The 57,671-nt window shown below is 33.7% G+C and carries 43 protein-coding genes, 2 tRNA genes and 1 pseudogene; 28 read left to right on the top strand and 18 right to left on the bottom strand.

Annotation, left to right across the window (positions count from 1 at the left end):
* Positions 1–129: 129 nt before the first annotated feature.
* From GQ47_RS04030 to GQ47_RS04010, 5 genes are all read right to left on the bottom strand, one after another.
* The gene (locus GQ47_RS04030; protein ID WP_035645347.1) at positions 130–693 is read right to left on the bottom strand and encodes a DNA-3-methyladenine glycosylase I; all 564 of its coding nucleotides are present in this window, start codon (positions 691–693) and stop codon (positions 130–132) included.
* 71 nt (positions 694–764) lie between these two features.
* Complete coding sequence (locus GQ47_RS04025; RefSeq protein WP_035645345.1) at positions 765–1,205, bottom strand: lipocalin-like domain-containing protein; 441 nt, start codon at positions 1,203–1,205, stop codon at positions 765–767.
* Between the two features lie 160 nt (positions 1,206–1,365).
* Positions 1,366–2,043, bottom strand: a complete 678-nt coding sequence (locus GQ47_RS04020) for a hypothetical protein (RefSeq protein ID WP_035645342.1) — start codon at positions 2,041–2,043, stop codon at positions 1,366–1,368.
* A 14-nt stretch (positions 2,044–2,057) separates the two neighbouring features.
* The gene (locus tag GQ47_RS04015; protein ID WP_035645339.1) at positions 2,058–2,720 is read right to left on the bottom strand and encodes a queuosine precursor transporter; all 663 of its coding nucleotides are present in this window, start codon (positions 2,718–2,720) and stop codon (positions 2,058–2,060) included.
* Between the two features lie 57 nt (positions 2,721–2,777).
* A complete protein-coding gene (locus tag GQ47_RS04010) occupies positions 2,778–6,440 on the bottom strand; it encodes a TraB/GumN family protein (protein WP_035645336.1) in 3,663 nt (1,220 codons plus the stop codon).
* A 246-nt stretch (positions 6,441–6,686) separates the two neighbouring features.
* Here GQ47_RS04010 and GQ47_RS04005 point away from each other — a divergent pair, with 246 nt between their 5' ends.
* Positions 6,687–8,804, top strand: a complete 2,118-nt coding sequence (locus GQ47_RS04005; RefSeq protein ID WP_035645333.1) for a M3 family metallopeptidase — start codon at positions 6,687–6,689, stop codon at positions 8,802–8,804.
* Between the two features lie 153 nt (positions 8,805–8,957).
* On the opposite strand, the gene tsf is transcribed toward GQ47_RS04005, so the two are convergent.
* The 6 genes from tsf to GQ47_RS03975 form a co-directional block, all read right to left on the bottom strand.
* A complete protein-coding gene (tsf, locus tag GQ47_RS04000) occupies positions 8,958–9,920 on the bottom strand; it encodes a translation elongation factor Ts (protein WP_035645331.1) in 963 nt (320 codons plus the stop codon).
* Positions 9,921–10,058: 138 nt separating this feature from the next.
* Entirely contained in the window at positions 10,059–10,823 is a 765-nt protein-coding gene (gene rpsB, locus GQ47_RS03995; RefSeq protein ID WP_035645329.1) for a 30S ribosomal protein S2, read from the bottom strand.
* A gap of 176 nt (positions 10,824–10,999) precedes the next feature.
* Positions 11,000–11,386 carry a 30S ribosomal protein S9 gene (gene rpsI, locus GQ47_RS03990; protein WP_035645327.1) on the bottom strand — a complete coding sequence of 129 codons (387 nt, stop codon included), beginning with the start codon at positions 11,384–11,386 and terminating at the stop codon, positions 11,000–11,002.
* On the bottom strand, positions 11,386–11,841 hold the full coding sequence (gene rplM, locus GQ47_RS03985) for a 50S ribosomal protein L13 (protein WP_035645324.1): 456 nt from the start codon (positions 11,839–11,841) through the stop codon (positions 11,386–11,388). Before rplM ends, rpsI begins: the two co-directional genes overlap by 1 nt.
* A 193-nt stretch (positions 11,842–12,034) precedes the next feature.
* A complete protein-coding gene (locus GQ47_RS03980) occupies positions 12,035–12,847 on the bottom strand; it encodes a ferritin-like domain-containing protein (protein ID WP_035645321.1) in 813 nt (270 codons plus the stop codon).
* Positions 12,848–12,873: 26 nt separating this feature from the next.
* Positions 12,874–13,620 (bottom strand): ferritin-like domain-containing protein, encoded by a 747-nt coding sequence (locus tag GQ47_RS03975; protein WP_035645319.1) that lies wholly within the window; start codon positions 13,618–13,620, stop codon positions 12,874–12,876.
* Positions 13,621–13,815: 195 nt separating this feature from the next.
* Between GQ47_RS03975 and GQ47_RS03970 the strand changes: the two genes are divergently transcribed.
* Positions 13,816–14,844 carry a LacI family DNA-binding transcriptional regulator gene (locus GQ47_RS03970; RefSeq protein ID WP_035645314.1) on the top strand — a complete coding sequence of 343 codons (1,029 nt, stop codon included), beginning with the start codon at positions 13,816–13,818 and terminating at the stop codon, positions 14,842–14,844.
* A 71-nt stretch (positions 14,845–14,915) separates the two neighbouring features.
* On the opposite strand, the gene polA is transcribed toward GQ47_RS03970, so the two are convergent.
* Complete coding sequence (gene polA, locus GQ47_RS03965; RefSeq protein ID WP_035645313.1) at positions 14,916–17,756, bottom strand: DNA polymerase I; 2,841 nt, start codon at positions 17,754–17,756, stop codon at positions 14,916–14,918.
* 312 nt (positions 17,757–18,068) lie between these two features.
* On the opposite strand from polA, the gene GQ47_RS03960 reads away from it, so the two are divergent.
* The 7 genes from GQ47_RS03960 to GQ47_RS03930 all read left to right on the top strand — a co-directional run bounded on the left by GQ47_RS03960 (position 18,069) and on the right by GQ47_RS03930 (position 22,806).
* Entirely contained in the window at positions 18,069–18,266 is a 198-nt protein-coding gene (locus tag GQ47_RS03960; RefSeq protein WP_035645312.1) for a hypothetical protein, read from the top strand.
* A gap of 50 nt (positions 18,267–18,316) precedes the next feature.
* Positions 18,317–18,505 (top strand): hypothetical protein, encoded by a 189-nt coding sequence (locus tag GQ47_RS03955; RefSeq protein ID WP_035645311.1) that lies wholly within the window; start codon positions 18,317–18,319, stop codon positions 18,503–18,505.
* Between the two features lie 191 nt (positions 18,506–18,696).
* Positions 18,697–19,371 (top strand): response regulator transcription factor, encoded by a 675-nt coding sequence (locus GQ47_RS03950; protein WP_035645310.1) that lies wholly within the window; start codon positions 18,697–18,699, stop codon positions 19,369–19,371.
* Positions 19,372–19,382: 11 nt separating this feature from the next.
* Positions 19,383–20,720: a sensor histidine kinase gene (locus GQ47_RS03945; RefSeq protein WP_238567942.1), complete on the top strand. Its 1,338-nt coding sequence runs from the start codon at positions 19,383–19,385 to the stop codon at positions 20,718–20,720.
* Between the two features lie 108 nt (positions 20,721–20,828).
* A complete protein-coding gene (locus tag GQ47_RS03940) occupies positions 20,829–21,014 on the top strand; it encodes a hypothetical protein (RefSeq protein WP_035645306.1) in 186 nt (61 codons plus the stop codon).
* A 180-nt stretch (positions 21,015–21,194) separates the two neighbouring features.
* The gene (locus GQ47_RS03935) at positions 21,195–22,430 is read left to right on the top strand and encodes a metallophosphoesterase (RefSeq protein WP_035645303.1); all 1,236 of its coding nucleotides are present in this window, start codon (positions 21,195–21,197) and stop codon (positions 22,428–22,430) included.
* A gap of 73 nt (positions 22,431–22,503) precedes the next feature.
* A complete protein-coding gene (locus GQ47_RS03930; protein WP_026728605.1) occupies positions 22,504–22,806 on the top strand; it encodes a thioredoxin family protein in 303 nt (100 codons plus the stop codon).
* Between the two features lie 23 nt (positions 22,807–22,829).
* Here GQ47_RS03930 and GQ47_RS03925 read toward each other — a convergent pair whose 3' ends face one another.
* On the bottom strand, positions 22,830–23,468 hold the full coding sequence (locus tag GQ47_RS03925; RefSeq protein WP_035645300.1) for a polysaccharide deacetylase family protein: 639 nt from the start codon (positions 23,466–23,468) through the stop codon (positions 22,830–22,832).
* 97 nt (positions 23,469–23,565) lie between these two features.
* Positions 23,566–26,847, bottom strand: a complete 3,282-nt coding sequence (locus GQ47_RS03920; RefSeq protein ID WP_035645297.1) for a glycosyltransferase family 117 protein — start codon at positions 26,845–26,847, stop codon at positions 23,566–23,568.
* Positions 26,848–27,092: 245 nt separating this feature from the next.
* On the opposite strand from GQ47_RS03920, the gene GQ47_RS03915 reads away from it, so the two are divergent.
* Both GQ47_RS03915 and GQ47_RS03910 read left to right on the top strand, forming a co-directional pair.
* A tRNA-Gln gene (locus tag GQ47_RS03915) sits at positions 27,093–27,163 on the top strand.
* Positions 27,164–27,272: 109 nt separating this feature from the next.
* A tRNA-Gln gene (locus GQ47_RS03910) sits at positions 27,273–27,343 on the top strand.
* Positions 27,344–27,400: 57 nt separating this feature from the next.
* Here the strand turns inward: GQ47_RS03910 and GQ47_RS03905 are convergent.
* From GQ47_RS03905 to GQ47_RS03895, 3 genes are all read right to left on the bottom strand, one after another.
* The gene (locus GQ47_RS03905) at positions 27,401–28,207 is read right to left on the bottom strand and encodes a helix-turn-helix domain-containing protein (protein WP_035645294.1); all 807 of its coding nucleotides are present in this window, start codon (positions 28,205–28,207) and stop codon (positions 27,401–27,403) included.
* A gap of 62 nt (positions 28,208–28,269) precedes the next feature.
* A complete protein-coding gene (locus GQ47_RS03900) occupies positions 28,270–29,691 on the bottom strand; it encodes an aldehyde dehydrogenase family protein (protein ID WP_035645292.1) in 1,422 nt (473 codons plus the stop codon).
* Positions 29,692–29,853: 162 nt separating this feature from the next.
* The gene (locus GQ47_RS03895; protein WP_035645289.1) at positions 29,854–30,678 is read right to left on the bottom strand and encodes a universal stress protein; all 825 of its coding nucleotides are present in this window, start codon (positions 30,676–30,678) and stop codon (positions 29,854–29,856) included.
* Positions 30,679–30,854: 176 nt separating this feature from the next.
* On the opposite strand from GQ47_RS03895, the gene rimP reads away from it, so the two are divergent.
* From rimP to GQ47_RS03875, 4 genes are all read left to right on the top strand, one after another.
* A complete protein-coding gene (gene rimP / locus GQ47_RS03890; RefSeq protein WP_035645287.1) occupies positions 30,855–31,319 on the top strand; it encodes a ribosome assembly cofactor RimP in 465 nt (154 codons plus the stop codon).
* A 13-nt stretch (positions 31,320–31,332) separates the two neighbouring features.
* The gene (nusA, locus tag GQ47_RS03885; RefSeq protein WP_035645285.1) at positions 31,333–32,586 is read left to right on the top strand and encodes a transcription termination factor NusA; all 1,254 of its coding nucleotides are present in this window, start codon (positions 31,333–31,335) and stop codon (positions 32,584–32,586) included.
* Positions 32,587–32,645: 59 nt separating this feature from the next.
* The gene (gene infB / locus GQ47_RS03880) at positions 32,646–35,531 is read left to right on the top strand and encodes a translation initiation factor IF-2 (protein WP_035645283.1); all 2,886 of its coding nucleotides are present in this window, start codon (positions 32,646–32,648) and stop codon (positions 35,529–35,531) included.
* A gap of 132 nt (positions 35,532–35,663) precedes the next feature.
* Positions 35,664–36,173: a DUF4920 domain-containing protein gene (locus tag GQ47_RS03875; protein WP_035646775.1), complete on the top strand. Its 510-nt coding sequence runs from the start codon at positions 35,664–35,666 to the stop codon at positions 36,171–36,173.
* A gap of 84 nt (positions 36,174–36,257) precedes the next feature.
* On the opposite strand, the gene GQ47_RS03870 is transcribed toward GQ47_RS03875, so the two are convergent.
* Positions 36,258–36,647, bottom strand: a complete 390-nt coding sequence (locus GQ47_RS03870; protein ID WP_035645281.1) for an SPOR domain-containing protein — start codon at positions 36,645–36,647, stop codon at positions 36,258–36,260.
* Between the two features lie 218 nt (positions 36,648–36,865).
* On the opposite strand from GQ47_RS03870, the gene GQ47_RS03865 reads away from it, so the two are divergent.
* The 13 genes and pseudogenes from GQ47_RS03865 to GQ47_RS22785 all read left to right on the top strand — a co-directional run.
* Positions 36,866–38,200: a c-type cytochrome gene (locus GQ47_RS03865; RefSeq protein ID WP_035645279.1), complete on the top strand. Its 1,335-nt coding sequence runs from the start codon at positions 36,866–36,868 to the stop codon at positions 38,198–38,200.
* A gap of 32 nt (positions 38,201–38,232) precedes the next feature.
* Entirely contained in the window at positions 38,233–41,286 is a 3,054-nt protein-coding gene (locus GQ47_RS03860) for a TAT-variant-translocated molybdopterin oxidoreductase (RefSeq protein WP_035645276.1), read from the top strand.
* Between the two features lie 33 nt (positions 41,287–41,319).
* Positions 41,320–42,723: an NrfD/PsrC family molybdoenzyme membrane anchor subunit gene (nrfD, locus tag GQ47_RS03855; RefSeq protein ID WP_035645274.1), complete on the top strand. Its 1,404-nt coding sequence runs from the start codon at positions 41,320–41,322 to the stop codon at positions 42,721–42,723.
* Positions 42,716–43,240 (top strand): DUF3341 domain-containing protein, encoded by a 525-nt coding sequence (locus tag GQ47_RS03850; protein ID WP_025572651.1) that lies wholly within the window; start codon positions 42,716–42,718, stop codon positions 43,238–43,240. Before nrfD ends, GQ47_RS03850 begins: the two co-directional genes overlap by 8 nt.
* Positions 43,241–43,248: 8 nt before the next feature.
* Complete coding sequence (locus GQ47_RS03845; RefSeq protein WP_035645270.1) at positions 43,249–43,794, top strand: c-type cytochrome; 546 nt, start codon at positions 43,249–43,251, stop codon at positions 43,792–43,794.
* 27 nt (positions 43,795–43,821) lie between these two features.
* Positions 43,822–45,216: a quinol:cytochrome C oxidoreductase gene (locus GQ47_RS03840; protein WP_035645268.1), complete on the top strand. Its 1,395-nt coding sequence runs from the start codon at positions 43,822–43,824 to the stop codon at positions 45,214–45,216.
* A gap of 19 nt (positions 45,217–45,235) precedes the next feature.
* A complete protein-coding gene (locus tag GQ47_RS03835) occupies positions 45,236–46,432 on the top strand; it encodes a cytochrome c oxidase subunit II (protein WP_035645265.1) in 1,197 nt (398 codons plus the stop codon).
* A gap of 30 nt (positions 46,433–46,462) precedes the next feature.
* Complete coding sequence (locus GQ47_RS03830; protein WP_035645262.1) at positions 46,463–48,265, top strand: cytochrome c oxidase subunit I; 1,803 nt, start codon at positions 46,463–46,465, stop codon at positions 48,263–48,265.
* A gap of 110 nt (positions 48,266–48,375) precedes the next feature.
* Positions 48,376–49,398, top strand: a complete 1,023-nt coding sequence (gene ruvB, locus GQ47_RS03825; RefSeq protein WP_035645260.1) for a Holliday junction branch migration DNA helicase RuvB — start codon at positions 48,376–48,378, stop codon at positions 49,396–49,398.
* 9 nt (positions 49,399–49,407) lie between these two features.
* On the top strand, positions 49,408–50,223 hold the full coding sequence (locus tag GQ47_RS03820; protein ID WP_035645259.1) for a prolyl oligopeptidase family serine peptidase: 816 nt from the start codon (positions 49,408–49,410) through the stop codon (positions 50,221–50,223).
* Positions 50,224–50,285: 62 nt separating this feature from the next.
* Positions 50,286–51,632: a cytochrome P450 gene (locus tag GQ47_RS03815; protein WP_035645257.1), complete on the top strand. Its 1,347-nt coding sequence runs from the start codon at positions 50,286–50,288 to the stop codon at positions 51,630–51,632.
* Positions 51,629–52,555 carry a tRNA epoxyqueuosine(34) reductase QueG gene (queG, locus tag GQ47_RS03810; protein ID WP_035645254.1) on the top strand — a complete coding sequence of 309 codons (927 nt, stop codon included), beginning with the start codon at positions 51,629–51,631 and terminating at the stop codon, positions 52,553–52,555. Before GQ47_RS03815 ends, queG begins: the two co-directional genes overlap by 4 nt.
* Before the next feature lie 1,019 nt (positions 52,556–53,574).
* Positions 53,575–57,671 (top strand): annotated as a pseudogene (locus tag GQ47_RS22785) (DUF11 domain-containing protein); the annotation flags it as partial.

Genomic DNA, 57,671 nt, shown 5'->3' with positions numbered 1-57,671 from the left:
TATATGTATTTTTTGTTTGAGAGTTTAAAAAAGTTTCAAATTTCAAGTTTCAGGTTCTACTCGAACAGAATTTTTTGTCTCTATTACAATCGCAATGAAACCTGAAACTTGAAACCTGAAACAAAACTTTTATTTTGTTCTCGTCCAGCAATCCTCCGCATGATCATTGACCATTCCGGTGGCTTGCATGTGCGCATATATTACAGTTGAACCGACAAATTTAAAACCTCTTTTTTTCAAATCTTTACTGATTTCATCTGAAAGTGGAGTAGTGGCTGGCGCTTCTTTTGAAGTTTTTAGATTGTTTATAATGGGCTTTCCATCTGTATATTTCCAGATATAATCAGAGAAACTGCCAAATTCTTCCTGAACTTTCATAAAAGCTTTAGCATTTGAGACTGCAGCTTTAATTTTTAGTTTATTTCGGATAATTCCAGTATTCTGCATTAATTCTTCGATTTTGTCTTCAGAATAAGCAGCTACTTTTTTATAATCGAAATAATCGAAAGCAGCTCTGAAATTTTCTCTTTTATTCAAAATTGTTATCCAGCTTAATCCAGCCTGAAAAGTTTCCAAAATCAAAAATTCGAATAGAGTTGGGTCGTCATAAACTGGAACGCCCCATTCTTCGTCATGATATTTTTTGTATAAATCGCTGGAATTGCACCAGCTGCATCGAATTTTGTTTTCCATCTTTTTATTTTAAAGGTATAAAAAAAGCCTCATTTCAAAATGAAGTGAGACTTAATTTAATTAGTAATAATTTACTTTCTTGTAAACTCGGTTAAAGCATAAATGGCATTGTCATTTCCTTTAGTGATTTTTAGTCTTAAAGTTGTTTCGTCTAACTTCAATATCTCGTAAGTTAATTCATTGTTTAATATGTCTTTAGTTTTTAAGGTGTTATCTGATTTTGACCATGTCCCATCATTATTGTATTCTTTACATTTTGAATTAGCATATTCATATTGTAGTTCTTTGTAATTTCCATTTTCTAAAAATTCAATTTGGTTATTGCTACATCCGCCTTGTGGAGTAATAGGTAAGAGAAGTTGATTGCCATTTAAAATGTTTCCTCCTTTTGTAAGTTCCCATTTACCAACGATTGATGCTTTTGCTTCAGGGTTATTTTCATCATTATCATTACTACTGCATGATGATAGTAATAAACCAACTGAAACAAATAAAAAAGCTAATTTTTTCATTTTATTAAAAATTTATTGTTAAACAAGTTGCAAAAATACAAAGTATTTACTTGTTAAAACAATAAAATTGTAAGTTTTTTCTTCTTTTTAATTGTGCTATTGACGATTAATTATTATTTTTTACGTTTTAATATCTAATGGATGTATTAAGAAAAACTGCTTATCGCCCTATTTGCCAGCTGTATCCCTTCACACTCGGAATATATGCCGAACGACCAACAATAACTAAATTAGTATAGATTTTTCGATTGTATTTAATACCGATAGCATTGCCGGACATATACATTTTATTGGCTTTGAATTTTACTTTCATTTTGCCGTCTTCAAGTTCTGCATCTGATACTTTTTCAACAAGCCATGTTGACTTCCATTTCACGGATAACTCATTTTCAGCAGTTTTCGTAACGCTTTTAACTAGTTTAACTGCTTCTTCAGGAATTTCAAAGTTTTGTGTGAGTTGCTCTTGCGTCATTGTTTGACCCGTTTTACAGTTGTTGAGAATCTTTCTGATATTAACGAAATTCAGCAATTTGTCGTTTGCTTCTTTTTTGATATCAATATTTGCATTTTTGGGATTGCTTTCCAGATTAAGAGCTGGAGTTATGGCAATGGTGTTTTTTACAGCAAAAGTTTTTTGATTTGCAGCAGTTTTTTTCGTTCCAATTTCCTGCGGTGCCTTGATATTTTTGGATGCTATTTTTACACCAGTTTTAACAGGAGCTGGTTTCAGCATATTGACGGGCATGATTATTTTTTTAGGTGGCTTTTTTTCGTCACGGCCACAACTAAAAGAGAAACATGTTAATGCGAATAAAATAAGTAAGCTAACATTTTTCATAACCCGATTATTTTTTATTCTTTGTGAGGAGGATCTTCGTCTAAATATTTTTTAATCAAATGGTGTCCGGCATATATTAAAGGCGTCAGCAATATGGCAATCGATAATTTAAAAGTATATCCAATTAAAGCAGAAGATATAAATGTATCAAAGTTGATTTTTCCCGGTAGCCAAAATGCAATTCCAAGAACAATAAACGAATCAAATAATTGCGAAATTACTGTTGATCCTGTTGTTCTAAGCCATATTTTTCTTTCGCCTGTACGTCTTTTGAAAAACCAAAAAATCCAAACATCAATTAATTGAGATGCCATAAAAGCAATCAAACTTCCAACAATAATCCACATACTTTGACCAAAAACAGCCTGAAATTGGTCATCATTTACAGGACTTATCCCTTTTGCAGCAGGAATTACAATAGCCATAAACAAAATTAGAAAAGCATAAGCAATCAAACAGGCTGTAATAAAGGAGAGTTTTTTTACTCCTTTTTCACCAAAATATTCATTTATCAAATCGGTTGTCAAGAAAACAACTGGCCAGGGCAAAATCCCGATGCTCATTACAAAAGGACCAATCTGAATGAGTTTTCCGCCAATTAATTCGGCTACGACTGCATTTGTTATAAATATACCTGCCAGAATTACAAAGACAATTTCTTTTTTGGTTTTAAACATATAAGCTTATTATAAAATCTGTTTTTTCAAAGTTAATTATTTTAAGCTTATAATAAATTAATATTCTCCATCAAGAATATTTTCATCTTCGATCTTTTGTTTTTCAAAACTCGATCTCAAATGTTCTTTGTTTAAATATTCTGTAGCTATTAAATCGTATTTGTTTTCTAAATCTTCTTCGTCATTAAGTTGTTTTGAATCGATTATATTGAAAGCAAGCGGATTTATTTTTCCGTTTTCGTTTATAAAACCAATTGTGTACAGCTGGTTTTTTTCCAGATCTTTTGCTTTTACTTTATAATAGAAAAGTGAAATCTCGTGACCATCTTTCTCAATGATTTTCTTTTTCATCAATGAAATGCTGTCTTTTTCAGAAAGGCTCAGAAGATTAATTGCGGCAGCTTTTGAAATTTCTTCATCCGAAAAATGAATCAGTTCTTTTTTATTCTGATTTAATAAAAGATTAATTGTAGCAAATTGTGTTTTTGGATCTTTTAAGAAGCTTTCAATTTCTGCCGAATTCAGTTTGTTGTTTACAATTCCTAATCGGGCCAATTCAATGTTCAATTCCAGAATATCAAGCTTTCTGATTTTGTCCAAAATATCTTTAACTGGTTTTTCTTCAGCATAATTGTAGATTAAAGTTGTATAAGTAAGCAAATCAGCTAGAGATTCATTAGTGTCAAAATAAACTGCTGTTGCTTCCAGATTATCATTGTTTTGTTTTGCTTTATTTTTCTGATTCCAACTTGCGACTCTTTTGTATTCTAGTTTTGTATTGGTCAGAATTAATTTTTTAAACGCTTTTAATTTTTTAACCGAGATTAATTTTTGTTCAAAAAGCGAGTTGCAAAAAGTTATTACAGGATTGTGATATTCCTTAATGCTGTAATACTGAAAAACATTAGGAAACAATTCTTTGCTGTTTTCTGAATCTTCTTCAAATGCCGAAAACAAGTTTGCAATCGCGTATTGATTATCCGGAATTGGCAAATCGTAATCGAACAATTCATTTATTTTTTTGTAAGCCGTTTTTGATTTTTGATTCGAAAGCGCTTTTAGAATACTAATTTGAATATCTGTTTTAACGGCTTCTTTTTTGTAATAATTTTCCAAATACGAAATAACTCTTTCGTCTTTCATTCCGCCTATTTTTTCTAAAAGAGTAGTAATGGCGTCGGTTTCATTTTCTTTAAAATTGAAAGTATCAATAAAATTGGTCAGACTTTCAAAATCATTATCTGAAACATCCAGCGTGTTTATTGATTTTAAAGCCGAGTAACGAATTGTATCGCTTTTGCTTTTTGCATCTTCAATAAAAAGTTTCACTTTATCCTCACTGCTTTCAGTTTGATTGTTTTTTACAAAAGAGAGTGAATTGAAAGTTTTTTCAATAAAAGCATCTTCATTTTTATAATTTTTGCCCACAAGAGTGCTCAACAAATACGTTGTATTGTCTTTGTACAAAACTTTATATTTTATGGCTTGAACGGCATTTGGTTTAGAAACTATTGCGTTTATAATATAGCTTTTATCCTCTTTGTTGTAAGTAGTATTTTCAGTTATAAACTCATAATTGTCTTTTTTGTTCAAAAGCATTTTGTTCCAAAGCGATGCTGAAAAACCATTCTTCGTATATACTTCGGCACTTAATAAAGAAGTCAGATTATCAGTGAAATTTTCATCATCAAAATAGGTTTCAGTGAAATCTTCATAATCTTGTTTTAAAAATTCTTTTTTGAATTTATTCTGAATGGAATCAATAGGCAGATTGCGCTCATATTTTGGATATTTATAATATTTCAGAATAATTTTTTGACCTGTTTCGGAATTAAAATGCTGAAATTTTATGGACGAATTAAAAGTGTTTTTTCGTGTTTTTTTGTCAGGATTAAGATTTAAAAACAAGTTTTCATTTTCTTTCTCCGGAATTTCTATTTTGTAGTTTGCAATTGAATCAACATAGATTTTCGATTTTGACGAATAGACAAAAGGCGAAATTGAAAACGATTTAAAAAATCGATTTGTATTTTCTTCTGATGTATTTACAGTTCCAAGTAAATAATATTTATTTCCGGCGATTACCGTTTTTAATTTCATATTTCTGTTTCCTATTTTTGAGGAAGAAATCAATGAATTTTCTATTTTATTATATTGTACATCAGTTGAATCCTGATCTTGTTGCAAATAAAACTCATAATGAATTTGTCGTTGTTCGTACTCTGAATTTTCTAAAGTTTCAATATCATTTAAGGTTTTTTCTCTTAAAAAATAATATCCTTTCTCTTGATTGTCAAAAGCCTGAATATCAATATCAGGTCCCGTTTCAGTATTATTTCCAAAGACAAAATTGAAGGAAGGAATTTCAGCTTCAAATCCGCCTTTTAGTGGTTTTATTTTCTCCCATTCATTTTTAAAAGGCTTTATTTTAATGTTTTCAAAAACTTCATTTTCATATTGGCGAACATAATTTGACGGACCTGTCATTGATACCGAAATAATCTCAAGAGGCGTAACAAAGAATTTAGAATGCTGGCTATTTCCTGTTTTGGTCACATTTTTTATATCATAACCGGCGTAATTATTTTGTTCAAAATACTTTTTCTCAATAATGTCTCCGGCTATGTTTTCAAAAAATAAACTGTCTAAAGATTTAATATTGTACGGAATGTCATTTTTTTTCAAAAAATAATTTAACGGAATTCTTTTGATTGTAATGGCGCCGCCATTTGTAAAATCTGGCGAACCTAAATTTTCATTTTCGTCAATAGTTGTTTTATACAAAGGCAATTGCAGCATTTTGTCTTTTGTAGTTGTAACGCTGAAATTTGGATTTGGAAAGTAAGCTTCAATTGTTTTTTTCTGATTTTTTCCACTTTCAGTAAAAGTGTCAATTATAGGTTTTACAGTATAACCTTTTTGTCTTAAAAGTGCAATAATACCTTCATTTCCGCCAAGATGTGCCGCGCCCACAGCAGAGAATAAACTTCCGGTTTTTGCAATAGAATCAATGCTTTTGGTCATCACTTTATTGCGGTTTACAATAAGAGCATCATGTGCCTTTTTAGAAAACATCAGTTTGTAAATAGAGTCCAGCATAACAATATCTTTTTCCCTATAATATTCTTTAAGTACTTCTGTTGGGTTTCTATTTTTTAAAATTTTCAATAAAGCTGTCTTGTTTTCGTCTTTCGCAACAGCATCTTCATCCATTATGTTAAGTATAGAAAGCATAGATTGTTTTGCGTCTTCAAGTCCGGCGATTTTCTTTTTGTATTTTTTTCCGGTCTGAAAAATAAACATGTCAAGAACGGTGTTTTCCTGAAAATCAGCCTGATCTCCTTCGGCTCCTGACAACATGTTTTTGAAATATTTCGCATTATCGTTTACAAAAAGAGTCTTAATATTTTCTTTGCTCGCAGGGAACAAATAAAACTCCGAATAAAAACTTGGTGAGAAATTATAATCATCATTTTTCATTAAACCGTTTAGTTCTCCCCAGGTTTCCGGATTGCTTTCGTTTGCCACGATATCTGATCCTAAAAGATTTTTGAAGAAAGAATCTGATAAATGAAAAGATACTTTTTCATTGACATGCATGGTTCCGTACAAATAAGAATTTTTGGTTAAACCGTTGCCGGATATTTCCCAAAAAAGACTTTTGTTTTGTGCCTGAATAACCGAAGTTATTAATAATGAGATATAAAGTAATTTTTTCAAGAGAAAACGATTAAAGGTTTTGGTAAACAAATATAAAACAGAATAGACTCGGATGTTTACGGTTTCCCGTTTTTATACGTTTTTTTTATAAAGGATTTTCTGAACAACCCCGAATGCTTTTCTGAATTATTAATGTTTTAGAAGAAATGATTTTTTTTAACATTCTGTGAATAGTTTGTGATTGGTAAATTTTAGGTATTTTTGGAGAAGAACAAGTTTCTATTATTTATAATCAAATTAACGAGAATGAAAAAATTAATGTCAATTTTTATCATGAGTACAACTTTTTTTGCGGCTTCCGCACAAAGCAATTCTGATAATCCGTTGCTAAAACCTTGGTCAGGTCCTTACGGAGGAGTTCCTGCCTTCAATGAGTACAAAGTTTCCGACTTTAAACCAGCAATTCAATTTGCTATTCAGGAAAAATTAAACGAAATAGATGTTATTGCGAATAATCCAAAACCAGCTACTTTCGAAAATACTATTGTTGCTTTAGAGCGTTCGGGAGGGACAATTGAACGAATTCTGACTGTTTATGGGATTTACAGATCAAACTTAAGTAGCCCTGAATTTAGTGCAATTGACAGAGAGTTGTCACCTAAATTTTCTGAATTTTCAGATAAAATCAATCAAAACAAAAAATTATTTACCAGAATCGAAACGGTTTATAATTCAAAAGAAAAAAGCAAACTTACAGGTGAGCAACAACGTTTAATTTGGTTGTATTATACTAATTTTGTGCGTCAGGGCGCTCAGCTAAACGAGGCTGATAAAGCTAAAGTTGCAGGAATAAATAAAGAATTGGCAACACTTTTTACACGTTTTAGCCAAAATTTATTAGCAGAAGAACACAATCAATACGTAGCTTTAAAAACAGAAAGCGATTTTGATGGTTTGCCACAAGAAGTTAAAAATGCAGCTATAGCTGAAGCAAAAGAAAGAAAATTAGATGTTTTAGGTTGTATTGCAAATACACGTTCTTCAATAGAACCATTTTTGACTTTTTCAACTCGTAGAGATTTAAGAGAAAAAGCATTTGATATTTTTGTGAAACGTGGAGATAACGGAAACGAAAATGATAACAATGCTACACTTGTTTCTATTTTACAATTGCGTACTCAAAAAGCAAAACTATTAGGTTATCCAACATTTGCTGATTGGAGTTTGTCTAACAAAATGGCAAAAGATCCTAAAAAGACTTTGGCTTTAATGGAATCAGTTTGGGAGCCAGCTGTTGAGCAAGTTCATAAAGATGTTGCTGAAATGCAAAAAATCGTTGATGCTGAAGGAGGGAATTTTAAAATCCAGCCTTGGGATTACCGTTTTTATGCTGAAAAAGTTAGAAAAGCAAAATATGACTTAGATCAAAACGAAGTGAAACCATATCTTCAATTAGAAAATTTACGTGAAGGTATGTTTTGGGTTGCTGGAGAATTATTCAATTTAAGCTTCAAACAAATTACAAATGTTCCAGTTTATCACCCAGATGTACGTGTTTGGGAAGTAAGCAATAAAGTAACAGGCAAAGTTGTAGGTTTATGGTATTTTGATCCTTATGCTCGCGCAGGAAAACGTTCTGGAGCGTGGATGAATGCTTACCGCGATCAACAGAAACTTGATAAAGATGTACTTACAATTGTTTCTAATAACTGTAATTTTGTTAAAGGTGCTCCAAATGAGCCAATTTTAATTTCTTGGGAAGATGCTTCGACTTTATTCCATGAATTTGGTCACGCCCTTCACGGATTATGTTCAAATGTAACATACCCAAGTTTAGCAGGAACAGCTGTTGCAAGAGATTATGTTGAGTTTCCGTCACAATTATTAGAGCATTGGCTGGCAACTCCGGAAGTATTGAACAAATTTGCTTTGCATTATAAAACAAATCAGCCATTGCCTCAGGCTTTAGTTGACAGAATTGAAAAAGCAGCAAACTTTGGAGAAGGTTTTTCAACTGTTGAAACTATTTCTAGTTCTTTAGTTGATATGAAGCTTCATTTGGCTACACAGCCTATTGATCCGCATAAATTTGAAAAAGAGACTTTAGATGCGCTTCATATGCCTTCAGAAATTGTAATGCGTCACCGTATTCCGCAATTTGGGCATATTTTCTCAAGCGATGGATATGCTGCAGGATATTATAGTTATTTATGGGCTGATGTCATCAATGCTGATGCGTGGGAAGCTTTTACAGAAGGAAAAGGTGCTTACGATAAAGCTGTTGCAAAAAGACTTTATGATACTGTATTTAGTGTAGGAAACACTATTGATCAGGAGAAAGCGTATGAAAACTTCAGAGGAAGAGCTCCGAAATCAGATGCTTTGATGCGTGCAAGAAACTTCCCAATTAAGAGTAAAAAATAATTCGGAATTATTTATAAAATCAAGACTGTCAGAAATGGCGGTCTTTTTTTTGTACCATCTAAAACAATTATCCATAAAAAAAGCCCATTTGTGTCAAACAAATGGGCTTATATAATAAAGTAATGATATTTAAAATATCAAAAAAGAATTTGATTAACCTAAAGTAACTCTTTTGAAACCAGTGATTTCAGTATTGAATCCTTTAACATAATCACCAACTTTTTTACTATCATCTTTGATGAAGTTTTGATCTAATAAAGCTTTCTCTTGATCTAAAGTAGTGTTGTCAGAGATGAAACGTTGAACTTTTCCAGGAATAATTTTATCCCAAATTTGTTCTGGTTTACCTTCAGCTTTTAATTCAGCTTTAGCATCTTCTTCAGCTTGTTTTAAAACTTCTTCAGTCAATTGAGAGAAAGAAATGTATTTAGGAACATTTTTTAAAGTTTTTCCTAAACGTTTTGCTTCTTCATTGTCTTTTTCGATTACAGCAATACGAGCAGCAAGTTCAGATTCAACGAAAGCAGGATCAAAATCTTTGTAAGATAATGTATCAGCTCCCATAGAAGCAACTTGCATAGAAACATCTTTAGTTAAAACGTCAGCGTTAGGAATTGCAGCAGAAATTGCAGTTAATGCAGCAATTTTGTTAACGTGAACATAAGATCCAACGAAAGCACCTTCTAAAATTTCGAAACCACCGATTTCGATTTTCTCACCGATAACACCTGTTTGCTCGATTAATTTTTCAGCAACAGTAATTCCGTTGAAATCTGAAGCTAAGAATTCTTCTTTAGAAGAGAAATTGATAGCTCTTTCAACTAAATCTTTAGCTAAAGTTACGAAAGCTTCATTTTTACCTACGAAGTCAGTTTCGCAGTTTAAAGTGATGATAGCTCCTTTAGTGTTGTCTGCATTAACAAAAGAAACAGCAGCTCCTTCAGAAGACTCACGGTCAGAACGGTTAGCAGCAACTTTTTGTCCTTTTTCTCTAAGAACTTGTATAGCTTTATCGAAATCTCCATCAGCTTCAACTAAAGCTTTTTTACAGTCCATCATTCCGGCACCTGTAGATTGTCTTAATTTATTTACGTCTGCAGCAGTAATTGTTGCCATAATATTTTGAATTTTAATGTTAAAAGTAAAAATTCCATCTTCTAAATCCCAAACTCCAATTTTATTAAATTATCAACATAACGTTTTTAATTTTGTATTTGGAATTTGGAATTTAAAATTTGGAATTTAAAATTTGATTTATTCTTCAGTTGCAGGAGCAGCTTCAGCCTCAACAGCAGGAGCTTCTTCAGCAGCTTCAACTTCTTTTTCAGCACCTCTGTCAGAAAGACCTTCGATTACTGCAGTAGTCACTAAAGATAAAATTTTGTCAATTGATTTAGAAGCGTCATCATTTGCAGGAATCACGTAATCAACCTCTCTTGGGTCAGAATTCGTATCAACCATTGCGAAAACTGGAATGTTTAATTTTTGAGCTTCTTTTATTGCGATGTGTTCAGCTTTGATATCTACTACGAACAATGCAGCTGGTAGTCTAGACATGTCAGCGATTGAACCTAAGTTTTTCTCTAATTTAGCACGTAGACGATCAACTTGCAAACGCTCTTTTTTAGATAACGTCATGAAAGTACCATCTTTCTTCATTTTATCAATAGAAGACATTTTTTTAACTGCCTTTCTGATAGTTACAAAGTTAGTTAGCATTCCACCAGGCCATCTTTCAGTGATGTAAGGCATGTTTGCAGCTTTTGCTTTATCAGCAACGATGTCTTTTGCTTGTTTTTTGGTAGCTACGAATAAGATTTTTCTACCTGATGCAGCGATTTTTTTCAAAGCTTCATTAGCCTCTTCAATTTTAGCTGCAGTTTTATATAGATTGATAATGTGAATACCATTACGCTCCATATAAATGTAAGGAGCCATGTTTGGATCCCATTTTCTAGTCATGTGTCCGAAGTGAACACCTGCTTCTAGTAATTCTTTTACTTCTATTTTGTTTGCCATTTTTGTACTAGTTTACGTTCTGTTGATTAGCAATGTATAAATGGCGATTTCTCTGGCTTTATACATTTAGATGCTAAACTATATCCTACCTCGATAGGAGAGCAACAATAACTGTGTTTTTTAATTTCAATAAATAATTGATAATGTCTTGTCCCATCTGAACAAGACAGGTAATATTAACGTTTAGAGAATTGGAATCTCTTACGAGCTTTCTTCTGACCGAATTTCTTACGTTCAACCATTCTTGGGTCTCTTGTTAATAAACCTTCTGGTTTAAGGATTCCTCTGTTTTCAGCGTTAACTTCACACATTACGCGTGCTAATGCCATTCTTACAGCTTCTGCCTGACCAGTTGTACCACCTCCGTAAACGTTTACTTTTACATCAAAGTTACCAGCGTTTTCTGTCATAGAAAGCGGTTGTAAAACTTTGTATTGTAAAGTTGCAGTTGGAAAGTAAGTTGCGAATTCTTTTTTGTTTACAGTGATGTTTCCAGTTCCCTCAGAAACGTATACACGTGCAACAGCGGTTTTTCTTCTACCGATTTTGTGAATAACTCCCATTACTTAAGATCATTTAGGTTAACAGTTCTAGGTTTTTGAGCTCCGTGAGTATGCTCAGCACCTACAACAACATTTAGATTTCTGAAAAGTTCTGCTCCTAATTTGTTTTTAGGTAACATACCTTTTACCGCTTTTTCTACTAATAATGCAGGGTTTTTAGATTGCAATACTTTAGCAGTTAAAGTTCTTTGTCCTCCTGGGTAACCTGTATGACGCATGTAAATTTTGTCATTCATTTTTGTACCTGTAAGGTTAATTTTCTCTGAGTTGATAACAATTACGTTATCTCCACAGTCAACGTGCGGTGTGTAACTTGGCTTGTACTTACCTCTTAAAATCATTGCAACTTTAGAAGCAAGACGTCCTAAGTTATGACCTTCAGCGTCAACAACAATCCACTCTTTAGTTACAGTGGCTTTGCTAGCTGAAACTGTTTTGTAGCTTAATGCGTCCATAATATTATTTTAATTAAACATTCCATCCCCAATAAAGGGGATGCAAAAGTACAATTAATTATTTTAAAACCAAATACCTGAAAAGAATATTTTATATCCTGAAAATCAGGCTCTCAGTTTTGTATTTAAATCATTAAAAAAAAACCACCTTCACGATAACGCGAAGATGGTTCAATATTTTGTTTTTTTTGTGTTAAACAATAAATAAATTGGCAATGTCAACAACTTGTTGTGTATTCAGCGGTTCGTCATAAGCTTCTGATCCTGCGGCCGCTCCAAACAAACTGGCAGTATTGTAGCCGGCCTGCATAGAGACACCTTCACCATCATAAACGGCCTGTGTGGCTGCTGGCATTCCTGCACCTCTTTCGGCATTTGAAATCCAGCCTTTTAATCCGCGTAAGCGTCGAACTTCAGATGCATGTCGAGCTTCAACAGAATGAATTTGCAAAGCAGCTGTCAATAAATCGGGAGTTGAAATTAAATTCGCAGCTTGACCTTTGTAAGCTCTAACGCCTGTATCTTCGAAAGCTTGCGCCAATGCTAAAAAGGTTGGATAATCATGAAAAGGATCAAATGCGCCTCCAACGGTAAAATCAAAAGTAGGTTTTGCAACAAAATTAGGACTCATTGTTCCGCCCAATCCTGCAATTAAAAATTTAACATGATCAGCTTCGTGATCTGCGATTTGCTGAAAAACTTTCAAATCACGTCCGCCATTTTCAGAAGCGGGAATTACTCCAGAATCTAATGCCATTGCATAAAATTCGTTTTCAAGGTATTCTAATGTCAGTGCAAACTGTAGAGCTCCAATTGGAGTTGCTGGTGTTGCTGTTATATCTTTTGCAAGTGCTTTGTTTGCCATTGCTGATAATCCGAATGGGATTGATGCCAATGCCAGATTTCTTCCTATGTTTCCAAACTGATTAAAACTGTCTCTTCTAGAGCCGGTTCTTGCCATTAAACTATCATCAGTAAAGGTTTCTATAAATTTTAAAATATTCATAATTTCTAAGTTTTAGCTAGTTAAGATTAAGGTAAATAGTTGGCAGTGAATTTTGTAGTAATAAATCCTCCGGCAATGGGCAGAATTTTGGAAGGATCTTTTGCAACATCTAAGCCTGTTGATGTATTTACTATATCGTCACCCGCAAAATCTTTGGAATTAGGGTTTATCAAACTTCTTATTGCTGAGGCATGTCTCGCTTCAACAGAAACAATTTTTCCGGCTAATAATAAATAATCGGCGCTTTTAATTAGTTTTCCAGCGCCGTTGTATGCTGCAACTCCCGTGTCTTCAAGTGCTTTTGCAGTAGCAAGAACATCGTTACGGCTGTTGAAATTCATGGAGCCATAGTTAAATGCCAAGGAGGGAAGCAGTTGTGAGCTAGGATCTGGAAGTGCTCCAGTCAAAGCAGCTTTGAAGAAATCTCTATGAATTACTTCGTGATGATATAAATCGGTTAAAACCTGACGTTCAATATCATTAAAAGTAGAGTTAAAATTTGAGGCGTTTACGACCTTCGTATAAAAGTCGGCTTCTAATTGCTCAAGTGCATATGCGTACGTTAATACGCCAAAGTCTCCTGAACCTAAATCAAACACTCCGTTCTTTATGCCTGGCAGGGTATTATCTTGCATATCGTTATCATCATCATTGTTGCTGCAGCCAGCCAGAACCAAACCTGCACTAACTAGCGTTAAGCCACTGAGCTTTAGAAAGCTCCTTCTGTTATTCAGTGAAGGGTCAACTTCATGAATTTTAACTTCGTTTTTCATAATCAAGGTCTTTTATAAGGTTAATAAAGCGTATATTAGAGTATTAACGAGATTTAAGGAGATGCGGTTTTAAAAATCAGTGTTATCTTGCTTTTATTTTCAAAAGACCTTATATTTTTAATAAGTGGTAGGGCTTTTTTGTTTTATTTTAGGTAATTCTACTATATTTGTATTAATTACATAAAATTTTAATAGATGAAAGCTAAAGCAACTCTTAAACAAATTGCGAAAGAACTAGGTGTTTCTGTGTCTACAGTGTCTAAAGCATTGAACGATAGTCCGGAAATTAGTGAGCAGACGAAGGTGAAGATTAAGGAGTATGCCAAACTCAAAAATTATAAACCGAATGTTATTGGTCTGAATTTAAAGAATAGAAAAACCAAAACTATTGGTGTAATTATACCTAATATATTGAACTCTTTTTTTGCTAAAGTTTTTAGCGGAATCGAAAAAGTAGCCGACAAAAAAGGATATAATGTAATTACTTGTATTTCTAATGAATCTTTAGAAAAAGAAATTCATACGCTTGAAATGTTGAGCAACGGAACTATTGATGGTTTTATTCTTTCAGTTTCTGAAGAAGCACAAAAGCTTCAGGATTACAATCACTTTTCGGAAATTATTAATGACGGAACTCCAATTGTAATGTTCGACCGTATTGCTGATGAAGTTGATTGTGATAAAGTTGTGGTTGATGATTTTGACTCTGCTTTAAACTCAACACAGCATTTAATTAATTTGGGATGTAAAAATATTGCACTGATTTCGTCAGTCGATAATTTAAGTGTTGGAAAATTAAGAGCTGATGGATATTTGAAAGCTTTAAAAGACAATAATATTCCAGTCAATGAAAATATCATTCTTCGAACTGATTCTGAAGATGATATGAAAGCTAAAATTGATTCACTTTTTGATCATAAAATCGACGGAATTTTTGCTTTAGATGAAAATGATTCGGTTGCTGCTTTAAGAGTGAGTTTGAAAAAAGGATACAGAGTTCCAGAAGATATTTCGATTATCGGTTTCGCGGATGGAATTTTAGCTTCAAGACGTTTGTCTCCAAGTTTGACAACAGTAAGCCAGCACGGAATCGAAATTGGTGAAGTTGCTGCAAAACGACTAATCAAAAGATTGGAAGAAAGCGAAGAAGAAACTTCAGATTATGAAACAATCGTTATCAAGACAGTTTTGAAAGAAAGAGAATCGACTAGAAAAGTAAAATAATTAAAAAACCACCAGCGACAACTGGTGGTTTTTTTATGTTTCAAAGTTAATTCGAAAGATCTAAAATTAGATTAATGCGCTTCTAACCAATCTTTACCCAAACCAAGTTCAACTTCCAACGGAACTGCCATTTTAAAAGCATTTTCCATTTCATGTTTGATCATTGGCTGGATTTTTTCGAGTTCATCATTATGAACATCGAACACAAGCTCATCATGTACTTGAAGTAACATTTTAGATTTCCAGTTTTCGTCTTGTAATTTTTTATGAATGTTGATCATCGCAATTTTAATCACATCGGCGGCGCTTCCCTGAATTGGTGCATTTACTGCATTTCGTTCGGCGGCACTTCTTACTACAGCATTTGCTGAATTAATATCTTTTAAATAACGACGTCTTCCTAGGATAGTTTGTACATATCCTTTTTCGCGGGCAAATTCTATTTGCTCGTTAATGTAAGATCTTAATCTCGGATAGGTTTTATAATATGCTTCAATCAAAGCGGCACTTTCGCTTCTCGATAATGAAGTCTGACTGCTTAATCCAAAAGCAGAAACACCATATATAATTCCGAAGTTTACTGTTTTGGCATTGCTTCTTTGTTCACGTGAAACTTCTTCTAAAGCAACATTAAATACTTTTGCAGCTGTTGCTTTATGGATATCTTCTCCATCCTGAAAAGCTTTAATCATATTTTCTTCACCGCTTAAAGCAGCAATAATTCGTAATTCAATTTGCGAGTAATCGGCAGAGATTAAAGTGTGATTTTCATCGCGAGCAACAAAAGCTTTACGGATCTGGCGTCCTCTTTCGGTACGAATTGGAATGTTCTGTAAGTTCGGATTATTGGAACTCAAACGTCCTGTTGCAGCAACTGTTTGCATATAATCGGTATGAACACGCAATGTTTTTTTGTCTACTTGTTCTGGTAAAGCTAAAATATAAGTGCTTTGCAATTTCACCATTTGGCGCCAGTCCAGAATTTGTTTTACAATCGGGTTGTCATTGGCTAAATAAGTCAAAACTTCTTCTCCGGTTGCATATTGTCCGGTTTTGGTTTTCTTTTGTTTGGCACCGCCAATTTTCATTTTGTCAAATAAAATATCTCCCAACTGTTTTGGAGAAGCTAAATTGAATTTCTCTCCGGCAGTTTCATAAATTTGTTGTTCCAAAGATTTGATTTCGACATCCATTTCAGATGACATTCCTTTTAAGAAATCAACATCCAAACGAATTCCTTCAGTTTCCATTGCGGCCAAAACGCTTACTAATGGAATTTCGATTTCATCAAATAACTTTTTGGTTTCGGTTTTGTCTAATTCGGTTGTGAAGATTTCTTTTAATTGTAAAGTGATATCAGCATCTTCGGCAGCATATTCTTTAATATCTTCTAAAGGAACATCGCGCATAGAAAGCTGATTTTTTCCTTTTTTTCCAATTAAGTCTTCAATTGATTTTGGAGAATATTTCAAATATGTTTCGGCTAAAATATCCATATTATGACGCATATCCGGATTGATCAAATAATGCGCAATCATGGTATCAAAAAGCTTTCCTTTTACGGTAACACCATAATTAGCAAGGATTTTTAGATCGTATTTTAAATTCTGTCCAATTTTTTCGATGTTTTCATTTTCGAAAAATGGAACAAATTTATCAACTAAAACTTGAGCTTCTTCCTGACTTTCCGGAAACGGAACGTAATATGCTTTTCCTTTTTCAAAAGCAAAAGACATTCCGACTAATTCTGCATGCAAAGCATCAATTCCAGTTGTTTCGGTATCAAAACAAACCGAAGTCTGGTTTTGTAAATTCTGCAAAAGTAATTTTACACCCAAATCTCCTTGAATAATCTGGTAGGAGTGAGGTGTATCTAATAATGTATTGTAAAAAGAAGTTCTTGGAGTTTCGGCATTTTCATCTGCGGAAGCGCTTCCAAAAAGATCAAATTGATCGTCATTTTTAGGTTGTGGTTTTTTGTACAATTTAGCATCAGAAACTTCTGGAGCTGCAGTTTGAGTTCCGTCTGTTTTGAACAAATTGTCAAACTGTTCTGCCATTCGTCTGAATTCTAATTCCTGAAAAATAGCATCCGTTTTTTCAATATCCGGACGTGTTAATTCGTAATCAGTTTCATCAAAAGTTACTGGACAGTCTAATAATATAGTTGCCAATGTTTTAGAAAGAAGCCCTTTTTCTTTATTGGCTTCAATATTTTCTTTCATTTTACCTTTTAGCTTGTCAGTATTTGCCAAAAGGTTTTCCATTGTGCCAAATTCTTTCAAAAGCTTTTTGGCTGTAACTTCTCCAACTCCGGGAAGTCCAGGAATATTATCGGCAGCATCGCCCATCATTCCAAGAAAATCAATTACTTGTTCTGGTCTGTCGATTTCAAATTTTGCCAAAACTTCAGGAACACCCCATATTTCGATTCCATTACCCATTCGGGCCGGTTTGTACATAAAGATATTTTCAGAAACTAACTGAGCAAAATCTTTATCAGGCGTTACCATAAAAACTTTGTAATTCTGTTTTTCTGCTTGTTTGGCAATAGTTCCAATCAAATCGTCGGCTTCAAAACCTTCAACTTCAATAATCGGAATGTGCATTGCTTTTAGCAATTCGCATATATAAGGTACTGCAATTTTTATGGCTTCGGGCGTTACGTCACGGTTGGCTTTGTATTCTGGAAATATTTCATTTCGTAGCTGACTTCCGCCTTTGTCAAAAGCAACGGCCAAGTGGTCTGGTTTTTCTCTTTTGATAACATCCAGAAGCGAGTTCATAAAACCCATAATTGCAGATGTATCCATTCCTTTTGAGTTGATTCTCGGGTTTTTTATAAAAGCATAATAACCACGGAAAATTAATGCATAAGCATCTAGAAGAAAAAGGCGTTTTTGAGTTGACATATAAAAAATATTAGTCTGTAAAAATAAACAATTGAGGTCTCAAAAATTAGACTCTCAAGATTTTTTTTCCACTATATAAGTTATGTAAGTTCATTTTTATAGAAACGCGCATTGTAGAGGCGCACAGCAGTGCGTCTATCTCATATGCGGAGACGCACTGCTGTGCGCCTCTACATATATGATAGAAAAACAGCAAAAGTTAATATCAAGTTAAAAATTTTTATTCAGGGATTTCTTCATTTTGGCTTCATTTTGCAGAGGTAATTTTGATCTGTAAAATAAAAGGTAATTAATTTTTAAATCTTAGAAATCATGAGAAATTTATTGATGTTATTAGTAGCAGTTTTAGGAACAAGCGCAATGGTTCATGCGTTTCCTGCAAAAGATGGTAAAACAGTTCCAGCCAAAGAAGTTACCGCAACAAAACACCCGAAACACAAATCTGATAAAAAAACGAAATCAGAAAAAGCTGAAGCTCCAAAAGCAGAGACAACAAAAGTAAAAAAATAAGAAAAAGAATTTAAGAGAATAAAAAACATTAATTTAAAAAATTAGAAATCATGAAAAATTTATTGATGGCCGCAGTATTGATTTTAGGAACAAGTGCAATGGTAAATGCTCAAACTGCACCAACTCAGGCTGCACCGGCAAAAGAGGTAAAAGCAACTAAACACCATAATCACAAATCTGGTAAAAAAGAAAAATCAGAAAAAAGTGAAGCTCCAAAAGCAGAAGCTGCAAAAAAGTAAAATAAAGATTGTTTGAGTTTTGTTTTTTATCATGGTAAACAAAAACAAAACAGGAATAATGATTATGGAGAATGCGGTTGGAAAGGCTGATGAAGAAATTTATCAGCTTTTTTTATTCGTTAATTTTTTAATAATGCGTAACAGGATTTTTTAAAATTGCTTAAATTTAATTGCGCTTAATAGCTGTTTTTATGAATATTTTAATTGTTGAAGATAACAGAGAGCTTGCAGTAGAAGTTTATGATTTTCTGTGCAATGTGGGTTATGTCTGTAAAATTGCCCATAGTTGTAATGATGCTTTGGAAGAAGTTAGCAGTAATGATTATGATGCCATGCTGCTTGATCTTGGCTTGCCGGACGGAGACGGTTTTGAGGTTTTGAAAGCCGTACGAAAAACACAATCAAAAATGGCTGTAATTGTTCTCACGGCCCGCGGAGAATTAGATGACAGAATAAATGGTCTTCATTTAGGTGCCGATGATTATTTGACAAAACCTTTTGCATTGACAGAACTGAGTGCCAGATTGTTTGCTGTGATTCGCAGAATTCACGGTTTTACATTAAATAATTTAAGCATTCACGGTTTTTTGCTTCAATTGCAGGATTATAAAGTCAGTTATAATGAGATACCACTTAGTCTGACTAAAAAAGAATTTGATATTTTTCAGTATTTGGTTTTGAATAAAAACAGAGTTATCACTCGACTTCAGTTAACGGAACATATTTGGGGCGATATTCTTGAAGTTAATTCCGATTCCAATTTTATAGATGTTCATGTTCGAAATCTTCGAAAAAAATTAGACAAACATCGATCTATAGATTGGTTTGAAACCGTTCGAAATGTAGGTTATCGTATAAACGAATAAAAAATAAATTTGTGAAGATAAAACATCAGTTAGCTATTTTTAATGCACTAACGCGATTGTTGGTGATTTTGATTTTATGGCTAATGCTGCCCATTTTAGTTGAAAATGTTGTTTACCGACACATTAATAATGGTTTGGTTGAAAAAAAGAAAAAATTTATTGATCATTTGAATAAAAAAGAAATTGACGATTTTATTGAAAATGCCGATGATTCAACCGAAACTTATTCTCAATTTTCTACGCTTCACAGTGAATTCTTAGTATTATCTAAAATCCGAGTAAAAGAAAAAGACAAAAAAGCGATTTTTACGAATGAATACAGAATTATTGAAGGAGAAGAAAATGAATATCGAATTCTGCAATATCATTTTACCTACGAAAATCAAGGTTATCAACTGGAAATAGGGAGCAGTTTGAGTGAAGTAAATGACCTTACTTTTATTATCCGATTTTTTATAATTATTGTTTTAGTTGTTATTTTGTTGGTTACTTTTTTGGCAGATACCGTTTATATTGAATATCTGCTGAAACCTTTTTATAAAATAATCGATACAAAAATAAGGCGGGTTAACGAACCGGAAGCTTTTGATCATACTCCGATAAAAGCAAATTCCAGAGATTTTAGAGAATTAGATTTGGTTTTGAATCAAATGATGGATCGAATCTCAGAACTTTTCAAAAAAGAAAAACAATTTATTTCGAATGTTTCACATGAATTGTTAACACCAATTGCGCTGCTGAAAAACAAATTTGAAAACTTGCTTCAGAATGATTCTCTTGATGACAATGCTGTTGATAAAATTGCAGGCTCACTGAAGACGCTCGACATGCTGAAAAAAATCATCAATAATTTGCTTTTAATTTCCCGAATTGAAAACAATCAGTATGAAGCAACCGAGAATATTAATTTCCATGAAATTATAGATGATCTGCAGGAAGATTTTCAGGATCGTATGGAGGATCGTGAAATTGATTTTGTAAATCAGATGGAGTTTGATTATGTTTTTATCGGAAATAAAACACTGATTCATATTTTGATTTATAATTTGGTAACCAATGCCATAAAGTATAATCGTCCAAAAGGAAATATTATAATTTCAGATGGATTTGAAAAAGAACGTTATTTTATTTCAATTGCCGATTCAGGATTGGGAATGAGTGAAGCTCATTTGGAAAAAATATTTAACCGATTTGCCAGAATCAATTCAGATCAGGAAGGCCAAGGCTTGGGACTTGCTATTGCTGAAAGTATAGCCTCTTTTCACCATATCGAAATCAAAGTTGTTTCAAAAATAAATGAAGGAACAACCTTTACATTAGTGCTTCCGGAAGCTGTAAAACACAATTAAAAGTTAATTTTTTCTAACAGGTTTAATCTTCATTTAATCTTCATTTTGTGATTCTATCTTTGAAGTATAATAATGAAGTAATTAACAAATCAGCAAAAAATTTTAATTATGAAAAAAGTAATAATGTTAGCAGTAGCTGTTCTAGGAACAGTGGCTATGGTAAACGCTCAAACAACTCCAGCTCAAACCGCTCCAGCAAAAGAAGCAAAAGCTCCTAAAAAAGAGAAAAAAGCCGATAAAAAAGCTAAAAAAGCAGAGGCAGCTAAGCCAGAAGCCGCAAAAACTCAAAAATAAAAAGCACAAGTTTGCTCAGCAAACGTTGTTTTGGTTTATAAAAGGTTTTAAAAAATTTGGTAGAGAAAAAGCTGGCAGAGAAATCTGCCAGCTTTTTGTTCTTTATTTTTGAGTTAAATTTTTGATAATAAAAAGCAATAAAATTTTCATTCTTTGTTACTTTGCTTAAAACTATAACTAATGATTTTTCGTTTTGTAATTCTTTGTGCCCTTTTTCTGCTTATTGAGTTTTATTCCTATCAAGCTTTCCGAACCCTTATCAAAGTAAGATGGGCTTTAATAAGTTATCAGATTATAAGTTTTCTGCTTTTAGCATTTATCATTTATTCATTTACTCAATTTGACCGTTCAGTAGGACAAACCAAGCAAACCATGTTTACAATGGGGCTTATGTTGTTGGTTTATGTTCCAAAAATCGTTCTTACACTAGTAATGTTTGGTGAAGACATTTTTAGAATTGGCGCCAGTCTTTTGAATTATTTCATGTATAATGCTCCGAGAAAAGAAATGATGCCGGATAGAAGAAAGTTTATCAGCCAGATTGCATTAGGATTGGCAGCAGTTCCTTTTTTATCTTTGATATATGGAATTTTTGAAGGAAAATATAACTTTAAAGTCATTAAGCAAACGATCTTTTTTCCAGATCTTCCAGATGCTTTTGATGGTTTCAAAATTACTCAGATTTCAGACGTTCACAGCGGAAGTTTTGACAATCCCGAAAAGATAAATTACGCCATTGATTTGATCAATGAACAAGAATCAGATATGATTTTATTTACCGGAGATATCGTAAATACACATGCAAAAGAGATGCATCCGTGGCTAGAAACTTTTAGCCGAATTAAAAATTATAAATACGGTAAATTTTCAGTTTTAGGAAATCACGATTATGGCGAATATGTGACTTGGCCATCAGAAAAAGAAAAAGATGAAAACTTCAAGGAAATCAAGAGTCTTTATGGCCAAATAGGATTCAAATTGTTATTGAATGAACATACATACATTCAAAAAGGCGATGATAAAATTGCTTTAGTTGGAGTAGAGAACTGGGGCGTTAATTTCAAGAAAGCCGGCGATTTAAATAAAGCTTCTCAAAATGTAGCGAAAGAGGATTTTAAAGTCTTAATGAGTCACGATCCAAGCCATTGGGATGCCGAAATTAAAGATCATCCTAAAAACTTCCATTTGACATTGGCAGGACATACACATGGAATGCAGTTTGGAATCGAAATTCCAGGTTATTTTAAATGGAGTTTGGCACAATACATTTACAAACAGTGGGCGGGCTTGTACGAAACAGCCGGAAGATACGTTTATGTTAACCGCGGATTTGGTTTTCATGCCTATCCAGGGCGAGTTGGTATTATGCCAGAAATAACAGTGATAGAACTAAAAAAGAGCAAGAATGTGGCTTAATTCGTTAAAAATGCTACATTTGTAGAATATTTGCCTCTTTGTAGTAAATTAAAAAATTTAAATTTTTGGTTTTATGTCAAAATTTGGAGAACTAATAAATGCTCAAGTCCCTGTGTTAATTGACTTTTACACAGATTGGAATGAATCGTCAGTATCAATGCATCCTGTAATTAAAGATGTTGCGGCTGCACTTGGTGATAAAGCCAAAGTAATCAAAATTGATGTAGATAAGAATCAAGAACTAGCTGAGGCTCTTCGTATTAAAGGACTTCCAACACTTATGATTTATAAAGAAGGTCAAATGATTTGGAGACAATCAGGAGAACTTGATGCAAATACAATTATAGGAATTGTTCAAGAGCAATTTAATCAATAATAAAACTTTTTATTGATGTTTTTTTAATGAATAACATCAAAAGCATATCCATTTTCTTTTAAAAAATGTAAAGTTTTAGGTAAAGCAAATTTTAAATTTTGTGATGCTTTAATACTGTCATGAAAAACAATGACGCTTCCCGAAGTTACATTTTTAGTCACATTCTCAAGACATTTTTCTGGCGTGATTGATTGATCAAAATCGGCACTCAAAACATCCCACATTACTATTTTATAACCAAGATTTCGCAGAATTTTAGACTGCGCTTTTTTTATTTTTCCGTATGGAGGACGAAATAATAAGCTGTTCAGTTTTTTTTCATCTGCCAAAATCGAAGCACAGTTTTTTACATTTTCAATATAATCACTAGTTTGGCTTTTCCATCCATTAATGTGATTCATAGTATGGTTTCCGATAGCGTGTCCTTCGGCAATTAGCCTTTCGAATAAAGTTGCGTTTGCATTTATATTTTTTCCAATACAGAAGAAAGTGGCTTTTGCATCAAATTTTTTCAATTCAGATAAAACCCAGTCTGTGATTTCTGGCGTAGGGCCGTCATCAAAAGTGAGGTATATTTTCTTTTCCTTGTTTGGAATATCCCAACAATATTTAGAAAATACCCTTTTGATAAAAGAATTCGTTTTTACCCAATAAAAGCTCATTTTGAAATAGATTTACTTGTACTGTAAAATTAAAAAATGCAGTGCTATTTATCTAACAGCACTGCATTTTTTTAATCAGTATATTTTTCGTATCTTATTATTCTTTTTCACGTCCAAAACGTTCGAAGACATTTACATACGTATTGAAAGTCTTTTTGTGTTTTTCATAAAAAGCTTCATCGTGATTGTGCTTCATTACTTGTAAAAGACTTCTGTAACGCTCGATATCAGTAATAATATCCATTGCAAGATCTGTCTGATCGTTTGGAGGCAATGTTGCGTAATAGTTTAGGTTTTCATTGTATTTTTTTACAAGCTTATTAAGCAAATCTTGTGCTTTTGCAGTTTCTCCTACTTTGTAATATCCATTTGTAAAAGGTTCTACTAATGAATAATAACCAAATTTATCCAATGGCAGTTTTGTCATTGCTAAATTGATAACATTTTTAGCTTTGTCAATTTTGCCTTCAGCAATAAGCTGATCCATTAAACGAGATAGGTTAGTGCGGTAAGTAATGCTATTTCTTCTGGTTTCGGGATCGTGATAGATTTTATCACTTTCACTATTGCCCCAATCCCATTTCATTACGATATCGTACATTTTATCGGCATCAATTTGTCCCATATCCATTGGGCCGCCATCTTTTGAAGGAACATTTTTAACAGGAACTAATTTGTAAACCATTCCGTCTAATTGCAAATAATCTTTTAACCATAAGTAATCTTCATCGTCAAATGCACCTCCGCTGAAATAAATTGGACGTTTCCAATTGTTATTGGCCAAGATATCAAGCATCATTAAACGGTTTTTGTACAATGCACTTCCTTTGATATCAATATCTAAATAAGGAACGATTGAGTCATTGTATTTAGGATTTACGACCTTATTTTTAATAATAATATTTTTGTCAACAGGAACTCTGATTTTATTTGTTGGATAAAAATGAATTGTTTGTCCATTTTGAAGACCAACAGTTGATTTTGGATTTTTAATAAAATTGATAAAATCAGTGATGTTCCATCTAGTGTCTATTTTTTGAATATGAGCAACATAATCCAATTTATCTCCCACATAATCATCATGCGTGAATGATATTGGCAATGGATCAGATTCATATGCTTTGGCTTTCATTTGATCAATATACCAATCGGTCATAAATAAGCTTGTATTTACGATTTTCACATCGGTTCTAAAATGCTCAATTTCCTGAGCATACCAAAGTGGGAATGTATCGTTATCACCAATGGTAAATAGAATTGCATCTTTATCGCAAGAACTTAAGTAAGCTTTTGCCATTGCAACTGCAGTGTATCTTCCAGATCTGTCGTGATCATCCCAGTTTTGAGAAGCCATTAAAATCGGAGCAGCTAATAAACTTCCAGCAATAATTACTGGTCCTGCAATTTTTGGTGCAATATATTTCTGAATACTTTCATATAAAGAGTAGACCCCAAATCCAATCCAAATGGCAAAAACATAAAACGATCCTACAAGCGCATAATCTCTCTCTCGAGGTTCGAATGGTCTTTCGTTCAAATAAATTTTTAAGGCAATTCCGGTAAATAAGAATAATGCTAAAAGAACATAAAAGCTTTTAAGATCTTTGTTTGCATGATACATTATTCCGATAAGACCTAAGATAAAAGGAAGGAAATAGTAAACATTTCGGCCTTTATTGTTTAAAACATCCGATGGCAGATTGTCTTGAGAACCTAAATGCACAGAATCAAGTGGTTTGATTCCGCTGATCCAGTTTCCATCTAAATTATCATACTTTCCTTGAACATCACTTTGACGTCCAACAAAATTCCACATCAAATATCTCCAGTACATATATCCAAATTGATATTCGAACATAAAACTGAAATTATCTACAGTTGTTGGTTTTTCAATAGTTAAGTATTTTCCATAGCTCTTTAAGAATTTTACATAACCTTCGTTGTCAATTTGTTTTTGAGCATATGCTTTTCTGAACTCAGAAACCGTTTTTTCAACTTCATTTCTTAATTGAGCTGTAGCTTTATTGTATTCATCTTCGCTTAATTGGCTTACATCAATCCCGTATTCTCCTAAATCTTCTTCGTAATTATAATTTGGGTTGATTTTGAATTTAGGCGGATTTGTAAAGTTGATATAGTTTTGAATGTGACCCATTTCGGTACTCCACATCCTTGGCAGAATCGTTTTTTGATTATCATCAGAGTTTTGATCTGCGTTTTTATAATTATTGGTAATGATATATTTACCAGTTTTATAATCTCTTTCGTAGTTTGGTTTTTTGTCTAAATAAGGTGTTTTCTCATCAAGCCCAGCAAAAAATTCTGTGTATTGCGGACCGTAAAATAAAGGATTCACACCATATTGTTCACGATTATAATAAGCTAAAACTTCAATAGCATCTGATGGCTTATTTTCGTTAATTACTGTATTTGCATTTGCACGGACAGGAAGCATCATCCAAGTAGAGAAGCCAATCAGGATGAATAAAATGCAAAGAATAATAGTGTTGTAAAAAATTAGACCTTTTTGTTTGGTGAATTTTAAACCAAAATAAAAAAAAGCGATAAAAAGCAATGCCACAAAAATGGTTCCTGAATTAAAAGGAAGCCCTAAACTGTTAACCATATATATTTCGGTTTTACCAAAAAATGCCATGGTCAAAGGCAGTAATAATTTAAAAATGAATAATAAGATTCCAATAACAACTACGTTAGCAATCAAGAAGTTTTTTATGGTAACTTTTTCGTAGTGTTTAAAATAGTATAGAAAACCTATTGAAGGAATTGTCAATAATGCCATGAAGTGAACACCAAATGAAAGTCCGACAACTAATGAAATCAATAAAAGCCATTTGTTTCCTTTTGGTTTGTCCATGTCTTGTTCCCAACGAAGACCAAGCCAGAAAAGCAATGCAATTAATAGGGAAGCCATTGCGTAAACTTCGGCTTCAACTGCATTAAACCAAAAACTATCAGAGAAAGTATAAGCTAATGCTCCAACAAAGGAACTTCCTAAAATAACAACTGAATTGTTTTGATCAATTTCGGCAAAACGTGCTACAATTTTTTTCAAAATCATAGAGGAAGACCAAAACATAAATAAGATTGTAAATGCGCTAGAAAAAACAGACATCATATTAACCATTACCGCAACATGTTGCGCATCTATGGCAAACATGGCAAAAAAAGCGCCCATCATCTGGAATAAAGGTGCTCCTGGCGGGTGGCCAACTTCAAGTTTAGCTGCTGTGGCAATATATTCGCCACAATCCCAAAAGCTCATTGTAGGTTCGACAGTTAATGTGTAGGTAATTAAAGCGATTGCAAATGCAAACCAACCAATAATTGTATTCCATTTATTGAAATTGAATTGTGCCATATTTAGGTGTTAAAATTTTGTATGTTTTCTATCCTACAAAGAAAATGTTTTTTTATGTAAAGAAACGAGCATTAACAAAAAATTCTATAAATCTATGTTTGAAAAGTAATATATTGTTTATGAGGCGCTTCTGGCGTTGATGCGTTTTTTTAAATGGAAAAAAAGCAAAAAAGTGATTTTTTTTGAGCAAAAAGTTTGCAGAAACTAAATAAAGCCTTAAATTTGCACTCGCTTAACCGCACTGCTGGTCTATGGTGTAATGGTAACACTACGGTTTTTGGTGCCGTCTTTCTAGGTTCGAGTCCTAGTAGACCAACAGAAAAGCCTCTCAGAAATGAGAGGCTTTTTTTATTTAAAAAAGATTTCTTAAAAAATTTGCATAAATTAAATAAAGTTTTAATTTTGCACCCGCTTAACAGCACTGCTGGTCTATGGTGTAATGGTAACACTACGGTTTTTGGTGCCGTCTTTCTAGGTTCGAGTCCTAGTAGACCAACATAAAGCCTCTCAGAAATGAGAGGCTTTTTTATGCAATAAACTGAAATAAAGGTTTTTACTTTTCTTTTAAAGATGAAGGTACTATTCCGAATTTCTTTTTAAATGAAAATGAAAAATGGGATAAATCCTCAAAACCAACGCCAATATAGACTTCTGATGGCGGATTTCCCTGGCTGATTAAGTAATAAGCTTCCTGAAGTCTCTTGTTTAAGAGCCATTTTCCAGGCGTTTGCTGAAACGTTTTTTGAAAATCTCTTTTAAATGTTGCTAAACTTCGTCCTGTTAGATAAGCGAAACGATGTAAGTGAACATTAAAATGAAAATTTTTGTTCATAAAGGCTTCAATGTCAATTTTTCCGGGTTCGTTAAAGTCGAATAAAATATCTTTTAATTCGGGATTTACTTTTAATAAAAGATGAACGGCTTCTTTTATTTTTAAATTAAATAAAGCTTCGTTATTTTCTTGTTCAATTTCGAGATAGGAAATTAATGATTCCATAAAAGATTTATAAAGCGGATTTGGGGCAAGAGTAATCATGGCTTCTGTATCTGCTTTTTTTGTTGCTTTAAAATCATATTCTTTACTCACTTCGCGAAGTATTTCCTGATCTAAAAAAAGTGATATTGTTTTGAATTCTCCTTCTTCTGGTGGAATCTTAGTGAATTTTGCTAAATGATTTCTTTTGCTGAATCGAAAATCACCAGCTTTTGTATGATAAGTGTTTTTGCTGTCTGAAGCGATCATTTCGCCTGAAATTTGATAGCTAAAAACATGTTCCGGAATAAAATGTTCTCCTTCTCGGCTGCGTGCGTAATAGCAGGAGTAGAGTATTTTGGGTTTTGGATTTGCTTTTGTAGTCATAATGTAAAAATACTAAAAGATCCGGAAAATCTTTTTATGAAAAGAGTCCGGATCTCAAATGATTATTTTGGTTGAATCAATGCTTTTGGTTCTAAATAGGCTTCGAGTCCAATTGTTCCGAATTCTCTGCCTATGCCAGATTGTTTGAATCCGCCAAAAGGAGCCATTGGGTCGTGGCCAATTCCATTTATTTGAACTCTTCCGGCATTAATTTGTGAAGCAATTTTATGTGCTCTTTCATTATTGGCTGAGCTTACATATGCTTGAAGTCCATAAGTGGTGTCATTTGCGATTTCAATAGCTTCTTCATCTGTTTTATAAGTGATGACAGTTAAAACGGGACCAAATATTTCTTCGCGGGCAATACGCATTTGATTGTTTGCATTGATGAAAACAGTTGGTTTTACAAAGTTTCCATTTTCTAGACCTTCTGGTTTACCTAATCCACCAGCTAGAATTTCGGCACCTTCATTGATTCCAATTTGAATATAATCCTGAACGCGCTGAAATTGTTTTGTGCTGACCATTGGCCCTACGGCTGTCGTGTTGTTTTTTGGATCGCCAACTTCGATGTTTGCTAAAATTTCTTTAATGATTGATTTTGCTTCGTCTAATCTGTTTTCTGGGATTAATAATCTTGTTCCGGCAATACAAGCTTGTCCGTTGTTCATAAAAGCGGCGCTTATGGCAAGTGGAATTGCTTTTGAAAAATCGGCGTCATCTAAAATAATATTTGGCGATTTTCCTCCAAGTTCCAAAGTAACGCGTTTCATTGTGTCGACAGCTTCTTTTGCTATAATTTTCCCAACAGTTGTTGAACCGGTAAAAGAGATTTTTGCAATATCAGGATTGCGGCTTATTTCGGCACCTACAACTTCTCCCAGCCCGTTAACAATGTTGACTAATCCTTTTGGAAGATTTGCGTCATGTAGGCATTCCATTATTAATTGTGTTTGTTGTGCGCTCATTTCGCTTGGTTTTATAACGGTTGTGCATCCGGCAACTATGGCGGTAGATAATTTACTACTGATAAAACCATTGCTTGAATTCCATGGAATAATGATGCCAACTACGCCAATTGAGGTCATTTGAACTTCAGATTCGCCCATGGTTTTAATAAAATCATAAGAGTTTAACAAATTGATTGCTGAGTCAAAACCTTTAAGCATGTACTCGTAGCTTACTGATGCAAATTGAAATGTGCCTCCGTATTCTTCAATCATTATACTGATGAAGTCTGTTTTTCTTTTTTCAACAGCGGTTTTTATGTTTTTTAAATATTGAATTCTTTCTGAAGTTGTGGTTTTGGAGAAAGTTTTAAAAGCATTTTTAGCGGCTTCTATTGCATTTTGCGTGTCCTCTGTGTTTCCTAAGCGAACTTTTCCTAGTTGTTCATTTGTTGTTGGGCTGATTAGATTGAAATATTCAGTTCCTTTTGGAGAAACAAATTCCCCATTAATGTAAATTTTGTCTATTGTTTTCATGTTGTAAGATTTAATGAATTTTTATTTGACAAATTTCAGGATTAATGAGGTATAGGACTTTGTTGTAAAGCTCAAATAGACTTTGTTGAAAAGCTCAGTTTTTGATAAAAAAAAATAGCTTCTGAATGAGAAGTTATTTTGTAAAATAAATTATTTGTGTTTTTAAATCTTTAAGGTAATGACAGGTCTCACGGTGTGATTGACTAATCCTTCGCTTATGCTTCCGTTGAAGAAGTGAGCAAAACCCGTTCTTCCATGCGTACACATTCCTATTAAGTCAGCGTTAATGCTGTTTGCAAAATTGATAATTCCTTTCTCGATATTAGTGTCGTTGTAAATATGAGTGGAATAATTTTTAATATTGAAATGAGTTACAAAATGATCCATCGCTTTTTGTATGACATGTGTTGGTTTAAAGCTATTTGGTGTGCAAATTGTTACAAGATGAATTTTTGCATCAAAGAATTGGGTAAAATTTAAGAGTCTGTCAAAAGGTGCTTTAGTTTCGTCTGAGAAATCAGAAGCAAAGACAATATCTTCAACCTTGAAATTAGTGATGTCTTTTTTGATAACTAAAACAGGAATTTCAGAATTTCGGACTACTTTTTCAGTATTTGAACCAATTAAAAGTTCCTCAACGCCAGAAGAGCCATGCGATCCCATTATGATTAAGTCTACCTCGTAGTCTTTGCTTACTTGTGTAATTCCATGGATTGGTTTATCCATTTTTACAATTTCGGTAATTGAAATCCCATCCAGATATGGTTTTGATGATATTTCGTCAAGCATTTCATTTGCTTTTTTCATAAAAAGCATAGTTTCAGGAATACTTGCGCCGCCAAGTATAGCGTCATTCATTTGGTGCGGCAACTCAAGCATGTGTAAAATGATAATTTCTGAATCATTTTTTTTAGCAATTTGCGCAGCAACTTTTAGGGCATCTTCGGCATGTTCTGAAAAGTCAGTAGGAACTAAAATTCGTTTCATAATTCTTTGGGTTAAATTATTTAGATATTTTGTTGTTTGAATGCTACTATAAAGATAAGAAATATTTTTAGAGCAATCAATTTTATTTGATTTATAAAAAAATCACTATATTTGCATCGTTATTTATTAAAATCTAAATAATGAGGGGACTAATTGTCCCCTCTTTTTATAAAATTATGACATTTAAAGAAAAAGTAAACGGATTAATTGAAGAAGCTCTTCTGGAAAAGCCATCTATCTTTTTGATTGATTTGGCTGTCTCAGATTCTTTTAAAATTAGTGTTGGTTTAGACGGAGATAATGGAGTGGCGCTACAGGATTGTATTGATATCAGTCGTGCAATAGAGAATAATCTGGATCGTGAAGAACAGGATTTTTCGCTTGAAGTAGCATCTGTTGGAGTAGGATCTCCTTTGAAAATGACAAGACAATACAAAAAAAATATTGGTAGAACGTTGATTGTTACTACAAATACAGAAAAAATTGAAGCAGAGTTGGTAGAAGCTAACGATGTTTTTATAATTTTGTCTTGGGAAGCAAGAGAACCGAAAAAAGTAGGAAAAGGAAAAGAAACAGTTCAAAAAGAGCAACAAATACCTTATACAGAAATTAAAGAGGCAATTGTTACAGTAACATTTTAATTAAAGAATTCGCATGGAAAATTTAGCATTAATCGATTCATTCTCAGAGTTTAAAGATAATAAACTTATTGATCGTGTAACGCTTATGGCAATTTTAGAGGACGTGTTTAGAAATGCATTGAAGAAAAAATACGGTTCTGATGATAATTTCGATATCATTATAAATCCTGATAAAGGAGATATGGAGATTTGGAGAAGAAGAGTTATCGTTGCTGACGAAGATCTTGATTTTGAAAATGAAGAAATTACTTTGACTGAAGCAAGAATGATCGAAGCGGATTTTGAAATTGGTGAAGAAGTTTCTGAAGAAGTTAAACTGATTGATTTAGGAAGAAGAGCTATTTTGGCTTTACGTCAAAACTTAATATCTAAAATTCACGAACACGATAATACAAATCTTTATAAGCAATTTAAAGATATTATCGGTGATATTTATACTGCAGAAGTACATCACGTGCGTCCTAGAGTAGTTATCTTAGTTGATGATGAAGGAAATGAAATTGTACTTCCAAAGGAAAAACAAATTCCATCTGACTTTTTTCGTAAAGGAGATAACGTTCGTGGAATTATTGAAAGTGTTGAATTAAAAGGAAATAAACCTCAAATTATTATGTCTAGAACTTCTGAGAAGTTCTTGGAGAAATTATTTGAACAAGAAATTCCTGAAGTTTTCGACGGATTAATTACAGTTAAAAATGTAGTGCGTATTCCAGGTGAAAAAGCGAAAGTAGCTGTTGATTCTTACGATGACAGAATTGATCCTGTTGGAGCTTGTGTTGGTATGAAAGGTTCTCGTATTCATGGAATCGTTCGTGAATTAGGAAACGAAAATATTGACGTAATCAACTACACAAATAATATTCAATTGTTTATTACAAGAGCTTTAAGCCCAGCAAAAGTTTCTTCAATTAAAATTGACGAAGAAAGTAAAAGAGCTGAAGTTTTCTTAAAATTAGAAGAGGTTTCTAAAGCAATCGGTAGAGGAGGTCACAATATCAAATTAGCGGGTCAATTGACAGGTTATGAATTAGATGTTATTCGTGAAGGTGATGTTGCTGGTACAGTTGCAGATGAAGACGATGTTGAATTAACAGAATTTTCAGATGAAATCGAAGAATGGGTAATAGAAGAATTTGCTAAAATAGGTTTAGATACTGCAAAAAGTATCTTGAAACAAGAAGTAGAAGATTTAGTAAGAAGAACAGATTTGGAAGAGGAAACAATTCTAGACGTTATGAAAATACTAAAAGAAGAGTTTGATAGCTAGAAAATAGCTGAATATCTGCTCTAACAACACAACGAAAAAGGTAATAATAAAAAGGTTATATGTCTGAAGAGAGAGTAATAAGAATAAACAAGGTTTTAAGGGAATTAAATATCTCGTTAGAAAGAGCTGTTGATTATCTAAAAGATAAGGGAATTGCTATTGATGCAAATCCAAACGCTAAAATTTCTGACAGCGAATTTAATATTCTGCAAAGCCAATTTGCGGGCGATAAGGGGAATAAGGAAGCTTCTAAAGAGGTAGGGGAAGAGAAAAGAAAAGAAAAAGAAGCATTGCGTGTTGAACGTGAGAAAGAAATTGAAGACAAACGCAGACAAGACGAAGAACGTCAGAAACAGCAAGAGATTATAAAAGCTAGAGCTGTTGTAAGCGGACCAGTTCAAGTCGGAAAAATTGATTTGAATCCAAAGAAACCTGCAGTTGCTGCCCCTGTTGAGGAGCCGGTTAAAGCCAGTGAACCAAAAGCAGTTGTTACTCCTGCTCAGCCAGAAAAACCTGTTGAAAAAGAAATTGTACAGCCTGAGCCAGTTGTTGCTCCTGTAGTTTCGGAAGAAAAAAAGGTTGAAACGCCTATTATTACTGAGAAAAAAGAAGTAAAAGCTGAAAATTCTAAAACGGCACAGGAACCAATCGTTTCGACTGATCCTGCAACTGCAGAGGAAACAATCACTACTCAATATCAAAAATTATCCGGAACGACTCTTACTGGGCAAACAATTGATTTATCTCAATTTAATAAACCTAAGAAGAAAAAAGAAGATCCTAAAATTACTCCAAATAAACCAGGAGTTCCAGGAGCAGGAAACAATAATAATAACGCTAATAAAAATAAGCGTAAAAGAATTGCTCCTAAACCAGGTGCGCCAGGCGCGCCAAAACCTGCTACAGGAAATGCACCGGGAACACCAAATCCTAATAAAATTACTCCAAATACTGGTGGTGGAGGTTTTAATGCTAACAGAAGTCAAAGACCTGGTTTCGTAAAAGGAAACCGTCCTGCAATTGTAGCTAAAGTTGAGCCAACAGAAGAAGAAGTAAAAAACCAAATTAGAGAAACTCTTGAAAAACTTCAAGGTAAAGGAGGTAAATCTAAAGCGGCTAAATATAGAAGAGATAAAAGAGAGACGCACCGTCAGAAATCTGATGACGAGCAAAGAGCACTTGATGAAGGAAGTAAAACAATTAAAGTTACTGAATTTGTTACTGTAGGTGAAATTGCTATCATGATGGATGTGCCTATTACAAAAGTAATTGGAACTTGTATGTCCCTTGGAATCATGGTAACGATGAATCAGCGTTTAGATGCTGAAACATTAACAATCGTTGCAGATGAATTCGGTTACGAAGTTGAATTTATTACTGTTGATATCGAAGAAGCTATTGCGGTAGTTGAAGATAGAGAAGAGGACTTAGTAGTTAGAGCGCCAATTGTTACGGTAATGGGACACGTTGACCACGGTAAAACATCTTTACTGGATTATATTCGTAAAGAAAACGTTATCGCTGGTGAATCTGGAGGTATTACACAGCACATTGGAGCTTACGGAGTGACTCTTGATAATGGACAAAAAATTGCGTTTTTAGATACTCCGGGTCACGAGGCGTTTACCGCAATGCGTGCACGTGGAGCTCAGGTTACAGACATTGCTATTATCGTTGTTGCGGCAGATGATGATATCATGCCACAAACAAAAGAAGCGATTTCTCACGCACAAGCTGCAGGAGTGCCTATTATATTTGCAATCAATAAAATTGATAAACCAAATGCGAACGTTGATAAAATCAAAGAGCGTTTGGCTGGTATGAATTTACTTGTTGAAGACTGGGGTGGAAAAATTCAATCACATGATATTTCTGCAAAAGTTGGAACAGGAGTAAAAGAATTATTAGAGAAAGTTTTATTAGAAGCTGAAATTTTAGACCTAAAAGCAAATCCAAATAAAGCTGCTCAGGGAACTGTAGTTGAGGCGTTCTTAGATAAAGGAAAAGGATATGTTTCTACAATTTTAGTACAACAAGGTACTTTGAAAATTGGAGATTATATGTTGGCTGGAAAACACCATGGAAAAGTTAAAGCAATGCATGATGAGCGTGGGCATACTGTATTAGAGGCAGGACCTTCAACTCCAGTATCTGTTTTAGGTTTAGATGGAGCTGCTACAGCGGGGGATAAGTTCAATGTTTTTGAAGATGAAAAAGAAGCAAAACAAATTGCATCTAAACGTTCTCAATTAATGCGTGAGCAGTCTGTACGTACTCAAAGACATATTACGCTTGATGAAATTGGACGTCGTATCGCTCTTGGTCAGTTTAAAGAATTAAATGTAATCCTTAAAGGAGACGTTGATGGATCTGTTGAAGCATTATCAGATTCGTTCTCTAAACTTTCTACTGAAGAAGTTCAAATTAATATTATCCATAAAGGAGTTGGTGCGATTACTGAAACCGACGTTAACTTGGCTTCTGCATCAGATGCGATTATTATTGGATTTAATGTTCGTCCTGCTGGAAATGCAAGACAGCTTGCAGATAAAGAAGAAATCGATATCCGTTACTATTCTATTATTTATGCGGCAATTGATGACTTGAAAGATGCAATGGAAGGAATGTTAGCTCCTGAAATGAAAGAAGAAGTTTTAGGAACTGCTGAAATTCGTGAGATTTTCAAAATTTCTAAAGTGGGTTCAATCGCTGGTTGTATGGTAACAGATGGTAAGATTTTGAGAACTTCTAAAATTAGAGTTATCAGAGAAGGAGTTGTTGTTCATACAGGTGAACTTGTTGCTTTAAAACGATTCAAAGATGATGTTAAAGAAGTAACGAAAGGATATGATTGTGGTATTCAGATTAAAGGATTTAATGATATTGAAGAAAGAGATGTTATTGAAGCATACCATGAAGTTGCAATCAAAAAGAAATTGAAATAATTTTCAATAAATATATAAAAAGCCTCAATGAAAATTGAGGCTTTTTTTTGTAATTATAGTAAGAGAAGTGTGGTTTTTGGCTGTGTCTTATTTGTTGAAAATTTATTATTTTTGAGTAAAATTATTTTAATTATGAAACAATTACTATACACGGCTGTTCTTTCGATTTGTATTTCTGCTTTCTCTTTTGCTCAGGAAGCTGTAGAAAAAAGTGCTCCGCCAGCGGGTAACGCCGTGGTGGGAGATTGTTATGGGGCAGACGTTTCTAGCGTTGCAGTTGAAAAAGCTGTCTCGGTTAAAAATTTAGAGAATAAATTTAAAGATCGGAAGAAAGTTGAGAATATTGCGGTCAAAGGAGAAGTGACAGATGTTTGCGAAAAGAGAGGATGCTGGGTGACTATTAAAACGGAAAATGGTTCTTCTTTTTTTGTAAAGATGAAAGATTATGCTTTTTTTGTGCCAACAGCGCTGAAAGGAAAAAATGTTGTTTTGGAAGGTGTTGCTGAGAAAAAAATCACTTCTGTTGATGAGTTGAAGCATTATGCTAAAGATGCTAGAAAATCCCAAACAGAAATAAATGCGATAACTTTACCAAAAGAAGAAATTCGATTTGTTGCAAGTGGAATTAAGGTGGTGAATTAGGCTTAAATTGATGTTGCAGCAAAGTTTAGATGTAAAAAAAAGCGAGATTTAATCTCGCTTTTTTTATGTGCAATGCAGTGTTTTTTATTTGCCTGGTTTAAGTAAAAAGACACTTTTGTATCTATTTTTTATGTCGGCTAAATTTCGCTCTGCTTCAATTCTGGTTTTAAAATTTCCCACTATCACTTTGTAGTTTGGAGTGTTGAAAATGATTGTTCCATCAATGTTGCTGTATTCTCTTTTAAAATCCGATAACGTTTTTTTTGCCTCTTCGCTTTTTCCGCTAAAAATTTGAATTCGGTATGTGTCGTTTGTACTTATTGATGTGTTAATTTTTCGTTTTTCACTCAGTAACTGTTCAAATTTCGGGTCCTGATTTACTGTTAAATTTTGATCCTGAGCGTGAATGTTATATGCTAACATGAATACTGTCAGTGTTAAGAAAACTCTTTTTGAAGGGGTTAAAATTCTCATAATGTGATGGTTTTTATGCAAAAATAGTATTTAAAGTTTGTATGGAAAATTTTAATATTATTTAGAATTGATATAAATTGATATTTAAGACTATTTTAAGGTTTTGAGAATAGTTCATAAGTCGTATTTTTGTGCAAGTTTTAAAAGAGGGTATTTATTTTTACAGCTTTAATACAGTAAAAATCATACCAAAAATTAGTAGATAATTATTATACTATATGAAAAAGGTGGGTAACCATAATTCGATCTCAAGAAAATTGCTCCTTAGCTTATCGCTAACGCTGATTTTCTCCCTAACTTCATTTGCTCAAGATGCTGCTGCTCCTGCGGCGCCTGAAGCTGCTGCTGCTCCAGCTGCAACTGCAGGTGGTGATCCAGCAAAAGGGAAAGAACTATTTAATGCAAATTGCGCTGCATGTCACAAATTAGATGCTAAATCAACAGGTCCTGCATTAAGAGGGGTTGCTGACAGGCATGAAATGGCTTGGATTTACAAGTGGGTGCACAACAGTTCTGATATGATTAAATCAGGAGATGCTGCTGCTGTTAAGCTTTTTGAAGAAAACAACAAGGCAGTAATGACTGCTTTTCCTCAATTGTCTGAGGGTGATATCGATAATATTATAGCTTATACTTCTGAGAAAAAAGTTGAAGCTGCTGCTCCGGCTGGTGGAGCTGCTACGCCTCCAGGTACAGCTGTTGAAAGCGGTGCTATTTCTAATAATGTTATTTTAGGAGCTCTTGCTCTTGTAATGGCTATTTTGGTTGTGATGTTGTTCATGGTGAACAAAGTGTTGACTAAAGTAGCGAGTAATAATGGTATTGAAGTTGCTCCGAAAGAAGGCAGATTGCCAATTTGGAAAGCATTCGCTAGAAATCAATTTTTGGTACTAGTTACTTCAATTTTCTTATTGTTGGCAAGTGGTTATTTTGTTTATGGATATTTAATGCAAGTTGGTGTAGATCAAAACTATGAGCCAATTCAGCCAATCCATTATTCTCATAAAATTCACGCTGGAGATAACGAGATCAATTGTAAATATTGTCACTCTGCTGCACGTGTTAGTAAAACTGCAGGTATTCCTTCTTTGAATGTTTGTATGAACTGTCATAAAAATATTTCTGAAGTTGCTGAAACTACTGCTACTCCTGAGTACAGCAAAGCGTTTTATGATGCTCAAATTCAAAAATTATACGATGCTGTTGGTTGGGATAAAACTAAACAAGCATATACTGGAAAAACACAACCTGTAAAATGGGTTCGTATTCATAATCTTCCTGATTTTGTATATTTCAATCACTCACAACACGTTTCTGTTGCAGGAATTGAGTGTCAGACTTGTCATGGTCCGGTACAAGAATTTGAAATCATGAAGCAATATTCTAAATTAACAATGGGATGGTGTATTGATTGCCATAGAAAAACTGATGTTAAGATGGAAGGAAACGCTTACTATGATAAAATTCATGCTGAACTTTCTAAAAAATACGGTGTAGAGAAATTAACTGCAGCGCAAATGGGAGGTTTAGAATGCGGTAAATGCCACTATTAATCGAATTATTAAGATTTTAATATTTATATACAATGTCATCAAACAAAAAATACTGGAAAAGTGTTGAAGAACTAGAGAATGGTTCTATTGTTGAGGCGCTTAGAAATAACGAATTTGTTGAAGAAATTCCTACTGATGAATTCTTAGGAAATGCTGAAGCTTTAGCTTCATCTGGAACTTCACGTCGTGACTTTTTAAAGTACGTAGGATTTAGTACAGCTGCTGTTACACTTGCTGCTTGTGAGGGTCCTGTGCACAAGTCTATCCCTTATGTTTTACAACCAGAGCAAATCATTCCTGGTGTTGCAGATTATTATGCAACTACTGTTTTTGATGGTTTTGATTTTGCGAATCTTTTGGTAAAAACTCGTGAGGGTCGTCCAATTAAAGTTGAAAACAATACTATTGAAGGAGCAAAATTTGCAGCAAACGCAAGAATTCACGCTTCTATTTTAGGATTGTATGATAGTGCTCGTTTAAAAGAGCCAAAAGTAGAGGGTAAAAATTCTACTTGGTCAGCTGTTGATTTGAGAATCAAATCAAGTTTAGCTGAAGCAAAAGCTAAAGGTGGACAAGTAGTATTGTTAACAAATACTTTAGCAAGTCCATCTTCAGAAAAATTAATTGCTGAATTTATTGCAAAAAATCCAAACGCTAAACACGTTGTTTATGATGCAGTTTCTTCATCTGAGGCTTTAGATGCATTTGAATCTGTTTATGGTCAAAGAGCTTTAGTTGATTATGATTTTTCAAAAGCTTCTTTAATTGTATCTGTGGGTGCTGATTTCTTGGGAGACTGGCAAGGTGGAGGATATGATTCTGGATATGCAAAAGGACGTATTCCACAAAACGGAAAAATGTCTCGCCATTTTCAGTTTGAATCAAATATGACATTATCTGGAGCTGCTGCTGATAAGCGTGTTCCAATGACTATTGCTGATCAAAAACAAGCATTAGTTCAAATTTACAATATAATTGTAGGTGCTTCTATTCCTGTTTCTTTGGATGGCGCTTTTAAAGCTGAAGTTGTAAAAGCGGCTCAGCAATTAAACGCTGCTGGTTCAAAAGGAGTTTTAGTATCTGGAATCGAAGATAAAAATGCTCAGTTGTTAGTTTTGGCTATTAATCAAAAATTAGCAAGTGAGGCTTTTAGTACTGTTGGTACTAGACAAATTAGAAAAGGTTCTAATGCGGTTGTTGCTCAATTGTTAAAAGATATGAATGCTGGAAGTGTTCATACTTTAATTATGAGTGGTGTTAATCCTGCTTACACTTTAGCTGAATCAGCTTCTTTTGTATCTGGATTGAAAAAAGTAAAAGAATCTGTTGCTTTTTCATTGAAAGAAGATGAAACTGCATCAATAGTTAAAATTGCTGCTCCAGCTCCTCACTATTTAGAGTCTTGGGGAGATGTTGAAATCACAAGCGGAACTTATAGCTTAACTCAGCCAACTATCCGTCCAATCTTTAATACAAAACAATTTCAAGACGTTTTATTGTCTTTAAATGGTGTTGGTGGAACTTTCTACGATTATCTAAAAGCTAATTCTTCTAGTTTAATTGCTGGTTCTTCTTGGAATAAAGTATTACATGATGGTGTTTTAGTAACTGGTTCAGCTGCTTTATCTGGTGGAGCTTTTGATTCGGCTGGTGCTGCAAGTGCGCTTTCTAAATCAAAATCTGCAGGAGGTCTTGAATTAGTATTATATACTAAAACAGGTATGGGTGATGGTCAACATGCAAACAATCCTTGGTTGCAAGAGTTTCCAGATCCAATCACAAGAGTTTCTTGGGATAACTATATTACTGTCTCAAACGCAGATGCTAAAAAGTACGATTTATCAAATGAGATTGTTGCTAATGGAGGTTTGAATGGTAGTTATGCTACAATCACAACTGCTGATGGTGTGAAAATTGAAAATGTTCCGGTTATTGTTCAGCCTGGACAAGCTGTTGGAACAATTGGATTTGCAGTTGGATATGGTCGTAAAGCGGCTTTAAAAGAAGAAATGCAAGTAGGTTTAAATGCATACTCTTTATATAAAAACTTTAATAATGTTCAGTCTATAACTTTAGCTAAAGCTAATGGTGTTCATGAGTTTGCTTGTGTTCAAGGACAAAAAACATTAATGGGTAGAGGAGATATCATTAAGGAAACTACTCTAGAAATATTTAATTCTAAGGATGCTGAACATTGGAATGAAAAACCAATGGTATCTTTAGATCACCAGGAAGTTGAAGCTACAACTGTTGACTTATGGGAATCATTTGATCGTACAACTGGTCATCATTTTAATCTTTCTATTGATTTAAATGCTTGTACTGGATGTGGAGCGTGTGTTATTGCATGTCATGCAGAGAACAACGTACCTGTAGTTGGAAAAGCTGAAGTTAGAAGAAGCCGTGATATGCACTGGTTGCGTATTGACAGATATTATTCTTCTGAAAGCACTTTTGAAGGTGATAACAAAAGAAAAGAAGGAATTGCTGGTTTATCTAGTTCATTGTCTACATTCAATGAAATGGAAAAAGCTGGAGAGAATCCACAAGTAGCATTCCAACCAGTAATGTGTCAGCACTGTAATCACGCACCTTGTGAAACAGTTTGTCCAGTTGCTGCGACTTCTCACGGGCGTGAAGGTCAAAACCACATGGCATATAACAGATGTGTTGGTACTCGTTATTGTGCAAACAACTGTCCATATAAAGTTCGTCGTTTTAACTGGTTCTTGTATAACAAAAATAGTGAATTCGATTATCACATGAATGATGATTTAGGTCGTATGGTATTAAATCCAGACGTAAATGTTCGTTCTCGTGGAGTAATGGAAAAATGTTCTATGTGTATTCAAATGACACAAGCTACTAAATTGAAAGCTAAAAACGAAGGTCGCCCAGTTAGAGATGGTGAATTCCAAACTGCTTGTTCTAGTGCTTGTTCTTCTGGAGCGATGATATTTGGTGATGTAAATGATAAAGAAAGTAAAGTTGCTAAATTAGCTGCTGACGAAAGATCTTACCATTTATTAGAGCATGTAGGAACAAAACCTAATGTGGTTTACCACGTTAAAGTTAGAAATACTTAGTAAATTATTAATTAAGAAACAATATAAAGGATTATGTCGTCTCACTACGAAGCACCCATTAGAAAACCTTTAGTTATTGGTGATAAATCTTATCACGATGTAACTGTAGATGTGGCAGCACCTGTTGAAGGGCCTGCAAATAAACAATGGTGGATTGTATTTTCAATCGCATTAACAGCCTTCCTTTGGGGGTTAGGTTGTATCATTTACACCGTATCTACCGGTATTGGAACATGGGGATTAAATAAAACAGTTGGTTGGGCTTGGGATATCACGAACTTCGTTTGGTGGGTTGGTATTGGTCACGCCGGAACATTAATTTCTGCAGTACTATTACTTTTCCGTCAGCGTTGGAGAATGGCTATTAACCGTTCTGCGGAAGCAATGACTATTTTCTCGGTAGTTCAAGCAGGTTTATTCCCAATTATTCACATGGGTCGTCCATGGTTAGCATACTGGGTATTACCAATTCCAAACCAATTTGGATCTTTATGGGTAAACTTTAACTCACCATTACTTTGGGACGTATTTGCGATTTCAACTTATCTTTCAGTTTCATTAGTTTTCTGGTGGACTGGTTTATTGCCTGACTTTGCAATGCTTCGTGATAGAGCAATAACTCCTTTTAACAAAAGAGTTTATTCTATCCTAAGTTTCGGATGGAGCGGTAGAGCTAAAGATTGGCAACGTTTTGAAGAAGTATCTTTAGTATTAGCTGGTTTAGCTACTCCTCTTGTACTTTCTGTACACACGATTGTATCTATGGACTTTGCTACTTCTGTAATTCCAGGATGGCATACAACTATCTTCCCTCCATACTTCGTTGCTGGAGCTGTATTCTCAGGATTTGCGATGGTAAACACATTGTTGATCGTTATGAGAAAAGTTTCTAACCTTGAAGCGTACATTACATTACAACATATCGAATTAATGAACATCATTATTATGATTACTGGTTCGATCGTAGGTGTGGCTTACATCACTGAGTTATTTGTAGCTTGGTATTCAGGTGTAGAGTATGAGCAATATGCATTCTTAAACAGAGCTACTGGACCTTACTGGTGGGCATATTGGTCAATGATGACTTGTAACGTTTTCTCTCCACAATTTATGTGGTTCAAAAAATTAAGAACAAGTATCATGTTTTCATTTATTATTTCGATTGTTGTAAACATCGGAATGTGGTTTGAAAGATTCGTAATTATTGTTACTTCTTTACATAGAGATTACCTTCCATCTTCTTGGACAATGTTCTCACCAACATTTGTTGATATTGGAATCTTCATTGGAACAATTGGTTTCTTCTTTGTATTGTTTTTATTATACTCTAGAACATTCCCTGTAATTGCTCAGGCAGAGGTAAAAACAATTTTGAAAGGAACAGGAGATAATTACATTAGAGAAAGAGCAAATAGTAAAGATTCACATCATGAGTAATAAAGTAATATACGCCATTTATAATGACGATGATATTTTGATGGATGCAGTAAAGAAAACCAGAGCTGCTCACCATCATATTGAAGAGGTTTTTACTCCATTTCCTGTTCACGGATTGGATAAAGCAATGGGCTTAGCGCCAACAAGATTAGCAATTTGTGCTTTCTTATATGGATGTGTTGGTATTTCTGTTGCCACTACAATGATGAGTTATATTATGATTCATGACTGGCCACAAGATATTGGTGGTAAGCCAAGTTTCAGTTTCATTCAAAATATGCCATCTTTTGTGCCAATTATGTTTGAGATGACTGTATTTTTTGCTGCTCACTTAATGGTTATTACTTTTTATATGAGAAGTAGATTGTGGCCATTTAAGCAAGCTGAAAATCCTGATGTAAGAACAACAGATGACCATTTTTTAATGGAAGTTGCTGTAAACGATAATGAAGCTGAATTAGTTTCTTTTTTCGAAGGTACAGGAGCTGTTGAAGTTAAAGTAATTGAAAAGAATTAATTGTAGCTATGAAAAGGATATATAAAATAACACTTTTAGTTGGTATAACTATTTTAGTTTCATCTTGCCACAATAATTCGGCACCAAACTATCAGTATTTCCCAAATATGTATGAATCTGTAGGTTATGAGCCTTACGCAGAAGCAAAAGTATTTAAAGGAGGAAAAGAAGGTCAGCTTCCTGTTGAAGGAACTATTAATAGAGGTTTTGAGCCTTATGAGTATGAAAATTCGACTGCAGGTTATGAATTAGCAAAAGCTAATTTAAAATCACCTTTGACTGAAGCAGAAAGAAATTCTGGAAAAGGAAAAGAGCTTTTCGAAATTTATTGTATCAGTTGTCATGGTGCGGCTGGTAACGGTAAAGGTAAATTGGTTGAAAGAGAAAAATTTCTTGGGGTACCTAGTTATAAAGACAGGGTTATCACTGAAGGAAGTGTATTCCATGTTGAAACTTATGGTTTAAATGCAATGGGTTCACACGCAAATCAATTAAGTGCCCACGAACGTTGGTTAGTTGCTGACTATGTTCTAAAACTAAAAAGCCAATTATAATTGTTGAACAAACTGATCGTAATAGATATGTATACATTTTCAAGTAAATTAAAAACTTTTTCTATCATCTTAATGGTTCTAGGGCTATTAGGAATTGGGTATGGTTTTTTAAGTGCACCTAAAGATATTCAAGAAGTTGAAAAAATACTAGCAGCAGATGCTCATGGTTCTCATGGAGCTGCACATGAGGAGTCTGCAGAGGCTTCACATAAAGAGGCAGGTCATCATGAAGCTGCTGAAGCTTCACATGAAGAACATAAAAGTGCAAAGCATGCAGAAGTTTCTGGTGCTGATGAACACGAAAAACATTTAGAGCATGTTTTACACCAATTGCAAAACAAGCCTTGGTCTGCATTATATGTAGCTTGTATTTTCTTTTTACTGCTTTCAATGGGGGTTTTAGCATTTTATGCTATCCAACAAGTTGCTCAGGCAGGCTGGTCTCCAGTATTATTTAGAGTAATGCAAGGTATTACAGCTTATTTACCAGCTGGTTCAATAATTTTCTTTATAATTTTAGTTTTATGCGGATTGCATTTTAACCACATTTTTGTTTGGCTTGGAGAAGGAGTTACAGAAAAAGGTAGTGCAAATTATGATGCAATTATTGCTGGAAAATCTGGTTATTTGAATTTTCCTTTTTGGATAGCTAGAGCATTTGTATTCTTATTAGGATGGAATCTTTACAGAATTTATTCTAGAAAAAATTGTTTAGCTCAAGATGAGGCTAATGATGATCTTTACTACAAAAAGAATTTCAAAATCTCTGCTGGATTTCTAGTATTCTTTATCGTGTCAGAATCAATTATGTCTTGGGATTGGATTATGTCATTTGATCCACACTGGTTCAGTACATTGTTCGGATGGTATGTATTTGCTTCTTTCTTTGTAAGTGGTATTACAAGTATTGCATTGGTAACAATTTATTTGAAATCTAAAGGATATTTAGAGTATGTAAATACAAGCCATATTCACGATTTAGCTAAATTTATGTTTGGTATCAGTGTTTTCTGGACTTATTTATGGTTTTCTCAATTCATGTTAATCTGGTATGCTAACATTCCAGAAGAGGTAACTTACTTTGTAACAAGAATCCAATTATATAACTTGCCATTCTTTGGTGCTGTAGTTATGAACTTTGTTTTTCCATTGTTGATATTAATCAATACAGATTTCAAACGTCTAAATTGGGTAATTGTAATGGCTGGTACTGTTATTTTATTAGGTCACTATGTTGATTTCTTTAATATGATTATGCCTGGTACAGTTGGAGATAAATGGTTTATTGGTATTCCTGAAATTGCATCTATTCTTTTCTTCTTAGGTTTATTTATTTTTGTTGTATTTACTGCATTAACTAAAGCTCCTTTGTTAGCAAAAAGAAATCCTTTCATTGAAGAAAGTAAACATTTTCATTATTAATATTTAAAGAAGTAAACAGATGACAAGTTTGTTGGTAATTATAGTTGTAGTTTTATTAGCAGTTGCATTATGGCAATTGACGAAGATATTTGACCTTACTCAGGTAGGTTCATCTTCGGACGATTCGCAAGTTGCATCAGATAATGATAATAATGTTCAAGGATATATAATGTTTGGCTTTTTAGCTTTCATTTATATATTTACGATTTACGGTTTACTGAAATGGGGTAATTTAGCACTTCATACTCCTGCTTCTGAGCATGGACTTTTAGTAGATAACTTAATGAATATTACTTGGGTTTTGATTTTCACAGTTCAAGTTATTACTCAAGGTTTATTATATTGGTTTTCTTTTAAAAATAGAGGACATAAAGATAGAAAAGCTTTGTTTTTTGCTGATAGCAATAAACTTGAAGCGATCTGGAGTATTATTCCATCTGTAGTTTTAGCTTGTTTAATTCTTTACGGATTGTATGCTTGGAACAATATTATGTTTGTTGATAAAGATGAAGATGTAGTTGAAATTGAATTATATGCTCAGCAGTTTAAATGGACAGCTAGGTATGCTGGTAATGATAATGTTTTAGGAAAAGCTAACGTACGTTTAATTGAAGGTATTAATACATTAGGTGTTGATATGTCTGATCCTAATGCTCAAGATGATATCGTAGTTACTGAATTGCATATTCCAAAAGGGAAAAAAGTGCATTTTAAAATGCGTTCTCAAGACGTATTGCACTCAGCTTACATGCCTCATTTTAGAGCACAAATGAACTGTGTTCCTGGAATGGTTACTGAATTTGCTTTTGTTCCTACTTACACAACTGCTGAATATAGAGAGTTAGACTTTATGAAAGAAAAAGTGGCTAACATCAATAAACTTAGAGCAGAAAAAAGTGTTGAATTAGTTGCTAAAGGTGGTACAGCTTTAGATCCTTATACATTTGATTATTTATTATTATGTAATAAAATTTGTGGAGCTTCTCATTACAATATGCAAATGAAAGTTGTTGTAGATACTCCTGAAGATTATAAAAAATGGTTAAGTGAGAAAACTACTTTAGCTCAAGATATTAAAGCAGCGGCAGCTGCTGAAAAAGAAAAAGCAGCTGAAGCAACTGCACCGACGGCAGATTCAACTTCAAAAGTAATTGATACTGTTAAAGCAGTTATTGATACTGTAAAAGCAGCTGTAGCTAAAGTTGCGGTTAAATAATATTATTAAGAAAATTTAAAGTACACATATATGTCAGCAGAAGCGCACGGTCACGATCACGGACACGATCACGAGCACGAACATCATCATAAAGACACATTCATTACTAAATATATATTTAGTATTGATCACAAAATGATTGCTAAGCAATACTTGATTACAGGTATTATTATGGGGATTATTGGTATTGTAATGTCTTTGCTTTTCAGAATGCAATTGGCGTGGCCAGAAGAGTCTTTTAAAATATTCAATGTTTTATTAGGAGATAAATTTGCACCTGATGGTGTAATGGCTAATGATATTTATCTGGCTTTAGTTACAATTCATGGTACCATCATGGTATTCTTTGTACTGACAGCTGGTTTGAGTGGAACTTTTAGTAACTTACTTATTCCACTTCAAATTGGAGCACGAGATATGGCTTCTGGATTTATGAACATGATTTCATATTGGTTGTTCTTCTTGTCTGCTGTAGTAATGTTATGTTCTTTATTTGTTGAAGCTGGACCAGCTTCTGCAGGTTGGACAATTTACCCTCCATTAAGTGCTTTACCACAAGCGATCCCTGGATCTGGAACAGGTATGACTTTATGGTTAGTTTCAATGGCTATCTTTATTGCATCTTCTTTAATGGGATCATTAAACTACATTGTAACTGTTATTAATTTAAGAACTAAAGGGATGTCTATGACTAGACTTCCTCTTACAATCTGGACATTTTTTGTAACAGCTATTATTGGTGTTATTTCATTTCCAGTGTTATTGTCTGCAGCTTTATTGTTAATTTTCGATAGAAGTTTTGGTACTTCATTCTTCTTATCTGATATTTATATTGCTGGTGAAGTTTTACATTACCAAGGTGGTTCTCCAGTATTGTTCGAACACTTATTCTGGTTCTTGGGTCACCCTGAGGTTTACATCGTAATCTTGCCTGCTATGGGTCTTGTATCTGAAATTATGGCTACGAACTCTCGTAAACCAATCTTCGGATATAGAGCGATGATTATGTCAGTTCTTGCAATTGCATTCTTATCAACTATTGTTTGGGGTCACCACATGTTTATCTCTGGTATGAATCCTTTCTTAGGATCTGTATTTACTTTTACAACTTTATTGATTGCAATTCCATCTGCTGTAAAAGCATTTAACTGGATTACAACTTTATGGAAAGGTAACTTACAATTCAACCCTGCAATGTTATTCTCTATTGGAATGGTTTCTACTTTCATCACTGGAGGTTTAACTGGAATCATTTTAGGAGATAGTACTTTAGATATTAACGTTCACGATACTTACTTCGTTATTGCTCACTTTCACTTAGTAATGGGTATCTCTGCACTTTACGGAATGTTTGCTGGTATTTACCACTGGTTCCCTAAAATGTACGGAAGAATGTTAAATAAAAACTTAGGTTATATTCACTTCTGGGTAACTGCAGTTTGTGCTTATGGAGTTTTCTTCCCAATGCACTTTATTGGATTAGCTGGTTTACCAAGACGTTATTATACAAATACAAACTTCCCATTATTTGATGATTTACAAAATGTGAATGTTTTAATTACAACATTTGCTCTTGTAGGAGGTGCTTTCCAATTAGTATTCTTATACAATTTCTTTAGTAGTATTTTCTACGGTAAGAAAGCAGTTCAGAATCCATGGAGATCAACAACATTAGAGTGGACTACACCAGTAGAACATATTCACGGTAACTGGCCAGGTGAAATTCCTCATGTATATCGTTGGCCGTATGACTATAGTAACCCAAATCATGATGTAGATTTTGTACCGCAAAATGTACCAATGAAAGAAGGTGAAGAAGTTTTACACCACTAAAATATTTCAAAAAAGACTATCAGAAATGATAGTCTTTTTTTGTTTAGTTAAAATTTTAAACGTTCAGTTTTACTATTTTACAAACTAATTACTTTCTCTATCTTTGTAGGATGAATGAAAATCTTGATCCTACTACAAAAGGATATAACCCAGAAGAATTAGATCTTGAAAAAAGATTGCGTCCGCTGTCATTTGATGATTTTGCCGGACAAGATCAAGTTCTAGAAAATTTAAAAGTTTTTGTTGCTGCTGCTAATCAACGTGGAGAAGCACTTGATCATGCGCTTTTTCATGGGCCTCCGGGACTTGGTAAAACGACATTGGCTAACATACTTGCCAATGAACTTCAAGTGGGAATTAAAATAACTTCTGGACCGGTATTAGACAAGCCAGGCGATTTAGCTGGATTATTGACTAATTTGGATGAACGCGATGTTCTATTCATCGATGAAATTCATCGATTAAGTCCTGTTGTTGAAGAATATTTATATTCGGCAATGGAAGACTTTAAAATTGATATTATGATTGAATCTGGTCCAAATGCGCGAACAGTTCAGATCAATTTAAATCCTTTTACTTTAATTGGAGCAACTACTCGCTCAGGATTATTGACGGCTCCAATGAGAGCTCGTTTTGGGATTTCATCTCGTTTACAATATTATACTACTGAACTTTTAACTACAATTGTTGAAAGAAGTGCTTCTATTTTAAAAATGCCTATTGATCTTGAAGCGGCAATTGAAATTGCTGGACGTAGTCGCGGAACTCCTCGTATTGCAAATGCATTGTTGAGAAGAGTACGTGATTTTGCTCAAATAAAAGGTAATGGAAGAATTGATATAGAAATTTCGAAGTATGCCTTAAAAGCATTAAATGTTGATGCGCATGGTCTTGACGAAATGGATAATAAAATTCTATTGACCATTATCAATAAATTCAAAGGAGGCCCTGTTGGACTTTCTACTTTGGCAACTGCTGTATCTGAAAGTAGTGAAACAATAGAGGAAGTTTATGAGCCGTTTTTAATTCAGGAAGGGTTTATTATGCGTACTCCTCGTGGTCGTGAAGTTACAGAGAAAGCTTATAAACATTTAGGAAAGGTTAATACAAATATTCAAGGAGGATTATTTTAAAAATATTTTATGAAGCATTACTTTTTATTTTTGCTATTTGCTTTTTGTAGCTCTTTTGGTCAGACAAATTATTTTCCGCATCTTTCTTATGGAAAATCATCTCAACAAATTTTGGATCTTTATGTTCCGAATGGAAATTTAAAGGATGTGCCAGTTGTTATTCTTCTACATGGAGGATCTTGGTCGATGGGTGGACTTGAATACACAAACAAACATGCTCTAGATATTGCTAATAAAGGTTTTGTAGTTGCTAATGTAGATTACCGTTATATTAATGATACTATTTCGGCTAAAGATTTGTTGACTGATATCGATGCTGCTATTAAGTATGTTTCGAAAACTTCTGGTAAATATGGTTATGCTAAAAAAGGATATCATATTGTTGGAATTAGTGCAGGTGCTCATTTGGCATTATTATATGGTTACACTAAGAGAAATATGAAGTCTATTACTGCTTTGTGTGCGCCTTCGAAGTTGGATTCTCCTGAGGTATTGGAACTTAGAAAAAATAGTGGACATTTGGATATTATTGAAAAATTAGCTGGTGCCAAAATTAATCCGAGTGGGAATAATGTTGCAGTAACTAAGATAAGTCCGTTTAGCAATATTTCAAATATACCAACATTGTTAATTCATGGTAACGCTGATAATGTAGTTGATGTCAGTCAATCGCAAAATCTTTATAATGAATTAAAAAGAAAAGGTATAGAAACAAAATTGATTATTAGAGAAGGTAAGGGACATGATGTTGGAATGAATACACCTGAAACTGAAATTCAGAATATAAAAGATATTACAGATTGGATTCTGCAACACAATAAGTAAACTTTATTAACAAGGAAAAATGAGCACCATAATTAAGGCGGTTTGTTTAACTTTTATTCAAAATGTCTGATAGCAAAAAATATAATTACCCGAATAAGCTTTCAATTGCAAGATTCTTTTTAGACGCAGAAGGAGTCAGAAGAAATCCTATACCGTTTCATAAAAGATATTTTGACAAGTTAGGTGATTCATTTTCTTTGAAGATCGGTTTTTCTAAGCATTTGATCTTGTCTCGGGATAATGAAATTGTTCAGTATATTTTAGTTAAAAATCAGAAGAATTATCACAAGTCAAAATTCCAATCGGTTTATCTTTCTAAGTATTTAGGAAAAGGGCTTTTAACTAGCGATGGTGAATTTTGGTTGAAGCAAAGAAGGCTTATTCAGCCTGCATTTCATAAACAGAAAATGAATATGCTGGTTGAGAATATGAATAATACAATTAGTTCTGAAATTGATAATTTAACAGAGAACGAGATTGTTAATGCTTTTCCAGCAATGAGCCAGCTTGCGTTTAATGTTGTTGCAAAATCTTTATTTGAGTTTTCTATTTCAGAAGAAAAACTACATCGTATTAAATTTATTATAGAAGAAGTTCAAAAATTTCTGGTTAAAGAAATTAGACTTCCTCACAAAGCTTTATGGTTTTCATTAAGTGGTCAAGTCAAAACGCATTTAAAATTAGCACAAGAAAATAATAAAATTATACAGGAAATCATTGAAGAACGAAATGTTTCCAATGAAGATTTTAATGATTTGCTTAACATGCTAATGGAAACTCGTTATGAAGATACCGGAGAAAGCATGTCTATGCAACAATTAATAGACGAAATAAAAGTATTATTTATTGCTGGACACGAAACAACAGCAAATGCCTTGACTTTTACACTTCACTTTTTGGGAAAATATCCTGAAGTGCAGCAAAAGGTCTTTGATGAAATTACAGAAATTGAATCGCAGACGGATAATGTTATTGAACAACTTCAAAAAATGACCTATATAAACGCTGTTTTGAGTGAATCGATGCGATTATATCCTCCGGCTTGGATAACAGATAGACAAAATGTGGAAGATGATATTGTAGGTTCATATAAAATAAAAAAAGGAACTTTGATAGGAGTTTCGTTCTATGAACTCCATCGAAATCCCAAATATTGGCAAAATCCAGATGAGTTTATTCCTGAACGATTTCTTGGAGAACAAAAGAAGCAGTCGATGCAATACTTTTACCCTTTTGGAGCAGGACCACGAATGTGTATTGGAGCCGGTTTTGCGATTTATGAAATGTGCCTGGCAATTTCACAAATTGTAAAACGTTATGTTGTAAAATCAAATACAGATAAAGTTGAATTTAATCCATTAGTGACTTTAAAACCTGTTAATATTGAAGTTTCATTTTCTAAAAGATGAGCATAAATTCGAAAGAAACATATTCAAAATTCATAAAAGACGAAGCTAAAAGGCTTGGTTTTCTCTCTTGTGGAATTTCTAAAGCTGGATTTCTGGAAGAAGAGGCTCCTCGACTTGAAAAGTGGTTAAATAACAATCATAACGGCCAAATGGCCTATATGGAAAATCATTTTGATAAACGTTTAGATCCAACTTTACTGGTTGATGATGCTAAAAGCGTTGTTTCTCTTCTTCTTAATTATTTTCCATCGGAATCTCAAAATGAAGATAGTTTTAAAATCTCAAAATATGCATATGGACAGGACTATCATTTTGTTATAAAAGAAAAATTAAAAGAACTACTTTATTCTATTGAAGAAAATATTGGAGAAGTTTCAGGTCGCGCTTTTGTAGATTCGGCTCCGGTTTTGGACAAAGCTTGGGCTGCAAAAAGTGGTTTAGGTTGGATTGGGAAAAACAGCAATTTAATAACTCAAAAAGTAGGCTCTTTTTATTTTATTGCAGAACTTATTTTAGATCTTGATTTAGAATACGACTACAAAACAACAGATCATTGCGGTTCTTGTACTGCTTGCATTGATGCCTGTCCTACTCAGGCAATTGTAGCGCCATATATTGTTGATGGTAGTAAATGTATATCTTATTATACAATTGAATTAAAAGAAAATCTTCCGTATGAAATGAAGGGGAAATTCGACGAATGGATGTTTGGTTGTGATACGTGCCAAGATGTTTGTCCATGGAATCGTTTTTCAAAACCTCATTCAGAACCTTTATTTAACCCTAATCCTGATTTGCTTTCTTTCTCTAAAAAAGATTGGACTGAAATTACAGAAGAAACTTTTCGTGCCGTTTTTAAAAATTCTCCCATTAAAAGAACAAAGTTTGAAGGGTTAAAAAGAAATATCTCTTTTTTAGAATAAAATGAAATCTGTATTAAGATTAAAATTTGCTCTAATTATACTTCTTTTTCATTTATAAATTTCCACCTGTAGATGACACATTTTTTGTAAGACGCTATGTTTTAGTTTGATACGTGTGTCTTTTTGTAGCTGTAAGAAATAAAATACGCTTAATGTAGTTTGTCGATAATAATTATCGACTAATGACACATTAGTTCATGATTTGTTTCATTGTATATTTTTAAATCTAATTTTTCAGTTATTATTAGCATTAGAATAATTGTAAGCTTTGTCTTGTATTAATATATCTAAGATTGAATTAGTTTTCTACAGATAAAATGGAATTTAAAATTATGTAGAAAATGTTTTGACTTATAATATTATTTGTTTAACTATTTTAAAATACTGATAATCAAATATTTTATTTTAAAAACAGATTTAAAAATAAAATAAATCTAAAAATTGACACTGCTTTCTTTGTTAGATAAAAATAGTTTTAAAGAAAAATGTTCTATTGAGAAAATAGATTTAGAAAAATTAAATTTTTGCAATTTGGACCTTCGAAAAAGAACAAACAAATGTTAAGAACTTATATGATATTCTAATGTTGCTTGTTTTGTAAGATTTTTTAATGTTTTTCTTTTAAATGATTGATATTAATGATTTATTTGCAACAATTTAAGAAAATTCTTCTATTTTGTTGCGAAATAAGCAGTTTTGATATTTTTTGAAATTGATTTTTGTCGAAAAAAGGTGTTATTCAACGTTTTTATAGGTAGTTTGTCGACTAATGTAGCTAATTACTAGGTGTTTATATATTTTCGCGACACCAAAACTACCCAAATAACCTATGACACAATTTTTATGTCTTGAACTAAAAAAGGTTCAAATGAATTTTGATTTTGATAAAAATCTTAAGGAAGATTTTATTTTCTTTTCAAAATCCAATCCCTATATTTTTTCGTATTTGTCCTATATGCTGAAAACTGTGGTAGTTTTTTCAGCTTGCAATATTTGCACTTCTCAAATCTTACTTGCGTATGCGTAACTCTACTTCTAATCAGTCTAGATTTTCTAGACTAAACCTTTTTATTGCATTTTTATTCCTGATTAGTTTCAGTGCTTCGGCTCAGTTCTATACAAAACATTATATAGCACCAGCACCTTGGCAGTATTTTAGCAAGGCAAACGAAATTGTAATTTCTACCAATTCGCTTACCGAAGTAACTATAACTTTAACCAAAAGCGACGGTACTTTTGAAGCTACTTTGAAAGCAACAAAAGGAGCTCCTGCTGTTTATAGGTTTAAACTTAATGCATCTACTCTTCCGATGAATGCTTTAAATACCGTTCTAAATGGTGCAGGTCTAATTATTACAAGTACTGGTCCTACTGCTGTGAACTTAAGGAATGTTGCCTCAGATGATTATATAAGAGGAGAAAATGCCGATGCTAATATTAAAGGAAATGCAGCATTAACTAGTTTTGGTGATGCCGGTTTAGGTATTCGTTTTAGAGTAGGTTATTATAGAGATGGTTCTTTAGGGAATTTCGGAAGTTTGGGAGATCAGCGTCCTATTTACAGTGTTATGGCTACGGTAGACAACACGACTGTGAAAATAGATAATACTATCACAGCAACGTTAAATGCTGGACAAAGTTATTTGTTTAAGGCGCCAATAGGAACTCTCGTAGAAACTTCAAATCCTGCTGTAATGAACACAGCTGCTGGAATAGATATGCCAGATGGATGTGGAGATGGAGCATACAACCAAGTACCTCCCGAAGCAGTTTTAGGAACTGAATATTTTCTTGTAAGAGGAACGGGGAATGATACAGCGGAACAAACTACAGTTGTTGCTACAAAAGATGATACAAATTTAACAATAAATGGATATTCAACTACAGGAGCATTAGTATCTACTATTAATGTAAATTTACCACAAGCAGGTAAGTTTTATACTTTTAAAAATGGTGTTCCTAATAATGGTAATTCTGTTACAAGTTTCACATCATCACGTGTGTTTGCAGATAAGAGAGTTGCAGTTTATTCAGGTACAGCACAATCTTGCGAGGTTGATATTTCAACAATTGCACCAGTCTCTGAATGTGGGGGGTCTAATTTTATAGAAACTGCAAAATTTAAAAATTACCAGGAGGGAACACTAGATTACTTTGGGTATATTCTTTTAAGAAGCGCTACAGAAATTGTAACTGTCAATGGTAATAATATTGCAAATATATCTGGTATTGGTGCTCGTTACCAAATAGGTACAACAGGATGGTATTTGATTAATTTTAATAGTGTACAAATAGGAAGTCCAGATGTTCTTTCTATTGCCAGTGACGCCAAACTCACTGTTTCGATCGTGCAGCAGGCAGGAGGATTTTCTATGGCAGGTTTTTTCTCTAATTTTGCCGCTCAGCCTGATGAACCAACTTTAACGTATATTTCAGGTGGTGGATGTACTAACAATACAGCAGAACTTACAACTCCACCAAATTTTGCTCCGTACCAATGGTATTTTAATGGAACGGCTATCAGTGGTGCTAATTCATCAACTTATACAGCTACTAAAACGGGTAATTATTCAGTATCATCAACTTTGGCTTGTGGTGCTCAAACTCAATCAAAGCCAGTTACGGTTACTTTATGTACCGATTTAGGAATTACAAAGACAGTTGATAATGCAACGCCATGTATAGGAACCAATGTAGAATTTACTGTCAAAGTGAGTAATTTAGGAGGGAATAATGTTTCTGGAGTTTCAGTAAACGATTTGCTTCCTTCAGGATATACTTATGTAAGTTCAACTCCTTCTGTAGGTATTTATGATTCTTCAACGGGTACTTGGAGTATTGGTGATGTTGATGCTCAGACATCGGTTACATTAAAAATTACGGCGACTGTAAAAGCAACTGGTAATTATACAAATACGGCATCATTGCCAGCTTCAATAGATATAAATTCGGCAAATAATTCGGCGAGTGCTGCAGTAAATCCAAAGGTGTCAAATCTTATTGTCACAAATCTTGCAGCAGTTTGTTCACCGTCTACAGTTGATTTGACAGCTTCAGCTATTACGGCTGGAAGTAGTACGAATTTAACTCTTTCGTATTGGACAGATTCATTGGCAACAACATCATATTCAACACCAACTACAGCAAGTGCTGGAACTTATTATATAAAGGCAGTTTCGTCTGAAGGATGTGTGTTTGTAAAACCTGTTGTGGTGAATCAAAACCCTAAACCAACCACTCCAACAATTAATGTAAATTCAGGCCAAGCGACTTGTGGGACTTCAGGAAATATAGTTTTGAGATCGACTAGTTCTGCAAACACACTTGGAGGGACTGGAAGTACTTACTTATGGTCAACAGGAGAGAATACAAGAAGTATTACAATTACAAATGATGGAACTTATTCTTTAAAAATAATTAATAGTTCGGGATGTATTAGTGATAGTTCTAATGCAATAGCAGTGACTGTTAAGCCAGCATCTCCAACTGTGGTCGCTAATCAATCGTTTTGTGCTTCTGAAAATAAAAAAGTGAGTGATTTGGTAGCGAGTGGAAGCAATTTAAAATGGTATAATCAATCCACAGGAGGAACACAATATAATGCAAATACAACTCTAAGTGCAGGCACCTATTATGTGAGTCAAACTAGTGTAAATGGATGTGAAAGTGATAGAAGCTCTGTGCAAGTAACAATAAGTTCTTCTTCTGCACCAGTTGCTTCAGCTCAGACATTTTGTGCTGCTGAAAATAAAAAAATTAGCGATTTAATTGTTTCAGGAAGTAACTTAAAATGGTATAATCAATCCACAGGAGGAACACAATATTTAGGAACTGAAACATTAGTTACAAGGAATTATTATGTAAGTCAAACGGCAGGTAGTTGTGCAGAAAGTGCAAGAACTTTAGTAGCTGTGACAATTAATAATGTGCCAGGAGCGCCAACTGCTTCATCTCAGACCTTTTGTGTAAATGAAGCCAAAACTGTTAATGACTTAGCAGTTACATTAACAACAGGGTCGACAAAAAAATGGTATGATGCTGCAACAGCTGGAACTGCCTATACAGGAACTGAATTATTGACAACAAGAACTTATTATGTAAGCCAGTCAAATGCTTGTGGTGAGAGTACAAGAACTGCAGTAGTAGTAACTGTAAACACCACTTCAGCACCAACTGCTTCAGCTCAGACATTTTGTGCTATTGATAATAAAACAGTTAATGATTTGGCGGTTACTTTAACCTCAGGTGCGAGTAAAAAATGGTATAATGCCAGTGTGGGTGGAACAGCATATGTTGGAAACGAGGTATTATTTTCAGGAACTTATTATGTTAGCCAAATTTTAAATGGTTGCGAAAGTACAAGAACAGCAGTAGCGGTTACGGTAAACAATACAGCAGCTCCAACAGCTAATTCTCAATCATTTTGCGCTGGTGATACTAAAAAAGTTAGTGATTTAACTGTTACTTCAGGAACAAATTTAAAGTGGTACAATGCAAGTTCAGGAGGAACGCTTTATAACGGAACGGAAACATTAACATCAGGAAATTATTATGTAAGCCAAACACTTAATAATTGTGAAAGTAGCAGAATTTTAGTTGCAGTTACGGTAAACCCTACACCAGCAACACCAAGTATTTCTGCAGGAAGTTCAACAACGTTCTGTACAGGTGGAAGTGTAGTTTTGACTTCAACTAGCGGAATAGGATATTTATGGTCTAATGGAGCAACAACACAGGCTATTACAGTATCAAATTCAGGGAATTATAGTGTTCAGGTAACAAACGCTTCTGGATGTTATAGCGCTTCTTCTACTCTTGTGACAGTAACAGTAAATGTGATCCCTTCGGCACCTTCAGCTTCATCTCAAACATTTTGCGTAGTTGACGGAAAAACAGTAAATGATTTAGTAGCAACAGGAAATAATTTAAAATGGTATAATGCCAATTCTGGCGGAACATTATATTCAGGAACTGAAACACTGACCGATGGAACTTATTATGTAAGTCAAACTACAAATAGTTGTGAAAGTACTAGAACAGCTGTAAATGTTACCGTAACACCAAAACCTGCAGATGTTGTCACTACAGTGGGCATCTGTTCTGGAGAGACGTATAC

This window comes from Flavobacterium sp. ASV13 (assembly GCF_000745775.1).
Classification (GTDB): domain Bacteria; phylum Bacteroidota; class Bacteroidia; order Flavobacteriales; family Flavobacteriaceae; genus Flavobacterium.
The sequence above is the reverse complement of the archived record's forward strand: the minus strand, read 5'-3'. Positions and strand labels throughout refer to the sequence as shown.

Coding starts and splice junctions, on each gene's coding strand:
- GQ47_RS03975 (WP_035645319.1), bottom strand. CDS start 13,620: ATGAAAAACGAAGTTAAAATTCATGAAGTTGACCCTTCACTGAATAAC.
- GQ47_RS03930 (WP_026728605.1), top strand. CDS start 22,504: ATGTCAAAATTTGGAGAACTAATAAATGCTCAAGTCCCTGTGTTAATT.
- GQ47_RS03920 (WP_035645297.1), bottom strand. CDS start 26,847: ATGGCACAATTCAATTTCAATAAATGGAATACAATTATTGGTTGGTTT.
- GQ47_RS03845 (WP_035645270.1), top strand. CDS start 43,249: ATGAAAAGGATATATAAAATAACACTTTTAGTTGGTATAACTATTTTA.
- GQ47_RS04025 (WP_035645345.1), bottom strand. CDS start 1,205: ATGAAAAAATTAGCTTTTTTATTTGTTTCAGTTGGTTTATTACTATCA.
- GQ47_RS04030 (WP_035645347.1), bottom strand. CDS start 693: ATGGAAAACAAAATTCGATGCAGCTGGTGCAATTCCAGCGATTTATAC.
- rpsB (WP_035645329.1), bottom strand. CDS start 10,823: ATGGCAAACAAAATAGAAGTAAAAGAATTACTAGAAGCAGGTGTTCAC.
- GQ47_RS03905 (WP_035645294.1), bottom strand. CDS start 28,207: ATGACTACAAAAGCAAATCCAAAACCCAAAATACTCTACTCCTGCTAT.
- queG (WP_035645254.1), top strand. CDS start 51,629: ATGAGCATAAATTCGAAAGAAACATATTCAAAATTCATAAAAGACGAA.
- GQ47_RS03925 (WP_035645300.1), bottom strand. CDS start 23,468: ATGAGCTTTTATTGGGTAAAAACGAATTCTTTTATCAAAAGGGTATTT.
- GQ47_RS03835 (WP_035645265.1), top strand. CDS start 45,236: ATGACAAGTTTGTTGGTAATTATAGTTGTAGTTTTATTAGCAGTTGCA.
- GQ47_RS03960 (WP_035645312.1), top strand. CDS start 18,069: ATGAGAAATTTATTGATGTTATTAGTAGCAGTTTTAGGAACAAGCGCA.
- rimP (WP_035645287.1), top strand. CDS start 30,855: ATGACATTTAAAGAAAAAGTAAACGGATTAATTGAAGAAGCTCTTCTG.
- nusA (WP_035645285.1), top strand. CDS start 31,333: ATGGAAAATTTAGCATTAATCGATTCATTCTCAGAGTTTAAAGATAAT.
- ruvB (WP_035645260.1), top strand. CDS start 48,376: ATGAATGAAAATCTTGATCCTACTACAAAAGGATATAACCCAGAAGAA.
- GQ47_RS03830 (WP_035645262.1), top strand. CDS start 46,463: ATGTCAGCAGAAGCGCACGGTCACGATCACGGACACGATCACGAGCAC.
- polA (WP_035645313.1), bottom strand. CDS start 17,756: ATGTCAACTCAAAAACGCCTTTTTCTTCTAGATGCTTATGCATTAATT.
- GQ47_RS03895 (WP_035645289.1), bottom strand. CDS start 30,678: ATGAAACGAATTTTAGTTCCTACTGACTTTTCAGAACATGCCGAAGAT.
- GQ47_RS03865 (WP_035645279.1), top strand. CDS start 36,866: ATGAAAAAGGTGGGTAACCATAATTCGATCTCAAGAAAATTGCTCCTT.
- infB (WP_035645283.1), top strand. CDS start 32,646: ATGTCTGAAGAGAGAGTAATAAGAATAAACAAGGTTTTAAGGGAATTA.
- GQ47_RS03870 (WP_035645281.1), bottom strand. CDS start 36,647: ATGAGAATTTTAACCCCTTCAAAAAGAGTTTTCTTAACACTGACAGTA.
- GQ47_RS03980 (WP_035645321.1), bottom strand. CDS start 12,847: ATGAATATTTTAAAATTTATAGAAACCTTTACTGATGATAGTTTAATG.
- GQ47_RS03950 (WP_035645310.1), top strand. CDS start 18,697: ATGAATATTTTAATTGTTGAAGATAACAGAGAGCTTGCAGTAGAAGTT.
- GQ47_RS03840 (WP_035645268.1), top strand. CDS start 43,822: ATGTATACATTTTCAAGTAAATTAAAAACTTTTTCTATCATCTTAATG.
- GQ47_RS04005 (WP_035645333.1), top strand. CDS start 6,687: ATGAAAAAATTAATGTCAATTTTTATCATGAGTACAACTTTTTTTGCG.
- GQ47_RS03940 (WP_035645306.1), top strand. CDS start 20,829: ATGAAAAAAGTAATAATGTTAGCAGTAGCTGTTCTAGGAACAGTGGCT.
- rpsI (WP_035645327.1), bottom strand. CDS start 11,386: ATGGGAGTTATTCACAAAATCGGTAGAAGAAAAACCGCTGTTGCACGT.
- GQ47_RS03955 (WP_035645311.1), top strand. CDS start 18,317: ATGAAAAATTTATTGATGGCCGCAGTATTGATTTTAGGAACAAGTGCA.
- rplM (WP_035645324.1), bottom strand. CDS start 11,841: ATGGACGCATTAAGCTACAAAACAGTTTCAGCTAGCAAAGCCACTGTA.
- GQ47_RS03875 (WP_035646775.1), top strand. CDS start 35,664: ATGAAACAATTACTATACACGGCTGTTCTTTCGATTTGTATTTCTGCT.
- GQ47_RS03900 (WP_035645292.1), bottom strand. CDS start 29,691: ATGAAAACAATAGACAAAATTTACATTAATGGGGAATTTGTTTCTCCA.
- GQ47_RS03860 (WP_035645276.1), top strand. CDS start 38,233: ATGTCATCAAACAAAAAATACTGGAAAAGTGTTGAAGAACTAGAGAAT.
- GQ47_RS03935 (WP_035645303.1), top strand. CDS start 21,195: ATGATTTTTCGTTTTGTAATTCTTTGTGCCCTTTTTCTGCTTATTGAG.
- GQ47_RS03970 (WP_035645314.1), top strand. CDS start 13,816: ATGAAAGCTAAAGCAACTCTTAAACAAATTGCGAAAGAACTAGGTGTT.
- nrfD (WP_035645274.1), top strand. CDS start 41,320: ATGTCGTCTCACTACGAAGCACCCATTAGAAAACCTTTAGTTATTGGT.
- GQ47_RS03820 (WP_035645259.1), top strand. CDS start 49,408: ATGAAGCATTACTTTTTATTTTTGCTATTTGCTTTTTGTAGCTCTTTT.
- GQ47_RS04020 (WP_035645342.1), bottom strand. CDS start 2,043: ATGAAAAATGTTAGCTTACTTATTTTATTCGCATTAACATGTTTCTCT.
- GQ47_RS03850 (WP_025572651.1), top strand. CDS start 42,716: ATGAGTAATAAAGTAATATACGCCATTTATAATGACGATGATATTTTG.
- GQ47_RS04015 (WP_035645339.1), bottom strand. CDS start 2,720: ATGTTTAAAACCAAAAAAGAAATTGTCTTTGTAATTCTGGCAGGTATA.
- GQ47_RS03815 (WP_035645257.1), top strand. CDS start 50,286: ATGTCTGATAGCAAAAAATATAATTACCCGAATAAGCTTTCAATTGCA.
- tsf (WP_035645331.1), bottom strand. CDS start 9,920: ATGGCAACAATTACTGCTGCAGACGTAAATAAATTAAGACAATCTACA.